The following is a 57,671-nucleotide window of genomic DNA, read 5'->3' as shown; positions in this document are numbered from 1 at the left end:
ACACCGCGCCCCCATCCGCTCCAACGGGCACCGCCCGCCGCAGCCGGGACAGGGGCCGCCCAGGGTCGCGGCGGCCGGGAGTGCGGCGGGCCCGCGGGCGCCCGCGCGGGTGCCGTACGCGCCCGCCGGGCGGGTGTGGCCCGGCAGCCCCCGCCCGCTCGGCAGCAGACCCCGCCTGGGTCCCGGCCGCGTCGCCGGGACCAACTTCGCGCTGTGGGCGGGCGGGGCCGAGGCCGTCGAGGTGTGCCTGTTCGACTACGACGGCGAAGGGCACGAGGAGGTGGAGACCCGCTACCGGCTGGCCGAGCAGACGCACGGGGTCTGGCACGGCTTCCTGCCCGGGATCGCCGCCGGGCAGCGCTACGGATACCGCGTGCACGGGCGATGGGACCCGTGGACGGGCGCCCGCTGGAACCCGGCCAAGCTGCTGCTGGATCCCTACGCCCGCGCGGTGGACGGCGAGTACGCGGGACCCCGCACCGGCCCGGACGGGGCATACGGTCCGCTGCCCGCCGAGGTGTACGGGCATGTACGGGACTGGCCGCAGCAGCACGTCGCCGACACGGTGCGCGACGAGCGGGACTCGGCACCGTACGTCCCCAAGGGCGTGGTGGTGGACGACGGGGATGAGGGGGACGGCCTGGACGACGGGGGCGGCCGGGACGACTGGGCCCGCCGGGAGGGCACCGGGGGTGGCCGCAGACCCGAGACGCCGTGGGCCGACTCCGTCATCTACGAACTGCACGTGCGCGGCTTCACCCTCAAGCACCCCGGCATTCCCGAGGCACTGCGCGGCACTTACGCGGGCCTGGCGCATCCGGCGGCGATCGAGCACCTCACGCGGCTGGGCGTGACCGCCGTCGAGCTGCTGCCCGTCCACCAGTTCGCGCACGAGGACCATCTGCTGCGGCGCGGACTGCGCAACTACTGGGGCTACAACACCATCGGATACTTCGCGCCGCACGCCGCCTACGCGGCATCCGGTACGCGCGGACAGCAGGTGGGCGAGTTCAAACGGATGGTGCGCGCTTTGCACGCGGTGGGCATCGAGGTCCTGCTGGACGTCGTCTACAACCACACCGCCGAGGGCGACGAGCGGGGGCCCACGCTGTCCTTGCGCGGGATCGACAACCGGGGCCACTACCGGCTGCCGCCCCACGACGCGCGCCGGTACACCGACTACACCGGGTGCGGCAACACCCTGCACGTCATGCAGCCCCAGGTGCTGCGGCTGATCACCGACTCGCTGCGCTACTGGGTGCGGGAGATGGGCGTGGACGGCTTCCGCTTCGACCTGGCGGCGGCACTGGCCCGCACGGCGCACGAGGTGGACATGCTCTCGCCGTTCCTGGCCGTCCTCGCGCAGGATCCGGTGCTGAGCCGGGTCAAACTGATCGCCGAGCCCTGGGACGTGGGCGCCGGCGGCTACCAGGTGGGGGCCTTCCCGCCACTGTGGTCCGAGTGGAACGACCGCTACCGCGACACCGTGCGCGACTTCTGGCGCGGGGCGCTGCCGGATGTGCGCGACCTCGGATACCGGCTCTCGGGCTCCAGCGACCTGTACGCCTGGGGCGGGCGCCGGCCCTACGCCTCGGTCAACTTCATCACGGCGCACGACGGGTTCACGCTGCGCGACCTGGTCAGCTACGAGCACAAGCGCAACGAGGCCAACGGCGAGGGCAACCGGGACGGCACCGGGGACAACCGCTCCTGGAACTGCGGCACGGAGGGGGAGAGCGCGGACGCGGACGTGCTGGCCCTGCGCGCGCGGCAGTCGCGCAACCTGCTGACCACGCTGCTGCTGTCCACCGGAGTGCCCATGCTGGTCGCGGGCGACGAGATGGGCCGCACCCAGGGCGGCAACAACAACGCCTACTGCCAGGACTCGCCCGTCAACTGGATCGACTGGTCGCTGCCGGAGGACCCGTACCGGCGCGGGCTGCTGGACCTCACCAGGCGGCTGCTGAGGCTGCGGCGCGAGCATCCGGTGCTGCGGCGCTCGGCGTTCTTCTCCGGCCACGCGCAAGGCGCCGAGGGCCTGCGCGATCTGGCCTGGTTCACCTCGCGTGGGCGGGAGATGACCGAGGCCGACTGGTACGCGCCCGGCGCCACCTTGGCGATGTACCTGTCCGGGCGCGGCATCCCCGAGCGCGGCCCCGCCGGGGAGCCGGTGCGCGACGACAGCTTCCTGTGCATCCTGCACGCGGGCCCCGGGGAGCTGTCCTTCCGGCTGCCCGATGCCGCGTGGGGTGCCGCCTACGAAGTCGTCGTGGACACGGCGGCGGAAGGTGACGCGACAGCCACCGGGGGCCGCGCCTCCGTTCCGGGGAGGCCGCTCCCCGCCACCGGCCTCATCCGGGACCCGGGCCCGGACCCGGCGGAGAACGCCCGGCATCCGGCGGGCGACGACAGCGCGCGGTATCCGGCGGGCCACGACGGCGCGGGGTATCCGGCGGACGGCGAAAGCCCCCACCATCCAGCGGGCAGCGAACTGGCCGTCCAGGGGCGCTCGGTGGTGGTCCTCCGCGTCCGCGAACCCCGCGAAGGGCCGCAGCCCACCGGAGGCTGACCCGAGGGAGCGGGGCGTCTCACATGGCGGAATTCCGGGCCCGGTTCCCGTACCCGGGCCACACTCCCAGGGCGTGACCCCTGCCCCCGCGCCTCCCGCGGCCTCCCTGCGCTCCCGGAACTTCGCCCTCTTCTTCGCCGCGCGGGCCGTCGCCAAGCTCGGCGATGCCATGCTGCCCCTCGCCTTGTCGGCCGGGCTGCTCCAGCGGGGGCACGGTCCCGGCGCGATCGGTGCCGTGCTCGCCTCGCTGACGGTCTGCCTGGCGGGCTTCGTCGTCTTCGGCGGGGTCTTCTGCGACCGGCTCGACACCCGGGCGCTGATGATCGGCGCCGACCTGGTGCGGGTGGTCACCCAGGCAGTGTTGGCCGGGCTGTTCCTCGGCGGGCACGTCGTGCTGTGGCAGGTGTGCGCGATCGGCGCGGTCAACGGCATAGCGGCGGGCCTTTTTCAGCCGGGTGTGGCCGGCACCATCCCCCGGGTGGCGGCCGATGTGCAGGGCGCCAACGGGCTGATCCGTACGGCCGAGTCGCTCGCCCTGCTGCTGGGGCCCGCGTTGGCCGGGCTGCTGGTGGCCGCGTTCTCGCCGGGCGGCGTCTTCGCGGCACACGCCGGGACGTACGCCCTCAGCGCGCTGTGTCTGGCCCTGCTGCGGCTGCCGCCGGACGCGTCCGGCCGGCGCGCGGCGCGCGGCGGCTACCGCGCCGATCTGGCCGAGGGCTGGCGGGAGTTCAGGGCGCGGCAGTGGATGTGGGCCGTCATCCTCGTCTGGATGGTCTACATGATCACCGTGGCGGGTCCGCAAGTGCCGCTGACCGCCGCCGAGATCATCCCCTCCCGGGGCGCGGGCGTGTACGGGCTGGTGAACTCGGCGCTCGGCGCGGGTACGGCGCTCGGGGGGCTGTGCGCGCTGCGCTACCGGCCCGTGCGGCAACTGCGGGCGGGCGCGGTCGCGCTGCTGGGCTGCTGCCTGTTTCCGGCCGCCGTGGGCGCGGGGCTGCCCACCGGGTCGATGATGGCGGGTGCCGCTGTCTCCGGCACCGGCCTCGGCTTCTGGGGCGTCATGTGGGCCACCAGCGTGCAGACCCAGGTGCCAGGGACGGTCCTCAACCGCATCCACGCCTACGAGGTGGCCGGTTCGCTGGCGATGATGCCGGTGGGGCAGGCGCTGGCGGGCCCGGCCGCGCAGCTGCTCGGGGGCCGTACGGTGCTGCTCGCCGGGGGCGCCATGGTGATCGTCGTGAGCTGCGCGCTGCTGGGCGTGCCCGCCATCCGCGACCTGCGCGCCGTATCGGCGCCGCCGCGTGCGGGCGGCGGCACGAAGGCGCGGCACGAACCCGCCCGGAGGGGCACGAGTGGCGGGAAAAGCACATGAGGGTTGTCAGTCCCTGACCGTACTCTCGCGCTGATGACTCCCAACAGCGCCGAGCCGGCGACCCCCGACACCCCCGTGAAGGGCGAATCCTCCGCCGTGCGTTCGCTTCTGCGGCTGTGGCCCTATGTCCGCCCGGTGCGGGCGCGGCTGTCCACGGCCGCCTTCGTCGCGGTGCTCGCTTCCTGCATCGGCCTGGTCATCCCGCTGATCCTCAAGTGGATCGTGGACGGCCCGGTCGCGCACCGGGACACCGGCGGGGTCTGGCTGGGCGGCGCGCTGCTGCTGGGTGTCGGCCTGGCCGAGGCCGCGCTGTTCGGGCTGCGGCGCTGGCTGGTGGCGCGTCCGCTCGCGGGCGTGGAGGCGTCGATGCGCGGCGCGCTCTACGAGCGGCTGCAACGGCTCCCCGTCTCCTTCCACGACCGCTGGGCCAGCGGCCAGTTGCTCTCGCGCGCGACGACCGACCTCCAGCTGCTGCGGCTCTTCCTCGCCTTTCCGCTGACGTTCCTGCTGGTCAACGGGACGACCATACTGGTCGGCTGCGCCATCCTGCTGGCCCAGCAGTGGACGCTGGGGCTGGTGCTGCTGTTGCCGGTGATACCGCTGGTGCTGGTCTGCTCGGTGTTCGAGGCGCGGTACGCGCTGGTGGCCCGCACCGCGCAGGACCAGCTGGGCGACTTGACGACGGTCATCGAGGAGGCCGTCCTGGGCGTGCGCATCATCAAGGGCTTCGGCCGCAACCGCAGCCAGGCCCGCGCCTTCCGCGCCTTGTCGGGCCGGGTGCTGGAGACCGAGCTGCGCAAGGCGCGGCTGCTGGCGGGCATCTGGGCGCTGATCATGACGCTGCCCGAACTGGCCATCGGAGCCGCGCTGGTGCTGGGCACGGTGCAGGTCGCGGACGGCGAGCTGTCGGCGGGCACGCTGGTGGCCTTCCTCTCGACGGCGCTGGCCCTGCGCTGGCCGGTGGAGTCGATCGGCTTCCTGCTCGCCATGAGCAACGAGGCGGCGACGGCGACGGACCGCTTCTTCGACGTCATGGACGAGCCCGTGCCCCCGGACACCCCACGGCCGAAGAGCGTGGCCGAACGGGACAGCGGCGTGGCCGAACCGGTCAGCGGCGTGACCGAGGACGGAGCGCGCGCGGCCGAGGACGGAGCGCGCGCGGCGGACACGGGCGGGCTGCGCTTCGAGGGCGTCGTCTTCCGCTATCCGGACGCGCCCGCTACCGCCCCGCCCACGCTCGACGGCGTTGACCTGCACATACGCCCCGGCGAGACGATGGCGCTGGTCGGTGCGACCGGCAGCGGCAAGACGACACTGACCGCACTGGTCCCCCGCCTCCACGAAGTGACGGCCGGGCGCATCCTGCTGGACGGCGCGGACACGGCGACCCTGCCCCGCGCCGAACTGCGCGCCCGGGTGGCGGTGGCCTTCGAGGAACCGACGCTGTTCTCGGCCTCGGTCCGCGAGAACGTCCTCATGGGACACGCGGGCCTTCACGTAGCGCCCCCGGGGTCTGAGGAGAGCACGGAAGCGGAGGCGCGGGCGGAAGCGGGGGTGGATGACGGCGCGGGCGCGGGTGACGACGGCGAACCGGGGGCGCTGGAGCGGGCGTTGCGGGTCGCGCAGGCGGCCGAGTTCGTCGCCGCGCTGCCCCAGGGTGCCAGGACCCAGGTCGGCGAGCAGGGGCTCAGCCTCTCCGGCGGCCAGCGTCAACGCCTCGCGCTGGCCCGCGCGGTGGTCGGCCGCCCCCGCTTCCTCGTACTGGACGACCCGCTCTCGGCGCTCGACGTCCACACGGAGGCGGCCGTCGAGTCGGCACTGCGCGAGGTGCTGGCCGGCACCACGGCGCTGATCGTCGCGCACCGCCCCTCGACCGTGATGCTCGCCGACCGGGTCGCGCTGCTGTCCGGCGGGCGCGTCACCGCCGTCGGCACCCACCACGAACTGCTCCACACCCACGCCGAGTACGCCGCGCTGATGTCGGGCGAACCGGAGGCGGCCCGGGAGCAGGGAGCGTACGAGACCGAAGGGAGCAGGTCTTGACCTCGACCGTGCCCGGCAGGAGAAACCCGGACGAGCCCGGCGAAGCGGAAGCTCCGCAGTCCGGCCCCACCCCCCGGACGAGCCCCGGGGCGACCCCCCGGACGCCCCCCGGAACGACCCCGGGAACGGAAGATCCGGCGCCCGCCCCGTCCGGTCCGGGCCCCGCCCCCGGGACGGACCCCGGCCCCGGCCCGGGCGACGGCCCGAACGACGGCGCCCCCGCCCAGCCCGCCCACGCCGGCGACCCGTTCGACCGCGACGTCCTGCCCGCGCCCAAGGGCGCCTCCCGCGCGCTGCTCGGCTCGCTCCTGGCGCCGCACCGGCGCCGGGTGGCCGTCGCCGTCGTCCTGCTGCTGCTCCAGCAGGCGGCCGTCCAGGCGGGCCCGCTGCTCGTCGCGTTCGCCCTGGACGCCGCGCTGCCCGCGCTGCGCGAGGAGCACGACTACGGTCCGCTGATCGCCGTGGGCATCGGCTACCTGGTGTGCTCGGTGGCCTCCGGCTGGCTCCAGCACGCGTTCGTCATCGCCGCGGCGCGCATCAACCAGCGGGCTCTCAAGGAGCTGCGCGAGCGCATCTACCGGCAGGCGCAGGCCCTCAGCGTCGATTTCCACGACCGCTACACCTCGGGGCGGCTGATATCCCGGGCCACCACCGACGTCGAAGCCCTGCGCGAACTGCTCGACGAGGGGCTCCAGGAGCTGCTGGCCGTGCTGTTGTCGGTGGTCTACATACTGATCACGCTGCTGTGGCTGGATCCCGGTCTGGGCGCCGCCGCACTGCTGTCGTTCGTGCCGCTGGGGCTGCTCGTGGCCGACTTCCGGCGCCGTTCGCTGCGCGTGTACCGGGGCAGGTCGACCGCGATCGCGCAGGTCATCGTGAAGTTCGCCGAGACCGTGAACGGGATACGGCCGGTGCAGTCCTTCCGCCGCGAGCGTGCCAACGACGCCCGGTTCGCCGAGCTGAACGGCCGCCATCTGAAGGTCAACGGCGACTCGATACTGGAGATGGCCCGCTATGTGGTGCTCTCCCGCGCGGTGGCGAACACGACGCTCGCCGCGCTGGTGCTCTGGGGCGCCTACCGGGTGGCCTCCGGCGGGCTCGCGCTGGGGGTGCTGGCCGCCGCCGCGCTGTATCTGCGCCGGCTCTACGACCCGATCGACCGGCTGGGAATGTTCCTGAACTCCTACCAGTCGGCCGCCGCCTCGCTGGAGAAGATAGCCGGGCTGCTCGCACAGCGCCCGTCCGTGCCCGAGCCGGCACGGCCCAAGGCGCTGCCGCCTCGCCGGGCCGGCCTGCCGGGGCGCGAGGTCGTCTTCGAGGGGGTGAACTTCGCCTACCGGACGGGCGGTGAGGTGCTCCCCCGCTTCGCGCTGACGCTGCCCGCCGGGCAGACCGTCGCGGTCGTCGGTGCCACGGGCGCCGGGAAGTCCACGCTGGCCAAGCTGGTCGCCCGCTTCTACGACCCGACCACGGGGCGGGTGCTGCTGGACGGCACCGATCTGCGCGACCTGGAGACGGCGGAGCTTCGGCGGGGCGTGGTCATGGTCACGCAGGAGGCGTTCCTGTTCTCGGGCACGGTCGCGGAGAACATCGCCATCGGCCGTCCCGAGGCCGGCCGTGAGGAGATCGAGCAGGCCGCGAAGGCCATCGGCGCCCACGAGTTCATCGCGGCGCTGCCGGACGGCTACGACACGGATGTCCGCAAGCGCGGGGGCCGTATCTCCGCAGGGCAGCGGCAGTTGGTGTCCTTCGCGCGCGCCCTGCTGGCGGACCCGTCGGTGCTCATCCTGGACGAGGCGACCTCGTCGCTGGACATACCGGGCGAGCGGGCCGTACAGCACGCGATGGACACGGTGCTGCGGGGCCGCACGGCGGTGGTCGTGGCCCACCGGCTCTCGACGGTGGAGATCGCGGACCGGGTCCTGGTCATGGCCGACGGCCGCATCGTGGAAGACGGCCCGCCGGCCGAACTCATCGCGGGCACCGGCCGCTTCGCCGCCCTGCACAGCGCCTGGCGCGAGAGCCTGGCCTGACCGCGGGCGCGGCGCCGTCCGGGGCGCCGTCGCCGCCCGCCGTCCCTGTCCGGGAGCGGCGGACGGCGTCCGGGAGCAGCGGGCGGCGCGTGCGGCCAACCGCCCCGGGAGCGGCGCGCGCGGCTCAGGAGCGGGTGGCGGTGCCGCAGCCCGCTTCGGCCGCCTCCTGGGTGCCCGCGCGCACGGACGTGCTCCGGTCGTAGGGATCCACCCGGGTGCCGCCCCGCGAGCCCTCGGCCGCGCGTCCGGCGCCGAACTCGGGGACGAAGTACCCGGAGCGGGGGCCGCAGCCCCCGTTGGTGGTGTCCGTCTTGTAGGAGACGAGCGAGAACGTGCCCGGCCCGGTCCGCACCTTCGCCGGGTCGTCCCAGCTCAGCACGATCTCGCGGCGCACGATGGTGCGCACCACCTCGCCGCTGTCCGCGTCGGGCCGGGTGACGGGGTAGACGTAGGTGACGTCGGCGGTCACCTCCAGTGCGCCGCGCTCGCCTTCCCGGTAGGTGATCCGGCCCCGGGTCTTGACCACGTCCCCGACCAGCCGCGCCTTCCCCGGTGCGAAGCGGCTGAACAGCAGCAGCGGGTCGTTCTTCCGGCCGGGGGCGTCGAACGCCTTCTTCACATAGCTCTGGACGTCCCGCTGGTGCGGGTTGATCAGCGCGATCGCCGCGCGCGGGCGTTCTCCGCGCAGCACGCGGGGGTCCAGGCCGGAAGCGGCGAGGAAGTCCCGGGAGCGGTCGAGCGCCTTGGCCGTCTGTGCCTCGCTCATCCAGCCGGTCGCCCGGGGCGCGGGCAGGTGTATCCCCTCCCGCCCGTCGGCCCAGCGTGCCGCGGGCGAGCCCCGGAACGGCTCGTCGAGGGTGGGCCGTTCGGCTGCCGCCTCCGTGGCCGGCGCCCGGTCCGGAGGTCCCGATTCGGCGGAGAGCGGCGCGCTGCCGGCGTCGCCGCCGCCGAACCAGCCGGCGGGCCACGCGCCGGCCAGCGTCACCACCAGCGTGACTCCGGCCGCCACCAGTGCGACCGCGTACCAGCCCCTGATCCCGCGCGGCCGGGGCGGCCGGTGGGCCCGCCATCCCTCGGGCCGGCCGGGCTTCTCGCGCAGTCGCCGGGTCACCATCCTGGCCCGCGCCGACGGTTCCTTGGGGACGTCGTCCCCACCGGCCCCGGCCCCCCGCAGGAATCTCTCCCAGTCCTCGTCCGGTATGGACGACTCGCCCTTGTCCACGACGCGCTCCCGTATATCCGCATCCGGCCCCCAAGACCGGTCGTTATTCGCGCATCATCACACAAGTCCGCCGTATACCCGCTCACGAGCACCCCGGCGCCGCCGACTCCCGTGCCCTCGGGGAGCGTTGCGCCCTCCCGCCGCCCACGCCGGGGCGGCACCCGCGCGGCGACGGGCCGGCCCAGGCGGGGCCGGGGCCCATCACGAACGTGTTGACGTGCCGGGATACCGTCGCCGGGACCCGCGGAGAGGGGATGGAACGCGTGAATCCGGATCGCCGCGACCGCCTGCGGGACTCCTCCCGCCCCTGAGCCCCCTGAGCCCCGCGGCCTCTGGGCCCCGCGGCCCTTCGACCCATGAGCCCCTCGGCCCGCGGGCCCCCGGTCCGGACCTCGGGGCCGACGTGTCCGTAATGCGTGCGTGAACTTCGTACTAACGAACAGAATCTGGCCAACCTGCGGGCGGAGCCCGGCATTCCCGATGACATGTGCACGATGAAAGTGGCAGTCTGCCCAGCGCACGGAGCGGGAGATCCGTAAGGCGGCGCCACGTCTGCCGTACGCCCGCGCGGTGCACCGCACTTCAGTTCTGCCCGGACGGCTGATCGCCCATGCCGCCCGGTCCCCACGGCAGAAGGAGCCACCGAAGTGAGAGCACTCACCACCAAGCAGCGGATATCCGCCCTCGCCGCCACGGCGGCGCTCGTCGCGGCGGGCATCACCGCGGGCACGGCGGGCGCGGCCCCCAGCGGAGAGACCTCCGCCAGCGGCGCGCTGCCCGCGAAGCTGAGCGCCGCCCAGCACATCAAGCTGGTCAAGGCCGCGGACTCGGAGGCGGCCAAGAGCGCCGACGCCCGCGCCCTGGGTCTCGGCTCGAAGGAACAGCTCCACGTCAAAGACGTGATCAAGAACAAGAACGGCGCCACCCACACCCGCTACGAGCGCACCTACGACGGACTGCCCGTCCTCGGCGGCGACCTGGTCGTCCACAAGAACGCCGACGGCAAGCGCACCGGCGCCACCAAGGCCAGCACCGCCAAGCTCGACCTCAGCACGGACGCGCCCGCCGCCCACAAACCCGCCGCCGCCGAGGCGAAGGGCAGCAAGGCGCCCCGCAAGGTCGTCTGGGCCTCCCAGGGCAAGGCCCGCCTGGCCTGGGAGACGGTGATCGGCGGCGTGCAGAAGAGCGGCGCGCCCAACCAGCTGCACGTCATCACCGACGCGAAGAGCGGCAAGAAGCTCTTCGAGTTCCAGGGCATCAAGGAAGGCACCGGCAAGAGCCAGTACAGCGGCGAGGTGGAGATCGGCACCTCGGGCTCGGACGGCAAGTTCTCGATGCTCGACGAGGGCCGCGGCGGCAACAAGACCACGAACCTCAAGAACTCCGAGTCCGGCGACGGCGAGTTGTTCACCGACGGCGACGACAAGTGGGGCGACGGCTCCGTCAACGACCCCGCGACGGCCGGCGTGGACGCGCACTACGGCGCGGGCCAGACCTGGGACTACTACAAGAAGGTCCACGGCCGCGAGGGCATCGCGGGCGACGGCAAGGGCGCGGTCAGCCGGGTCCACTACGGCGACAGCTACGTCAACGCCTTCTGGGACGACTCCTGCTTCTGCATGACCTACGGCGACGGCGAGGGCAACAAGCACCCCCTCACCTCGCTGGACGTCGCCGCGCACGAGATGTCCCACGGCGTCACCTCGACCACCGCGAACCTGGAGTACGCGGGCGAGTCGGGCGGCCTGAACGAGGCGACCTCCGACATCTTCGCCGCCGCCGTCGAGTTCAACGCCGACAGCCCCGAGGACGTGCCCGACTACCTCGTCGGCGAGAAGATCGACATCAACGGGGACGGCACCCCGCTGCGCTACATGGACGAGCCCAGCAAGGACGGCCAGTCGCTGGACTTCTGGGACGCCAACGCCGGGGACGTGGACGTCCACTACTCCTCCGGCATCGCCAACCACTTCTTCTTCCTGCTGTCCGTGGGCAGCGGGGAGCGCGAGGTCAACGGCGTGAAGTACAACTCGCCCACCAAGGACGGCTCGAAGCTGGAGGGCATCGGCATCGAGAAGGCCGAACAGATCTGGTTCAAGGCCCTCACCGAGCAGATGACCTCCACCACCGACTACGCCGACGCGCGGCGCGCCACGCTCGCGGCGGCGGCCGACCTGTACGGCAAGGACAGCGCCGAGGTCAAGGCGGTCGGCGCCGCCTGGACCGGAGTGAACGTCACCGGCAGCTGACGGCCGCCCCGGCCGGACCGCACAACAAACGGTCCCGCCCCCGGAGTTCGCCTCCGGGGGCGGGACCCGTGCCATGCGGGGCCAACCTCGGTTCATGTGCCCCTCACCGCATGAGCACCCCGGCGCCCTCCCCCACAGCGTCCCCGACCCCCTCCGGCGGGACGGCGACCAGGCCCAACTCGGCGCCGGAGGCCAGCAGCCGGTGGGCGGGCAGGACGCGGACGGTGTAGCCGAAGGCCCCCGTCCGCCCCAGCGTCAGCGGGCCCTCGTACAGCCAGGTGCCCTCCAGACCGGGCCCGCCCCGCGGCTTGAGCGGGGTGTGGACGGTGCCCGCGCTCTCGATCCGGTCGGCGCCGTCCACCGGCCCGGCGACGGCCTGGACCTCCACATCGTCGGGGGCCAGACCGCCCAGTGCCACACGTACCCGCAGCGTGAGGCAGGAGCCGACCTCCAGTGCCTCGCCGCCGCCGGAGCCCTCCGCCGTCTCCACGTGATCGACGGTGACCCCGGGCCAGGCCGCGCGCACCCGTGCCTTCCACTCCGCCAGCGAGGCCGCGGCACCGGGATCCAGCGCGCGGTGGGCCCGCGCGGCCGGGGCGTAGAGCGTCTCGACGTAGCCGCGCAGCATCCGCTCGGCCAGCACCTTGGGGCCCAGCCGGGTGAGGGTCTGGCGGACCATCTCCACCCAGCGGAGCGGGACCCCGCCGGGCGCGCGGTCGTAGAAGCGGGGCGCGATGTGGTCCTCGACCAGGCCGTAGAGCGCGGCGGCCTCGATGTCGTCGCGCCGCTCCTCGTCGTCGGCGGCGGCGCCGTCCGCGCTGGGGACGGCCCAGCCGAAGTCGGGCTCGTACCACTCGTCCCACCAGCCGTCCAGCACCGACAGGTTGAGGCACCCGTTGAGCGCGGCCTTCATGCCGCTGGTGCCGCACGCCTCCAGGGGGCGCAGGGGATTGTTGAGCCAGACGTCGCAGCCGGGGTAGAGCTTGCGGGCCATCGTCATCCCGTAGTCGGGCAGGAAGACGATCCGGTGGCGCACCTTCGGGTCGTCGGCGAAGCGCACCAGTTCCTGGATGAGCCGCTTGCCACCGTCGTCGGCGGGGTGTGCCTTGCCGGCGACGACGATCTGGACGGGGCGCCGGGGGTGCAGCAGCAGCGCGCGCAGCCGTTCGGGGTCGCGCAGCATCAGCGTGAGCCGCTTGTAGGAGGGCACGCGCCGGGCGAAGCCGATGGTGAGCACCTCGGGGTCGAGGACGGTGTCGATCCAGCCGAGTTCGGCCCGGGCTGCGCCGCGCTCCCGCCAGGAGCCGCGCAGCCGGGCACGCACCTCGTGGACGAGTTCCTCGCGCAGCGTACGGCGCATCTCCCACAGCTCGGTGTCCTTGGCGGCGCCGGGGTCGGCGGGCACCGCGCGGGCCGTCCAGGTGGGCGCGTGAACGCCGTTGGTCAGTGCGCCGATGGGTACTTCGGCGGCGTCGAAGCCGGGCCACAGCGCGGCGAACATCTCCCGGCTGACCTCGCCGTGCAGGGTGCTGACGCCGTTGGCGCGCTGGGCCAGGCGCAGGCCCATCACCGCCATGTTGAAGTGGCGACCGTCCTCCGACCCGAGACGCAGCACGTCCTCGGCGTCCAGCCCCGGGAGTTCGCCGTCGTCGCCGAAGTGCCGGGCGACCAGTTCGCGCTCGAAGCGGTCGATCCCGGCGGGGACGGGGGTGTGGGTGGTGAAGACAGCGCCTGCCCGGACGGTCTCCAGCGCGGCGTCGAAGCCGAGCCCGGCCGCGCGCAGTTCGCGGAGCCGCTCCAGGCCGAGGAAGCCGGCGTGGCCCTCGTTGGTGTGGAAGACCTCGGGCTCGGGCCGGCCCGTCACCCGGCAGTAGGCGCGGACGGCACGCACCCCGCCGATGCCCAGCAGCATCTCCTGGAGGAGGCGGTGTTCGCTGCCGCCGCCGTAGAGCCGGTCGGTGACCTCGCGTTCGCCGGGCGCGTTGTCCTCGACATCCGAGTCCAGGAGCAGCAGGGGTACGCGGCCGACCTGGACCTGCCAGATGTGGGCGCGCAGCGTGCGTCCGCCGGGCAGCCGCAGCTCGACGTGGACGGGGGTGTGCCCCTCGGGCTCGCGCAGCACGCTCAGGGGCAGCTCGTTGGGGTCGAAGACGGGGTAGTGCTCCTGCTGCCAGCCGTCGGCGGTCAGCGACTGGCGGAAGTAGCCGTGCCGGTAGAGCAGGCCGACGCCGATGAGCGGGACGCCCAGGTCGCTGCCGGCCTTGAGGTGGTCGCCCGCGAGGATGCCGAGTCCGCCCGAGTACTGCGGCAGGGCTCCGGTGATGCCGAACTCGGGGGAGAAGTAGGCCACCCCGGTGGGCAGCGCTTCGCCCGCCCGCTGATACCAGCGCGGCTCCTCCAGATAGTCCTGGAGGTCGCCGGCGGCCACGGCCAGCCGCCGCAGGAACCCCCGGTCACCGGCCAGCCGCTCCAGCCGCTCGGGGGAGGCGGCGCCCAGCAGGGCGACGGGGTTGCCGCCGGCACGCTCCCAGCCTTCGGGATCGACGGAGCGGAACAGGTCTCGGGTCTCGCGGTGCCAGGACCAGCGCAGATTGCGGGCCAGCTCGTGGAGTGGGCGGAGGGGTTCGGGAAGGACGGGGCGCACGGAGAAACGTCGAATGGCCTTCACGGGATGACCGTAGCCGTCCGTGCGGCGGCGGCAACCGCTCGGCGCACGGCAACCTTTCGGCCCGCGGCGGCAACTGGTGCATGGCAGCGCAGGACGGCGCTGTCCCGTTCAGTTTCTTTCAGTCCCGTTCAGTTCTCTTCAGTTCCCATCAATTCCCTTCAGCTCCCGCTCCACCTGTCCATCCCCCACGACAAAGGAATCGAGAAGATGGCCCATCACCACCGCAGGAAGTTCTTCACCACGGCATCCACTGCGAGGGCTCCTGCACCCTGGAGAACGTGTGGTGGGAGGACGTCGGCGAGGACGCCGCCACCTTCCGGGGCGGCGACATCGCCACCTACACCGTCAGGAGCGGCGGCGCCCGGGGCGCGGACGACAAGGTGCTCCAGTTCAACGGCGGCGGCACCCTCAAGGTGAGCGGGTTCGCCGTCGAGGACTTCGGCAAGCTCGTCCGCTCCTGCGGCGACTGCTCGGATCAGACCGACCGCCATGTGGAGCTGTCGGACATCGAGGCCAAGGCGCCGGGCAAGTCGCTGGTCGGCGTCAACGAGAACTACGGCGGCACCGCGAAGCTCAGCCGGATCCGGATCCTCGGCGACAAGAACAAGAAGATCAAGCCCTGTGTCCGCTTCGAGGGCAACAGCTCGGGCGACGAGCCCGAGGAGACGGGCGCGGGCCCGGACGGCAGGACCTGCTGCCTCTACAAGGAGAGCGACATCTCCTACGGGTAAGGAGCACCAGCCCGCCCCGGTCGCCCCCGGTGACCGGGGCGGGCCGGCCGCCGGATGCGCCGGGGCCGGGGAGCGGCCGGGGGCGGGGCCGGGCGCGGGCATATGTTCCCCGCGCGGGACGGGCGCCCGGTGTACCCCGCTCCGGCGCCGCCATGTGTCACAGCCGCTCCCGCCCCCGTGACGGGCCACGCGCGGCCATGCGCGCGCGGCCCGTCGCGGCGTGGCAGAGGGCGGCTGCGGACGGCGTGAACTCCCCTTCCCTTCCGGTGGGGAAGCGGCCGTGCTCTTGCGGGACGGGCTGCTTCCCGTACCGTCGAAAAGGCCGTGCAGCGACAGGCCCTCCACCTGGGTGAACGCGCGCTGGAGGGGGCCTGTCCGCGTCCCGGAAGGCATCCGCTGAGCGGATAGAAAGTACGGACAGTCCGGTATCTCCCGCTATGCCCCCAGGTGAGCCCATGATCGGTCGCATTCCCGTGCTCGATGTCCAGCCCCTCGTCGAGTGCGGAAACCGTCCAGCCAAAGCCGTCGCGGGCGAGACCTTCCAGGTCTCGGCCACCGTCTTCAGGGAAGGACACGGGGAGATCGGCGCCAATGTGGTGCTGCGCGGACCCTCGGGCCGGGCCGGGCCGTGGACGCCCATGCGCGAGCTGGCGCCGGGCACCGACCGCTGGGGCGCCGAGGTCACCCCGGACGCCGAGGGCCGCTGGACGTACGCCGTCGAGGCGTGGAGCGATCCGGTGCGCACCTGGCGCGAACACGCGAAGATCAAGATCCCGGCGGGCATCGACACCGAACTCACCCTGGAGGAAGGGGCCCTGCTGCACGAGCGCGCGGCCGAGCGGGTGCCCAAGCACGAGGGCCGCGCGGTCGTGCTGCAGGCCGTGGACGCGCTGCGCGACGCGGGGCGCGGCGGCGCCGCCCGCCTGGCGGCGGCCCTGACGCCCGAGGTCGGCGCGGTCCTCGACCGTCATCCGCTACGCGAGCTGGTCTCCTCCTCTCGCCCCCTGATGCTCCAAGTCGAGCGCGCTCGCGCGCTGTTCGGGTCCTGGTACGAGCTGTTCCCGCGCTCCGAGGGCGCGGTCGTCAGAGCCGGGAAGCCGCCGGTGAGCGGCACGCTGCGGACGGCCGCCGAGCGGCTGGACGCGGTGGCGGCCATGGGCTTCGACGTGGTGTACCTGCCGCCGGTCCACCCCATCGGGGACGCCTTCCGCAAGGGCCCGGACAACGCGCTGTCCGCCGCCGCGCACGATGTCGGCTCCCCCTGGGCGATCGGCTCGGCCGCCGGCGGCCATGACGCGCTCCACCCCGACCTGGGCACGTTCGCGGACTTCGACCACTTCGTGGCCCGCGCCCGCGACTTGCGGATGGAGGTGGCGCTGGACTTCGCGCTCCAGTGCTCGCCCGACCACCCGTGGGTCAAGGAGCACCCCGAGTGGTTCCGCAAGCGCGCCGACGGCGCGATCGCGTACGCGGAGAACCCGCCGAAGAAGTACCAGGACATCTATCCCCTCGACTTCGACTCCGACCCGGCCGCCTGTCAGGGCATCACGGAGGAGACGCTGCGGGTGCTGCGGCTGTGGATGGACCACGGGGTGCGGATCTTCCGGGTGGACAACCCGCACACCAAGCCGGTGGCGTTCTGGGAGCGGGTCATCTCCGAGATCAACCGCACCGATCCGGACGTCCTCTTCCTCGCGGAAGCGTTCACCCGCCCGGCGATGATGCACACCCTGGCGCGGATCGGCTTCCAGCAGTCGTACACCTATTTCACCTGGCGCAATTCCAAGCGGGAGCTGACGGAGTACCTGGGCGAACTGACGGGCGAGGCCGCCGCGTACATGCGGCCGAACTTCTTCGTGAACACCCCGGACATCCTGCACGCCTACCTCCAGGAGGGCGGGCGCCCGGCCTTCGAGATCCGCGCGGTGCTGGCGGCGACGCTGTCGCCCTCGTGGGGGATGTACGCGGGCTACGAGCTGTGCGAGAGCACCCCGCTGCACCCGGGCAGCGAGGAGTACCTCTCCTCCGAGAAGTACGAACTGCGGCCCAGGGACTGGGCGGCGGCCGACCGCGAGGGCCGCTCCCTCACTCCGCTGATCACCACGCTCAACCGGCTGCGCCGCCGCCATCCCGCGCTCCGGCAGCTTCGCCACCTGCGCTTTCACCCCACCGACAACGACAACGTGCTGGCCTATTCCAAGCACTGCGCGCAGCCGCACGCCGACACTGTCCTCGTCGTGGTCAACCTCGATCCGTACCACACCCACGAGGCGACGGTGTCGTTGGACATGACGCAATTCGAAGCATCCGGACTGAGTGCCGCTCAGATGAGCGGCGCGGAGTCCTTCCCGGTGTGCGATCAGCTCACCGGCGAGACCTACCACTGGGGCAGGGACAACTATGTGCGCCTGGCGCCCGGGGGTGATTCCCCGGCCCCGGCGCACATCTGCACCCTGCGACCGTCCTCACCGACCGGAGGGTCACCCACTCATGATCGTCAATGAGCCCGTCCCCGACACCTTCGAGGACACACCCGCCACGGACCGCGACCCGGAGTGGTTCAAGCGCGCGGTCTTCTACGAAGTCCTCGTCCGCTCCTTCCAGGACAGCGACGGCGACGGCATCGGTGACCTCAGAGGGCTCACCGCGAAGCTCGACTATCTGCAGTGGCTGGGCGTGGACTGCCTGTGGCTCCCGCCGTTCTTCAAGTCACCGCTGAAGGACGGGGGTTACGACGTCTCCGACTACACCGCCGTGCTCCCCGAGTTCGGCGACATCGCGGACTTCGTGGAGTTCGTGGACGCGGCCCACCAGCGGGGCATGCGGGTCATCATCGACTTCGTCATGAACCACACCAGCGACCAGCACCCATGGTTCCAGGAGTCCAGGCGCGACCCGGAGGGACCGTACGGCGACTACTACGTCTGGGCCGACGACGACAAGCAGTACCAGGAAGCGCGCATCATCTTCGTGGACACCGAAGTGTCCAACTGGACGTTCGACCCCGTACGCAAGCAGTACTACTGGCACCGCTTCTTCTCGCACCAGCCCGATCTCAACTACGAGAACCCGGTTGTCCAGGACGAGATGATTTCCGCACTGCGTTTCTGGCTGGACCTGGGAATCGACGGGTTCCGCCTGGACGCCGTGCCCTACCTCTATGCCGAAGAGGGCACGAACTGCGAGAACTTGCCCCGGTCACATGCATTCCTCAAGCGGGTGCGCAGCGAAATCGACGCGAACTACCCGGACACCGTGCTACTGGCCGAGGCGAACCAGTGGCCCGAAGACGTGGTCGACTATTTCGGCGACTACGCCAAGGGCGGGGACGAGTGCCACATGGCGTTCCACTTCCCCGTGATGCCGCGGATCTTCATGGCGGTCCGCCGCGAATCCCGCTACCCGGTCTCCGAAATCCTCGCCAAGACCCCCGCGATCCCCTCCGGCTGCCAGTGGGGCATCTTCCTGCGCAATCACGACGAGCTGACCTTGGAAATGGTCACCGACGACGAGCGCGACTACATGTACGCGGAATACGCCAAGGACCCGCGTATGCGCGCCAACATCGGCATCCGGCGGCGGCTCGCCCCGCTGCTGGACAACGACCGCAAGCAGATCGAGCTGTTCACGGCGCTGCTGCTGTCCCTGCCCGGCTCGCCGATCCTCTACTACGGCGACGAGATCGGTATGGGCGACAACATCTGGCTCGGCGACCGGGACGCGGTGCGCACCCCCATGCAGTGGACGCCCGACCGCAACGCGGGCTTCTCCTCCTGCGACCCGGGCCGGCTGTTCCTGCCGACCATCATGGACCCGGTCCACGGCTATCAGGTGACCAATGTCGAGGCGGCGATGAGTTCGCCCAGCTCGCTGCTGCACTGGACCCGGCGGATGATCGAGATCCGCAAGCAGAATCCCGCCTTCGGCCTCGGCAGCTATGAGGAGCTGTCCTCCTCCAACCCCTCGGTACTGGCATTCCTGCGCGAATCCAGGCTGCCGGACGGCGGCGACGACCTGGTGATGTGCGTGCACAATTTCTCGCGCTTCCCGCAGCCGACCGAACTTGATCTGCGCGCGTGGGAGGGCCGCGTTCCCGTCGAACTGATCGGCGGCGTCCGCTTCCCCGCCATCGGTGAACTCCCCTATCTGCTGACCCTGGCGGGCCATGGTTTCTACTGGTTCCGATTGAGGAAGTCGTAGGGGACCGCTGCCCCCCGGCCGGAGCCGGCGAGGGGCAGGGAAGAGAAAAACGCTCGACACGGCACAGCACACCCGGACAACAGACCTCGCAATCCGGGACACTCTGCGTACCTTTCGTGTGCCCGGGGAAAGGACGCCATGTCGGACAGCTCCTTGCCCCTCGCCGCGACCCCGGCGACCGGCACCCCCAGTGACCCAGGCGGCACCGCGGTGCTGCGCTCCTTGTCGCCGCCCCTGCTGGAGTGGCTGCCGCGGCAGCGCTGGTTCGCGGGGAAGGGACGCCCGCTGACCGGGTTCTCACTGGTGGCGGCGGCCGAAATACTGCCGTGCGGCTCCGGGGGCACCACCCCCGGCCTGCTCCATCTGCTCGTCCGCGCCCAGCAGTCCGTCCAGCCCTTCCACCGCCCCCACGCGCGCGGCGGCGGCGACTGCTACCAGCTGCTGCTCGGCGTGCGGGACGCGCTGCCCCCCGAGCTGGGGCCCGCCCTCATCGGCCGGCCCTCGACCGGGCCCCTGCGCGGGCGCGCCGTCTACGAGGCGCTCCAGGACCCCCGGCTCACCACCTTGCTGCTGGAGCGGCTGCGGGTGCCCGGCAGCCTGGGCCCGCTGCGGTTCTCGCGGGAGCCGGGCGCGGAGATCCCCCCCGGGCTGACGCCGCGTCCGCTGGGCACCGAGCAGTCCAACTCCTCGATCGTCTACGGCGACTCCGCCATCCTCAAGGTCTTCCGCCGCGTCGAGCCCGGCGTCAACCCCGACCTGGAGCTGCCACTCGCGCTGGCCCGGCACGGCTGCCCGCACGTGCCGGCGCCCACCGCGTGGTTCGAGGCGACGGCGGCGGCCCCGATGCCGCGCCCGGCACCGCCCGCTCAGGGAAAGGAGAGCGCGGGTGCGGACACCGGAGCGAGGGGCGCGGGGGGCGCGGAGGGTACCGGGGACACAGCGGAGGCGGCCGGGCCGGGCGCGCGGGGTGACGGCGCCTCCCGTCCGCCGGGTGAGCGCACCCGGTCGCTGACCCTGGGCGTGCTCCAGCCGTATCTGTCCGGCACCTGCGACGGATGGCAGCTCGCGCTGCGCGCCCTGGCCGCGCGCCGGGACTTCACCGGATCCGCGCGCGCACTGGGCCGCACCACGGCCCGGGTGCACGCCATGCTGGCCGAGGCGCTGCCCACCTCGACCCTCCAGGGCGCCCAGTTGGAGTGGCAGGCCGAGCGGATGGCGGCCCGGCTGGAGGCCGCGAGCGCCGCGGTGCCCGCGCTGCGCCCGTACCGCGACGGGCTGCTCAGCGCCTACCGCGACCTGGCCGACCTCGGCACCGCCGGCGGCTCCCGCCCAGCCCAGCGCGTGCACGGTGACCTGCACCTGGGGCAGGTGCTGGGCGCCGACGGCGGCGCGGGCGACGGCCGGGACGGCGGCGATGACCGGGGTGGCGGGAGGGAGGGGACGGGCGGTGAGGGCGGTGACTGCGGCGGCGAGTGGACGCTCATCGACTTCGAGGGCGAGCCCGCCAGGCCGCTGGCCGAGCGTCGCGCCCACCAGCCCGTCGTCCAGGACATTGCCGGAATGCTGCGCTCCTTCGACTACGCGGCCTGCCAGCACGACGCGAACCCGGAGGATGCCTGGTCCAGCGCGTGGGCCCGGACCAACAGGGCGGCCTACTGCGCCGGTTACGCCGAGGGCTGCGGCGTGGACCCGCGCGAGGACGCCGTTCTGCTGCGGGCCTACGAGACGGACAAGGCCGTCTACGAGGTGCTGTACGAGGCCCGCAACAGGCCCGCGTGGCTGGGCATTCCGATGGCGGCGATCCGGCGGCTGACCACGCCCGGCACCTCCTGGAGCGGCTGAACGATTCTCCACCCACCACTTCCCTCTCGCCCCCACCACTCCTCTCTCGCCCCACCTCCCCCACCGCTCCCCCTTTCCCCCACCTCCTCATCCCCCGACGCACCGACCTGGAGGCGCACACCGTGACTCCCGACCAGCCCCCGGCGACGATTCCGGCCACGTTCCTGAGCGGGGCCGGAGCCCGTCCCGTAGACCGGACCGGAGCCCGGGCCAGAAGCAGGACCGGCGACGAGGCCGGAGGGCCACCACCCGGCACCGGCACCGGTCCGTCAGCACCCGAGTCCGCCGAACCCGAGCCCGTCCCGTCCGAGCCCGCCGGGCTCGCGCGCGAGCCCGTCCCCGAGGCGCGCAGACCGATGACCCGGCAGGTCCGGGACGGCGGCAGGGGCGGGGGCGGGCACGGGGTACGCCTCGCGCAGCCGCTGGCGGCGGCGGACCGCGAACGGCTGCTGGCCGGCACCCATCACGACCCGCACGCGCTGCTGGGCGCCCACCCGGTGCGCGGCGGGGTCCGCTTCCGCACGCTGCGCCCCTACGCTCGGGCCGTGACCCTGGTCGCCAAGGGCCTGCGGGCCGAACTGGCCGACGAGGGCGACGGGTTCTTCGGCGGGGTGCTCCCGCTGCCCCCGTCCTCGGTGCCCGAGTACGAGCTGCTGATCCGCTACGGCGCCGAGCCCGGTCTCGACGACGTACGCACCGCCGACCCGTACCGCTTCCTCCCCGCGCTGGGCGAGCTGGATCTGCACCTGATCGCCGAGGGCAGACACGAGGAGCTGTGGCGGGCGCTGGGCGCGCACACGATGACGCACGACGGTGTGGCGGGCACCCGCTTCACCGTATGGGCGCCGAACGCGCGCGGGGTGCGGGTCCCGGGGGACTTCAACTACTGGGACGGCACGGCGGCCCCGATGCGGTCGCTGGGCTCCTCCGGGGTGTGGGAGCTGTTCCTGCCCGGCGTCGGGGAGGGCGCGCTCTACAAGTTCGACATCGCGCGTCCCGACGGCAGCCACACGCTGCGCGCCGACCCGATGGCGCGGCGCACCGAGTGCCCGCCCGCGACCGCCTCCGTGGTGGAGGCCTCCGGCTACGAGTGGGGGGACGCCGACTGGCTGGAGCGCCGCGCCGGGGCCGTCCCGCACCGCGAGCCGCTGTCGGTCTACGAGGTGCATCTGCCCTCCTGGCGCCCCGGGCTGAGCTACCGCGAGCTGGCCGAGCAGCTCCCGGCGTACGTCAAAGAACTGGGCTTCACCCATGTGGAGTTGATGCCGGTCGCCGAGCATCCGTTCGGCGGCTCGTGGGGCTACCAGGTGACCGGCTTCTACGCGCCCACGGCCCGGCTGGGCGGCCCCGACGACTTCAGGTACCTGATCGACGCGCTCCACCGGGCGGGGATCGGGGTGCTGATGGACTGGGTGCCCGCGCACTTCCCCAAGGACGAGTGGGCGCTGGCGGCGTTCGACGGGACACCGCTGTACGAGCACGCGGATCCGCTGCGCGCCGAACACCCGGACTGGGGAACGCTGGAGTTCGACCTCGGGCGGCGCGAGGTGCGCAACTTCCTGGTGGCCAACGCGGTGTACTGGTGCGAGGAGTTCCACATCGACGGCCTGCGGGTCGATGCGGTGGCCTCGATGCTCTACCTCGACTACTCGCGCGGGGAGGGCCGGTGGCGGCCCAACGTCCACGGCGGGCGGGAGGACCTGGAGGCGGTCGCCTTCCTCCAGGAGATGAACGCCACCGTCTACCGCCGCTGTCCCGGCGTGCTCACCGCCGCCGAGGAGTCCACCGCCTGGCCGGGGGTCACCCGGGCCACCCACCACGTGGGCGAGGGCGGCTTCGGCGGGCTCGGCTTCGGGTTCAAGTGGAACATGGGCTGGATGCACGACTCGCTGACCTACGTGGGCAAGGACCCGGTGCACCGCAAATACCACCACGGCGACATGACCTTCTCCATGGTCTACGCCTACTCCGAGAACTACATCCTGCCGATCTCGCACGACGAGGTCGTGCACGGCAAGCGCTCCCTGGTCTCCAAGATGCCCGGCGACTGGTGGCAGCAGCGGGCCACCCACCGCGCCTACCTGGGCTTCATGTGGGCGCACCCGGGCAAGCAACTGCTGTTCATGGGGCAGGAGTTCGCCCAGGGTGCCGAGTGGTCCGAGGGACACGGCCCGGACTGGTGGCTGCTGGACCCCTCCTACACCGCCGAGCCCGATCACCGGGGCGTGCGCGACCTGGTGCGGGACCTGAACGCCGGATACCGGGCTGCGGCGGCCCTGTGGGAGCTGGATACGGAGCCCGCTGGATTCTCCTGGATCGTGGGGGAATCCAGCCAGGCCGCGGAGGGCGCCGACGACAACGTGTTCGCCTTCCTCCGGTTCGCGGCCGACGGGAGTCCCCTGCTGTCCGTCAGCAATTTCTCGCCGGTCGTCCGCGACGCCTACCGGCTCGGCGTACCCGGGGAGTGGTCCGCCTGGCGCGAGACGCTGAACACCGACGCGGCCCGCTACGGCGGCAGCGGCGTCGGCAACCCCGGACCCCTCACCGCCGGCCACTTCGCCGCGCACGGCCGCCCGCGCTCGATCGTGCCGACCCTGCCGCCCCTGGGCACGGTGTGGCTGCGGCCCTGCTGAGTGCGCCCCTGACCGACGGAGCCGCTGGCTGAGGGAGCTGTCGGCCGGTTCGCCGCCGCGTCCGCCCGGCGGGGCTACGCGGCGGCGAGCCGGGCGGCGGCCTCCCGCAGCAGCCGCGTCATCACGGGTGCGGTCGGGGTGGCGGCGCGGGTCCTGGAGCGGGCCAGCAGGATGCGGCGTACGGGGGCCGGGGTGTCCGTGCCGAAGCGCACCAGGCGTACGTCGTCCCGGTGGCTGGTGAGGGCCAGCCGGGGCGCGATGGCGATGCCCAGGCCCGCGGCGACCATGGCCTGGGCCTCCTGGTAGTCGTGGGACTCGTAGGCGATGCGCGGGGTGAATCCGGCGCGGTGGCAGCTGCGGCGCAGGACGTCGGCGACGGGGTGGTTGTCGGCGCGGATGATCCACTCGTGTCCGGCCAGTTCGCCGAGCTGGATGTCCTCCTGGCCGTCCTTGTCCGCCAGTTCGGAGTCGGCGGGGACGACGAGGACGGTCGGGTCGTCGAGCAGGTGCGTCACCTCGAAGGCGTCCTGCTCGACCCGGTTCCACTGGTAGTCCCACAGGAGGGCCAGCTCGACCTCGCCGGAGTGCAGCATCTCGCACAGCTGCGTCAGCACGCCCGCGCGCACGACGGTCTGCACCTGGGGATGGCGCTGCCGGAAGCGGGTGAGGGCCAGCGGCAGCAGCGAGGCGCTGGCGGTGGGGAACGAGCCGAGCCGCAAGGTGCCCCGGTCCAGATTCGCGAACGCGTCCAAGTCGCCCTGTACAGCGCGTAGTTCGCGGCGGATCGCCTGGCCCCGGGCGACCAGCGCGGCGCCCGCCGGGGTCGTGCGCACGCCGCGCGGCAGCCGCTCCAGCAGCGGCTGCCCGGCCTCGCGCTCCAGGAGGGACATCTGCTGGGAGGCGGCCGAGGTGGTCATGTCCATCGCCCGTGCGGCGGCGGTGAGGGAGCCGCGCTCGGCGGCCTCGGCGAGCAGCAGCAGTCGGCGCACATTCATCACGCCGCCGACTGTACCGCCTGACTTTAGCTGAGCTGAAGTGAGGTGAAGGAAGTTGGCATTGTGCTCAAGTCGCGGGTTTGCGAAGGTCTTCGCACCAACCGGAACGCAAACTTCGTGAACCACGGGAAGATCTCGGCTGACATGCACATTCCTGCAACTCTCCTGCGCGGCGGCACCAGCAAGTGCTGGCTGTTCGGCCAGGTGCACGTGCCCTCCGACCGGGAAGCGCTGGAGCGACTGCTGGTCGATGCCTACGGAGCGGCGGACCCCGTGCAGCTCGACGGGGTGGGCGGGGCGACCCCGACCACGTCCAAGGCCGCCGTGGTCAGCGCCTCGGCCCGGCGTGACGCGCACATCGACTATCTCTTCGCCCAGGTCGGTATCGGTACCGGCACGGTCGAGTGGGGCAGCAACTGCGGCAACTGCGCCACGGCGGTCGCGCTGTACGCGGTGGCGAAGGGCCTGGTCCCGATCACCGGCGACCGGACGCGCGTGGTGATGCGCAACACCAACACCGGCGCGGTCCTGGAGGCCGAGGTGGACACGGCCGGCGGCGTGGTGCACGAGTTCGGCACCCAGACGGTGCCCGGCACCCGCTCGGGCGGCGTCGCCGTCGGACTGACGTTCCGCGACCCGGCCGGCCGCTCCACGGGCGCGCTGCTGCCCACCGGAGCGGCGGCCGAGGACCTGGCACTCGGCCCGGCGTCCGGCGCGGCGGGCTCCGTACCCGACGTGCCCGGCGCACCCGCCGCGCCCGCCGCGCCCGCCGCGCCCGCCGCGCCCGCCGCGCCCGCCCGTACGCCGCGTGTCAGCCTGCTCGACGCGGGGGCCCCGGTCGCGCTGGTGGACGCCGCGACGGTGGGCCGCACGGGCGCCGAGACCCCGGCCCAGGTCCGCGCCGACGTGCCCTGGCTGCGGGCGGTGCGCCAGGCCGCCGCCCGGCGCATGGGCCTGGTGCGGCCCGGCGCCGAGCCCGGTGACGCGGTGCCGAAGGTGGGGCTGGTCGGCCCGCCGGTCCCCTACACCAGCACTCTGGGCGAGCCGATCGCCGCCGAGGACTACGACGTCTCGGTGCGCATGCTCACGATGAACGCCCCGCACCCGGCGATCGGTCTCACCTCGGCGGTGGCGGTGGCCGTGGCGGGCCTCGTCGAGGGCTCCGTCATCGCCACAGCCCTCTCGTCCGCCGCGGACGGTTCCGCTTCCGCCGCCGCGGACGGCTCGGGGCGGCATGACAGTCTGCGGATCGGCACCCCCGCCGGTGTGGTCCGGGTCGATCACCCGGACCTGACGCCGGACGGGCTCGGCCGCGTCACCGTCCAGCGGGCCGCACGCATCCTGTGCGACGCCGCGATCTCCGTGCCGGGCCCCTACCGGACCGCTGCCTGAGCGCCGCCCCCTCACCGCCCCACCCCCCTCGGCTCCCGCCCTCCGGCCCACCAAGTGCCCCTCCCGGCACCAGCTCCCGCCCTCTCCCCGTCGCACTCCCCCTCTCCCTCAGTCCCCCTCCCCCCCGCTCGCAAGGACAATGATGTCTGCTGAAGTGATCTCCATAGGAGCGCTGCTCGTCATGTTCGTGATCGGCACGGTGTTGCCGATCAACCTGGGAATCCTGGCCTTCGTCGCCACGTTCCTCGTCGGCACGGCCTCGCTCGGCCTGACCGAGGACGAGATCTTCGAGGGCTTCCCGGCGGATCTGTTCGTGACCATCGTCGGGGTCACCTATCTGTTCGCCATCGCGCGCCGGAACGGCACGATCGATCTGCTCGTCTCGGCGGCCGTACGCATGGTGCGCGGCAAGGTCGCGCTGATCCCGTGGGTGCTGTTCCTGGTCGCCGCGCTGCTGACCGCGTTCGGCACCTTCACTCCGGCCGCGGTCGCCATCCTCGCGCCGATCGCCATGAACTTCGCCTTCCGGTACGGGCTGAACCCGCTGATGTGCGGCATGCTCGTGATCAGCGGTGCGCACGCCGGAGCGTTCTCGCCCATCGCCGTGTCCGGGGCGCTCGTCCTCGGTCTCACGGACGACACCAAGCTGTCGGTGGCCCCGGCGACGCTGTTCTTCGCCAGCTTCGCCGTCAATCTGGTCCTGTCCGGGATCACCTACGCCCTGCTGCGCAAGCGCGGTGGTACCGCCGGCGCGGGCGAGCAGCACGAGCAGGCGGAGCAGCACGAGCATGCCGAGGGGCACGGGCAGGGCGGGCAGGAGACGGCCGTCGGGGCGGGTCCGGTCGCCCTCACCTGGCGCCAGGGGCTGACCCTCGCCGCGCTGCTCGCGCTGGTGGTCGGCGCCCTCGGCTTCCACCTGGAGATCGGCTTCCTCGCCCTCGCGGCCGGTGCGCTGCTGGCGCTGCTCGACATGAAGCAGCAGGAGAAGGCCGTGGACGGCATCAGCTGGCACACGCTCTTGCTGGTCGGCGGGATGATGACCTACGTGGCGATGCTGGAGAAGGCCGGCATCATCGAGAACATCTCCGAGCACGCGGCCTCGATCGGCGCCCCGCTTCTGGTGGCCTTGCTGCTGTGCTTCACCGTCGCGATCACGTCGGCCTTCGCCTCCTCGACGGCCATCTTGACCGCGATCATCCCGATCGCCGTCCCGCTGCTGTTCTCCAGCCACCTCAGTCCCGCGGGGCTGATCGCGGCGCTGGCGGTCTCGACCACGATCGTGGACGTCTCCCCCTTCTCCACCAACGGCGCCCTCGTCCTCAGCAACGCCCGCGGCGTGGACCGCCGGGGCTTCTACCGTCAGGTCCTCGGCTACACCTGCGCCATCGTCGGGTTCGGCCCCGTGGTGGCCTGGGGCGCGCTGGTCCTGCCCTGGTCGTAGGGGTCCGGACAGCCGACCGCCCCGCCGCGCCTACCGGGGGAGGTGGCGTGCGACGGGGCGGCCGGTTGTCGGGCGCCGGTCCTGCGGGGGGTCAGGCACCGGCGCCGTGGTCAGGGGACAGATACAGCGGCATGCATCAGGCAGTGCCAGGCATCAGGCGTCAGGCGTTGACGCCCTCGGACTTGACGGTGCTGACCGGCCGGGCGGCGTCCGGGGAGGGGACGGTGCCGCCCGCCGGGGCTTCGGCCGTGTCTGATCCATCTGATCCGTCCGCACCGTCCGGTCCGCCGTGGCCGTCCTCGGTGGCCAGGGTGCGCTCGTCGAAGGGGATGCGGCCGGCCAGCACCTCATCGACGCGGGCCCGGTCGATCTCCTTGGTCCAGGTGCCGATGAGCACGGTGGCCACCGCGTTCCCGGCGAAGTTGGTCAGCGCGCGGGCCTCGCTCATGAAGCGGTCGATGCCGACGATCAGGCCGACGCCGTCCACCAGTTCGGGCCGGTGGGACTGGAGGCCGCCGGCGAGGGTGGCCAGGCCCGCTCCGGTGACGCCCGCGGCGCCCTTGGAGGCGATGAACATGAAGATGAGCAGCGAGATCTGCTGGCCGAGGGAGAGCGGGTCGCCCATTGCCTCGGCCACGAAGATCGAGGCCATCGTCAGGTAGATCATCGTGCCGTCGAGGTTGAAGGAGTAACCGGTGGGGACGGTGATGCCGACGACGGGCTTGCTGACGCCCAGGTGCTCCATCTTCGCGATCAGGCGGGGCAGCGCCGACTCGGAGGAGGAGGTGGACAAGATCAGCAGGAACTCGCGGCCGAGGTACTTCAGCAGCGAGAAGATGTTGACGCCGGTGAACACCCGCAGGATCAGCCCGAGGACGATGAAGACGAACAGGAAACAGGTGGTGTAGAAGCCGATCATGATGACCGCGAGGGACTTCAGCGCGTCCACGCCGGTCTCCCCGACCACCGCCGCCATCGCGCCGAAGGCACCGACCGGCGCGGCCCACATCACCATCGCGAGCACCCGGAAGACGAGCTTCTGGATGTGGCCGATGCCGCGCAGCACCGGCTCGCCCGCCTTGCCCATGCCCTGGAGGGCGAAGCCGACCAGGAGCGCGATCAGCAGCGTCTGGAGTACCTCACCGCCGGTGAAGGCGGAGACCATGGTGGTGGGGATCATGCCGAGCAGGAAGTCGGTCAGGCCCTCGCCGCCCTTGGCCTGCGAGGCGCCCGCGTCCCGCGCCGCCTCGGTCAGGTGCAGCCCGTGCCCGGGGTCCAGGATGTTGCCGACGACCAGGCCGATGGCCAGCGCGACCAGGGACATCATCAGGAAGTAGCCGAGCGCGAGTCCGCCGACGGCGCCGACCTTGGCGGCCTTGCGGACCGAGCCGATGCCCAGCACGATCGTGCAGAAGATGATCGGCGAGATCATCATCTTGATGAGGTTGACGAACCCCTCGCCCAGCGGCTTGAGCTCCGTGGCCACGCCCGGTGCCGTGAGTCCGAGCGTCACGCCCAGCACCACGGCGGCGATCACCGCGATGTAGAGGTAGTGGGTGCGATCCCTTCGCGCCTTCGGTGCGGCGACCGGCGCCGTGTCGGCTGCGGCCTGCTGCGGTGTCTTCTTCGACACGTCGGCGGCTCCCTGTCAATGGGTCGGTTCCGTCCGGTCGCCCCCTGTCCGTGGCGGCATCGCGGATTCGGATCGTGTTGATTCCCGGTGACTATGCAGCAAGGTGCGACGGGCGTCACCCTTACGTGCATTACGTGCACGTAAACCGGAGCGGCACACTGAAACCATGCGTGTCCCCCGCCCGCGCGCCCCCGCGCGCTCCCGTCCCCGCAGCCTGGCGGGGCAGCTGTTCGCCATGCAGGTGGTGCTGGTGGCCGCCGTGGTGGCGGGGTGCGCGGTCTTCACGTATCTCTCCGCCCGCTCGCAGGCCCGGGACGCGGCCACCCACCAGGCGCGGGCGACCACCCAGGCCGTGGCCGACTCACCGTCCGTGCACGAGGCGATCCGCTCCGCGCACCCCAGCGCGCTGCTCCAGCCGTACGCGGAGCGGGTACGGCGGGACACCGGGGTCACCTTCGTGACGATCATGGACACCGACCGCACGCGCTGGACCCACCCCGACAAGCGGCGCATCGGCGAGCGCTTCGTCGGCCACATCGGGCCCGCGCTCAAGGGCCGCACCTTCGACGAGACCTACACCGGCACCCTCGGCCCCTCCGTACGGGTCGTCACCCCCATCCGGGAGGACGGGCCGGGCGGCCGGATCGTCGGACTGGTCAGCGCCGGGATCGCGGTGGACACCATCGGCAAGCGGGTCAGTGACCAGCTCACCGCGCTGCTGGCGGTGGCGGGCGGCGCCCTCGTACTGGGCGGCGCGGGCACGTATGTCATCAACGCACGGCTGCGGCGCCACACCCACGGCATGAACGTGGCGGAGCTGAGCCGGATGCACGACTACCACCACGCGACGCTGCACGCGGTGCGCGAGGGGCTGCTGATGCTGGACGGGCAGCGCCGGGTCGCCCTCGTCAACGACGGCGCACGCGAACTGCTCGGCCTCACCGGCCAGGGCGACCTGGTGGGCCGCGAGGTGGCGGGGCTCGGCCTGCCCAGGGAGCTGACGGGCGCGCTGCTGGCCTCCGAGCCGCGGGTGGACGAGGTCCATCTGACCGGACAGCGCGTGGTCGTCGTCAACACCTCGCCGGTGGACGGCGGCGAGCACCGGGGCACGGTCGTCACCCTGCGCGACCACACCGAACTCCAGGCGCTCACCGGCGAGCTGGACTCGGTACGCGGCTTCGCCGAAGCGCTCCGCTCCCAGGCCCACGAGGCCGCCAACCGGCTGCACACCGTCGTCTCCCTGATCGAGCTGGGCCGCGTCGGGGAAGCGGTGCGCTTCGCCACGGAGGAACTGGAGCTGGCGCAGGCGCTGACGGACCAGGTGGTCACGGCCGTCGGGGAACCCGTGCTGGCCGCGCTGCTGCTGGGGAAGGCCGCGCAGGCCAACGAGCGGGGAGTCGAGTTGGCGCTCACCCCCGACTCGCACGTGGACGATGTGGCCGGGCTGCCCGCCCGGGATCTGGTGACGGTGCTGGGCAACCTCATCGACAACGCGGTCGAGGCGGCGGGCCCGCAGGCGGTGGACGGGCTGTACCCCGCCCGCTCCGGCGCGGCGCCCGGCCGCGGGCCCCGCGTCACCGTGACGGTCGCCGTCCGGCGCACCCCGGCCCGGGAGCTGCTGCTCCGGGTCGCCGACAATGGGCCTGGCCTCCCCCCGGACGCGGGCGACACCCTCTTCGAACGCGGCTGGTCCACCAAGCCCGGCGGCGGCATCGGCCTGGCGCTCGTGCGGCAGACGGCGCGGCGGCACGGCGGGGAGGCCACCGCGAGCCAACGAGCCGGTGGCGGCGCGGAGTTCAGCGTCCGCCTGCCGCTCCCCGGGGAGGGAACATGACCCTGCGCGTCCTCGTCGTCGAAGACGATCCCGTCGCGGCGGACGCCCACGCCCTGTACGTCACGCGCGTCCCCGGCTTCGACGTCGCGGCGGTGGCGCACACGCGCGCGCAGGCCGTCCGGGCGCTGGAGGAGCACGCGCCGGTGGATCTGATCCTGCTGGACCTGTACTTGCCCGACGGCAGCGGCCTGGACCTGCTGCGCTCGCTGCGCGCGGCCGGGCACGGGGCCGATGTGTTCGCGGTGACCTCGGCGCGGGATCTGACGGTGATCCGCGAGGGCGTCTCCCTCGGCGTGGTGCAGCACGTGCTCAAGCCCTTCACCTTCCGGTCCCTGAGCGACCGCCTGCTGCGGTACGCGGACTTCCGCACGACCGCCGAGGCGCGCGGCGAGGCGTCCAGCCAGGACGAGGTGGACCGGGCGCTGTCGGTGCTGCGCGCGGCGCCCGCCTCCTCGGCGCTGCCCAAGGGGCTGAGCGCCGGAACGCTGGGCACGGTGACGGCGCAGCTGCGCGACTCGGCGGACGCGGGGCTGACGGCCAGCGAGGCGGCCGTACGGATCGGCATGAACCGGATCACCGCGCGCCGCTACCTCGAACACCTCGTCACCACGGGGCACGCGGACCGCCGGCAGCGGTACGGGCTGGTGGGACGGCCCGAGCACCACTATGTGTGGCGCCCCGGCACGGCAGGCGGACGGCGCGCACCCGGCGGACACGGCGGGCCGGGCGGACCAAGTGGCCACGGCGGACCGGACGGACACGGCGGACCGGACGAATAAGGCGGTCCTGGCACCCCCGGCGGACAAGACGGTCCCGGCGAACGGTAAAGCTCTCCGCCGTTTCCGCCCGCACCTATTGTCTATACCAATGCTTTCTCGCTAGCGTGCGGCGGCACCACCAACCGGTCATCCGGAAGGGAGAGTTACGTGTCCCCCCACACCACCCCCCACCGCCGCAGCAGGGCACGCCGCAGACTCACCATGGGCCTCGGAGCGGCGGCAGCAGCCGCCCTCACCGCCTCCGCACTCGCCGTCTCCGCGCAGGCCACGCCCCCCACACCACCGGCCGCCGACGCCAAAGCGGCAGCACCCAGCGGCATGAACGGCCCCTACCTGTACCTGGGTTGGGGCAACCCGCCCGACCCGGCCTCCTTCATGCAGGAGACCGGCACCAAGCAGCTGACCATGGCCTTCATCCTCTCCGGCGGCGGCTGCTCCCCCGCCTGGGACGGCCAGCGCCCGCTGGCCGGCGGCCAGGACGAGCAGGCCATCAAGGCGATCCAGCAGGCGGGCGGCGATGTGACCCCGTCCATCGGCGGCTGGAGCGGCAACAAGCTGGGCGAGGCGTGCGCGAACGCGCAGGACCTGGCGGGCGCCTACCAGAAGGTCATCGACGCCTACGGGCTCAAGTCGATCGACATCGACATCGAGTCCACCGAGGTCGAGAACGCCGAGGTACGGCAGCGGGTCATCGACGCGCTGAAGATCGTCAAGGAGAAGAACGCGGGCATCAAGGTCTACGTGACCTTCGGAACCACCACCCAGGGCCCGAACGAGAACGGCAAGGACCTGATCAACAAGGGTGCGGCGGCCGGTCTGGACGTCGATGCCTGGACGGTCATGCCCTTCGACTTCGGCGACGGCACCACCGATATGGCCGGCGCCACCAAGTCGGCCGTGGACGGCCTCAAGAACCAGGTCAAGGCGGCCTACGGGCTCTCGGACGCCGACGCCTACAAGAAGTCCGGCCTCTCCTCGATGAACGGCAAGACCGACCAGCAGGGCGAGTCGGTCTCCCCCGGCGACTTCCAGCAGATCGTGGACTACGCCAAGTCCAAGGGCCTGTCCCGGGTCAGCTTCTGGGCCGTCAACCGCGACCGCCCCTGCGCGGGCGGCGGCGCGGGCGACTCGTGCAGCGGGATCGACCAGCAGCAGTGGGAGTTCTCCAAGATCCTGGCCGGCTACGGCAGTTAGCCCGCGGGACGCTCTGGAACACAGCCGGGGCCGGGTGCGGCGGATTCCCCTCCGCTGCGCCCGGCCCCGGCTTCCCCGTGTTCCCCTGTTTCCCCGTTGCTCTGTCCCCCTCTGCCGCGGCTGCCCCCGTGACACCGCGAAACCCCGCACCCCCGAACGGGAACTCGCTGCCCCCGGTCCTCAGTTGGTGGCGAGGCCGACCGGGTGGACCTCGACGCTGTCGTCCGCGTACGGGGTGGCCATCTCGCCGGAGGGCCACTTGATCTTCACGGAGTGGGTCTCGTTCGGAGGCGTCACCACGAGTTCGGTGGGCTTCGAGGCGCCCTCGCCGTTGGCGGCGAGCTTGAACGAGACGTTGAAGCTGGCGGCGTCGCCGGGCTTCAGGTTGGTGATACGCGGCTGGTTCTTCGCGCGCTCGATGGGGCTGGTGGTGTGGTCGGCGTCGGTGATGTCGAGGCCCGCGAAGCCCGTCGCCGAGCAGGTCGTCGAGCCCCGGTTGATCATCGTGACGGTGACATCACCCGTCTCCGCGTCCGGCGAGGTGTCCTGGGCGTCCATGGCCAGGTCCGCCGTGCGGCAGAACTTGCCCTTCTTCGCGTGCGACGCCGAGCCGGTCCCCGAACCGGTGCGGGTCGAAGTGTCCTTGCCGGAGTCCGACTTCACGTCGCCCGTCTTCGCGTCGCCGGACGAGGACGAGCCCTTGTCCGAGGACGAGGCCGACTTGGCGGACGAGTCCTTCTTGCCGTCGTCGTTGCCACAGGCGGTCAGGGACAGAACAGCGACGAGTCCCACGGCCGCGAAGGCCGTGGTGCGCGTGTGCTTCATGGTGTTCCCCCGGGGGGTTGTACAGGTGTTTCGGTCAAGAACATTTGTACCGCGCACCGAGTTACGAGCCCTCGGTTGACGTGTCCCCGTTCTGTCACGGCGTTCGACGCCTGCGACTGACGCGCGGGGAGGTGCCGGGAGGTGCCGGGAGGTGCGAGGAAGTGCGAGGAAGTGCGGGGGTGCCCTTGAACGCACTGCGCCCGGCGGCCGGGTGAGGCGGGCCGCCGGGCGGTGATGCGCTTGCTGCTTTTACTACGCTTGCTGCTTTTACTGCTTTTTATGCTCTTCGTGCTCTTGGTGCGGGTCGTGCCTGGCGGGGCTGAACGGGGGGTCAGCCCCGCATCAGCTCTCCGTCGAGCGGCGCTTGCGCGCGAAGAACACGAGACCGCCACCGGCGACGACCACGGCGGCAGCGATGCCGGCGATCATCGGGGTGTTGCTGGAGGAACCGGTCTCAGCCAGGTTGTCGTCCCCGCCCTGCGGCTTGGACGCGGGAGCGCTGGAGCTGGACTGCGGCGCGCTCGGCGTCGGCTTCTCGGTCTTCGGGGGCTTGGTCGGCTCCGGAGTGCCGGGCTTCGACGGGGTGGGCGTCGGCTTCGGCGTCTCGGACTCGCACACCGGGGAGGTCTTGGTCTCCGGACCCCACGAGTACTTGTCGTCGTCCCCGGCCTTGACCTGGGCCGTCACATTCAGCGGCTTGGTGTGCTTGGGGAGATCGACCTTCTTGTGGAACTGGCCCTTGAAGGTCTCCGTCAGCAGCGTCTTGTCGCCGGCCTTCAGCGTGACGGTGTTGTCCTTGTCCGAGGCGTAGCTCGTCAAGTCGATCTGGACCGAGTAGCAGTCCACTGACCACTTGGGAGTGTGTGCCTGGGCCGGCGCCGCGGCTATCGCGGTGCCGAGGAACGCCGCGGCACCCGTCGCCGCGATGGCGACCGACCGCTGCCATCTGAGGCGCAGTGCTGTCATGTTTGTCCTTCCGGTAGAACCACGCCGCGCGATGAGCAGACGGCGGGTGACAGCACGGTACTCCCGTCGGCCACGCGGGACACAACGACCCCCTTATTTCCAACTCTTCCACCCGAAGGGACAGTTCGTGACCAGGGCGTGTGCGGAATGGGGAGACCCGGACCGTGACGAGCCCCACACCCGCGCCCCCGGGGGGCCGGGCAAGGCGGGGCGTGACGCGGTGCCCGGTGCCGTGCGCTACCGGGGCGGATCCGGGCAGCGTTCACCGGTCCGCGGGCACACGAGCGCGCAACGCACGACGACTTGACCGCGCGAGTAGTACCCCGCGTAGGCATCCGCGCGGCGCTCCACGCAGTCCCGGAGATAGGCGAGCTTGCCGTCCGGGTCTCGCGGCGGATTCGCGTGGACCTCTTTCTTCAGCCACGCGAACACCTGCTCCGGATCGGTGAACGTGCCCACGCGCATCGACTGCGGCTTGCGGAACCACTGACCGATCGTGTTCGGCGGTACCGGCGACTGAAGGTTGCGCGCCTCCCGGTCCAGCGGCCACTGCCCTCCGGTGTACGCATACGCGTGCCAGTGCATTCCCGCGTCCCTCCGAATAGGGCCCGGCCCCCGGTGGCGGTGGGCGCCGGCTGTTGGCTGCGTGACTGTCGGCCACCGACTGACCGGTGGGTGCTGCTAGCGGTCGCCGCCGCAGCCGGTGCCGTCGCCGCAGTCGGGGTCGTCGGCGGGTTGAGGAGGCTCGTCGTCCTCGGGATCGACGTGGAGAACCAGTGCGTGCATCGTGCTCCTCTCCTGGTCGGATTTCTCGGGGACCCGCCTCGGGTCCGCGACCGTCACGCGATGGAGTGGAAGCCGGTGCGTGCGGTCCGCCCGGGGCGGCGGTACACAGGTGCGCGGTCGTATCGACCGACCGGCACCGATTCACCTCGCGGCGATGCCGCAGGTGAGCGTCAGCACCAAGACGGTGAGGGCGAGGAGATGGAGCGCTTCGCGTAGCCAGGGGTTCACTCGGCGATCCGCAACTCCGTGCCCCGGCCGGTGTTCTCGCGCATAGCACGGTCGAGTTCGGCCAGGTCGTCGCGGAGCCACTGCGGGGCGAGGACGCGGGCCGCGAGCGCACGGGCGTGCGGGACGCACGCTTCGACCAGGTAGCCGGGGCCGGAGTTGCCGCCTTCGATCGCCACGGCCATGACCGCGTCGCGGTACCGGTCGCAGTGGCAGCAGTGCCCCGGACGCAGGAGGCCCTTCGGGCCGAACTCGGACTCGGGCACGGGTTCACGTTCGGTCATGGCCGCCCCCTCTTCGGTGGCGGACATGCGCACCTGCCGGTGAGGACGACCCACGGCGTTCCCTTCGCCTGCGGCTCCTCCCGCCCGGAGACGCGGGGAACCTGGCCACACCGGTGACAGCGGTCCGCCGCCGCACGGGCGGCCCGCACGAACAGGCCGAGATCACGTGGCATCGCGGTCGCCCCCCTGCGTGCAACGGGGGCACGCACACGGCGGGTACTCCAGCGGCCGGCTGACCGGCCGCGGCGGCTTGTCCGCATCCTCCCGGACGACGAGCCTCCGGCTCCAGGTGCGGCCCGAGTCGCGGGAGACCCGCAGGGTCATGGTCGTCACGGCCGCGCCTCCGTCCCTGGGCGGCTGTGCGTGGCGGCCCGGCCGGCGGAGCCGATCGTCAGTGTCTGCATGGAGCTGTCCTCACTGGAATGAGCGGCACCGGATCCTGAGGGGATGCCCGAAGCCGCCGGTCGGTGAGGACAGTAGAAGCGCGGAACCTTCCACCCCAGGGACGGCCCGCCCTATTCCGCAGACTCGCTGGGACACCCTGTCCCAGCCGTCAGCCGTCCAGGTGAAGCCTGTCGGCCAACTCCGTGACGAGGCTGCGCCGATGACGCTCCCTGGACCGAAGCTCCGCGACCAGGCGCCGGGCGGTGCCGTGGTAGCGCATCCATTCCGGAGCATCGTGCTCGGCCTGCAACAGGGCACCCGCCGCCCGGCCGCCCTGGTCGATGTCCGCGTGGGCCTGCGCGCGGTCCACGTGGAAGCGCGCCCGCCAGGTCGGCGGCAGGGTCTCCAGACGCGGAACCGCACGGGCTGCCTCGATCGCCTCCGCGCTCTTGCCCATCTCCACCAGGAAGTTCACGCGCGCCACGCCCGCGTTGGCCGGGCCGAAGGGAGTCGCGTAATCGAGACGGTCCGTGCCGAGACCGGCCGCCGCCGCGGAGGCCATCCGCAACAGCTCCTCCACGCGGTCGTACTGGGCCTCGCCCTGGCGTACGGTCGCCGTCGCCGCACGGAGCATGAGGATCCCCCAGAGGGAGAGAGCCAACGGCGGGGAGCGGAAGCCGGGTTCGGCGGAATCGGCCGTGGCGAGTGCCACGCGTGCCGCATCCTGCAACCGCCCCTGCTTGGTGAGGATCCAGGAGAGGGTGGACGCGCCGACGGTTTCCAGATGAGGGTCGTCCGAGGATCGGGCCGCCACCGTCGCGCGCTCTATCGCCGTGAACGCGGCGTCTTCCTTGCCCAGCGCCGTCAAAGTGGTCGCGGCGATCTGATACGCCTCCGCGAGCACCGCGTTGGCCGCTGCCCGGTCCGCCCCGGTGTGCTGGCGTACGGCGGCACGGGCATCGCGGATGAGTTGCGGCAGGACGGCGCCGACCTGCCCGACACGGCCCTCCCGCCGGATGTGTTCCGTCGAACGCAGCGCGGCCCGCAGCGCGCCAATGGTGGGCGGATCCTCCGGGTCGTCGTCCTCCCCCAGCAGATCGGAGACGGGCGAGACCGCCTGCCGCAGGAGCAGGAGACTGGGCTCTTCCCGCCCTTCCGGAGACGGTTCGAAGACAGCAGGTGCTCCGACGAGTACGGAGACCTCGACGTCGAGGGCCTGCGCGAGGGCGTTCAGCGTGGCCATCCGCGCGGTGAGCCGCCGGTTCTGCTCCAGCTTCCTGACCACATCGACCGATACACCAGCCCGAGCGGCAAGCTGCTCCTGCGTCAGCCCGCGTCGCTCTCGGAGCCGCCCGAGCCGGTCGCCGATCGTGGTCCCGAACGTGTGCGTCATGACTACCCCCGCCAGGTGGATACCCGCCGACCACGTTACGCCCGACCACCGAAGCCTGCCGGACACGGACTGACGCGACCCGGCCGCCTGCCGCCACAATGCTCCGCATGGAGATCGCACCCGAGGTCATGGCCTTCTACTCCGCCACCATCGACGAGTCCCAGCGCCTGACGATGTCCGCCGACGGCGCCCTTGAACTGCTCCGCACCCAAGAGCTGCTGCGCCGCCTCCTCCCGGCCGCGCCCGCCCGCGTCCTCGATGTCGGTGGCGGGCCGGGGGCGCATGCCCGGTGGCTCGTTGCGGACGGGTACGCCGTGCATGTCGTGGATCCGGTGCCCCGGCATGTCGAGGCCGCGCGGCGCGTGGCGACCTCGGCCGAGGTGGGCGATGCCCGCGAGCTGGATCTCGGGGACGACGGCTTCGACGTGGTGCTGGTGCTCGGCCCGCTCTACCACCTCCTGGAGCGGGCCGACCGGGACCGGGCGCTCGCCGAGGCGTACCGGGTGGTGCGGCCGGGCGGTCTGGTGGCTGCGGCGGGGATCAACCGGTACGCGTCGCTGTTCGAGCACACGGCGTTCGCGCACCTGGGCAAGGACAGCGTCCGGGAGAGCATCGAGGGCATCTTGCGCACGCAGATCCACGACGGGAAGAAGTCGTTCACCGCCGCGTACTTCCACAGCGGCGCCGAGCTGCGCGACGAGGTGGCGGAGGCCGGGTTCGAGGACGCGGAGGTCTTCGGGATCGAGGGGCCGACGTGGGGGATGCTCAAAGCGACCGAGCAGTACACGAAAGAGTCCGTCACGGGATCCGCGCTGTTCGAGTCCGCGCTGACGGCCGCCCGCCTCGCGGAGCCGTATCCCGAACTGCTCGCCGCCAGCTCGCACATGCTGGCTGTCGGCCGACGCCCCGCAGCGTGACGCACCGGCCCTCGCCGATCAGACTGCGGGGTCAAGTTGCCCTGCCGCAAGGGGAGTCAGGGGTGCTCACGTCGGCCGCGTACCCGGGCCGAGCCAGAGCACGGGCCCCGGCTTGGGGCGGGCGGGCCGCGGCGAAGGCGGCGGCGAGTTGATCGAGGAGCGGGGCCGCGCAAGGGTGGGGGTCGCGAAGTGGTGTGATGGTGTAGAGGCCGCGGGTCGGGGGATCGACGAGTCCCACTGTGGTGACATCGGTCCGCAGCGCGGACGCCAGCGCCCCGGGTATCAGCGCGATGGCGTGACCCGTTGCGACCAGGGCCAGCTTGCCGTGCAGGTCGGCCGCGGTGAGGTCGATGCGGGCGCTGACTCCGGCACGGGCGGCGTGCTGGCGCAGGAGCGCCGCCGAGCCGTCATTGTCCTCGACCCAGGTCTGCCCGGCCAGTGTCCGAATGTGCACCGGGCCGCCCCCGGCCTGGGGATGACCGGCGGGCAGGACGACGACCATCTCGTCCAGGCCGAGGAACCGCCGTTCGAGCCGCGGGTCGTGGGGCAGGCCCGGTGGTGCGTCGGTGACGACAGCGATGTCGAGGTCTCCGGCGAGCACGCGCTGGTGCAGCTGCCCGCTCAGTCCGGGGACCAGGCTCCAGCGGAGGGGTCCCGCCTGCTTCAGCAGGCCCCGGATGGCTTCGGGGACGATCCCGGAGGCCAGGGAGGGCGCGGCGCCGACGGCCAGCGGCAGGCGGAACTCCCCGCTGTGGACGTCCCGTACGGCGCGTACGGCGCGGTCGGCCTCGTTGAGTGTGGCCAGGGCGTGGCGCCGGAACACCTCGCCGGCCGGTGTCGGACGCACGCCGCGCGCGTGGCGCTTCACCAGCGGCACGCCGAGCTGCCGCTCCAGCCCGGCGATCTGCCGGGAGACGGCCGATTGTGTGTGGTTCAGCTCGACGGCCGCCGCCGCCAGCGAACCGAGGCGGCACACGGTCACGAAGGTCCGCCACACAGTCAGGTCCATGGCGCCAGTATGCCCGGCCGGTATGCGCATCGCGCAGGGCTGACCTGCGAAATCTGCGCTTGTCGCAACTGTCGCGGTGCACCACTCTGGCGCGCATGACCGCACCGCACACGTCAGCACGACGCACGTCAGCACCACGCACGCCGACACAACGCACGCCAACACCGCGCACTGTCGCCGTCCTCGGCCTGGGGCGCATGGGAGAGGCGATCGCGACACGACTGGCTGCCCAGGGCTGGGAGGTCGTCGGCTGGACCCGCTCCGGGCGCGCCTCGGCAACCGTCGAGGTGACCGGCGATCCGGACGACGCGGTGGCGAGAGCCGACGTCGTCCTCCTGTCGCTGTTCGACGGGCCTGCCTGCCGGCAGGTCCTCGATGACGTCCGCGACTCGCTGCGCGCCGGCACGATCGTGGTGAACACCAGCACCATCGCCCCGGCCGAGGCGGCCGAACTGGCCGGGCGGCTCGGCGCGTCCTACGTCCACGCGCCCGTGCTCGGGTCCGTACCGGCTGCCGCCGACGGCGCCCTGCGGGTTCTCGCCGCCGCCGGTCAGGACACGCTGGACCGGGTCCGGCCGGTGCTGGAAACTCTGGGCACCGTTGGGGGAGTCGAGGACGCCTCCACCGCCGCCGCGCTCAAGCTGATCGCCAACAACAGTCTGGCCGGGGCCGTCCTCGCGCTGCGCGACGCGCTGCGGCAGGCCGACGCCCTCGGCCTGCCGCGTGAGCAGGTGCTGGACGTTCTCGAACTCGGCCAGCTCGGCAGGCTCGTGGCCCGCAAACGGGCCTTCCTCACCCACCCGTCGGCCGCCGTCACCGGAACCGCCACCGGAATCGGAACCAAAACCGGCACCGGAACCGGAACCGCCGAATTCACCCTCGGTGCGCTGGCCAAGGACATGGCCCTGCTGGCCGCCGCGTCGGACATCCCCTTGCGCGGCGCGGCCCACCTGGCCGACACCGCTGCCGGCCCGGACGCCGACATCGCCGTCGCCGCCACGGTCCCCGCCGCGACGGACGCCGTGGCGGGCGAGGCCGTACTCGAACCGCTCCGCGCCTACATCCGGGGCCACGCCACCGGCGACCCCGCCCACTTCCGCGACGCGTTCTTGCCCACCGCCCACATCGAGGGGATCCGGGACGGCGCGTTCGTCTCCTGGCCCCTGGAGGAATACTGCGCCCTCTTCCAGGGGCGGCCGGCCCCGGACGAACCGGCCCGCTCCCGCCGCATCGACGCGGTGGACGTCCACGGCACCGTCGCCACCGCGACCATGACGCTCCGGCACGGCCCGGATACGTTCACCGACATCTTCTTGCTGACCCACGTCCATGACAGCTGGCGCATCGCCAACAAGGCGTATCACCGGCACTCGTGAGCACCCCGGACGGCGGGCGGCACCCCGCGATGACGGTGCGTACCGCGAGACGGCGGGCGGCACCCCGGGACGCGTGCGGCGCCCCGGCCCCCGGCATCCCGAAAGGCCCCTTCGGCCCTAGAAGACCGCCCTAGAAGACCGCCTCGGTCTCGTCCATGCGGTCCTGCGGGACGTGCTTGAGTTCGGTGACGGCGTCGGCCAGCGGGGCCATGACGATCTGCGTGCCGCGCAGGGCCGTCATCTGGCCGAAGTCGCCCCGGTGGGCGGCTTCGACCGCGTGCCAGCCGAAGCGGGTGGCGAGTACGCGGTCGTAGGCGGTGGGGGTGCCGCCGCGCTGGATGTGGCCGAGGATGACCGGCTTGGCCTCCTTGCCGAGGCGGTGCTCCAGTTCGATGGCGAGGCGGTTGCCGATACCGGCGAAGCGCTCGTGGCCGTACTGGTCGATCATGCCCTTCTCGTAGGGCATGGAGCCCTCGGCGGGGTGCGCGCCCTCGGCGACGCAGATGATCGCGAACTTCTTGTCGCGCGCGAACCGTTCCTCGACCATCTTGGCGAGGTCGTCCACCTCGAAGTTCCGCTCGGGGATGCAGATCGCGTGCGCGCCGCCTGCCATGCCGGCCTCCAGTGCGATCCAGCCCGCGTGCCGTCCCATCACCTCCACGACCATGACGCGCTGGTGGGACTCGGCCGTGGTCTTGAGGCGGTCCATGGCCTCGGTGGCCACGCCGACGGCGGTGTCGAAGCCGAAGGTGCGGTCGGTGGCGGAGATGTCGTTGTCGATGGTCTTGGGGACGCCGACGACCGGCAGTCCCGTCTCGGCGAGCATGCGTGCCGCGGTGAGGGTGCCCTCGCCGCCGATGGGGATGAGCGCGTCCAGGCCGAGGCGGTCGATCAGTTCCTCGGAGTTGTTGCACGCCTCGCGCAGCCGGTCGCGCTCCAGGCGGGCCGAGCCGAGGATGGTGCCGCCCCGGGCGAGGATGCCGCTGACGGAGTTTATGTCCAGCGGGCGGTAGCGGCCGTCGAGCAGGCCCTTGAATCCGTCTTCGAAGCCGATGACCTCGTCGCCCCGGTCGGCCACGGCACGGTGGACGACGGACCGGATCACGGCGTTGAGGCCGGGGCAGTCTCCGCCGGCGGTGAGGACTCCGATGCGCATGGGATTCGCTTCTCCTGCTCGGTGAGTGCCCGCGTGGGGACGGGCCGCTTGGGGCGCTGCTGGACCTCACTGTCCGCAGTGCCGCTGCCATGTGTGAGCCGGTGCGATTGTTTCACGACTTGAATACAGGGGCATGGGTGCTGTTCGCCATGCGGACTCTCCCTCGTCGCGTCCGCCGCACCCTCCTCGAGTCCGCCGAGCGCACCGGTTGTTGCGGGTACCTCCCTCGAGCCTGTCCATTCGGCTCCGTCTGCCCCGCCGTCCGGCCGCTGCGTCGGCCGCCGCGTCCGGTTGGCCCGGTCTCCCGGGACTGTTCACCCAGCCGTCATCCGCCGATTCCGACCTGGCGAGCCACCTAGCCAGAAGCGCAGGTATTGTCAAGGGTATAGCCAGATCTTTATAGGCGCTTTCCCGGTGAAAGACCTCAAGAAGGACCTCAAGGCGGTCTCGACACGCGTGCCGTCGCCGCCGGAACCGAGCTACCCGACCGGCGCCCGACCGGCGCCTTGACCCGGAGGAGACAGCGCGTGACGCGCAGCGTGTACGTGACCGGAATCGGACGCGGCGACGGCCGGCAGGTGGTCGAGCTGGGGGTCATGGAGCTGCTGACCCGCCAGGTGGACCGCGTGGGGGTCTTCCGTCCGCTGGTGCACGACGGCCCCGACCGGCTCTACGACCTGCTGCGCAGCCGCTACCGCCTCACCCAGCCCGCCGCCTCCGTGTTCGGGATGCGCTACGAGGAGGCCGCAGCCCTCCAGGCCGAGCGGGGTACCGATGAGCTGATATCCCGGCTGGTGGACCGCTTCCACGAGGTGGCCAGGGATTACGAGGCCGTTCTGGTGCTGGGCACCGACTTCGCGGAGACCGGACTGCCCGCCGAACTGGCGCTCAACGCCCGCCTCGCCAACGAGTTCGGGGCCGCCGTGCTCCCCGTCGTCGCCGCCCGGGAGCAGAGCCCCGAGGCCGTGGTGGCCGAGGTGCGCAACGCGCACCACGCCTACGCCTCGCTGGGCGCCGACCTGCTCGCGATGGTCGCGAACCGGGTGAGCGACCCCGAGGCGGCGCAGGCCGTGCTGGGCCTGGGCGAACGGCTGCCCGAGCCGGTGTTCGTCCTGCCGGAGGAGCCCGCGCTGGCGGCGCCCACCATCGCGCAGGTCAAGGAGACCACCGGGGCCCAGGTGCTGCTGGGCGACCACGCGGGGCTCAGCCGGGACGTACGGCACCTCGTCTTCGGCGGCGCGCATCTGCCCGCCTTCTTGCCCGCGCTGACCGAGGGCTGCCTCGTGATCACCTCGGGTGACCGCTCGGATCTGATCGTCGGCGCCCTGGCCGCGCACTCCTCCGGCTCCCCCGCCATCGCCGGGCTGCTGCTCACCCTCGGTGAGCATCCGGGCGAGCAGACTCTCGCGCTGGCCTCCCGGCTCGCGCCGGGCACACCGGTGCTGTCCGTGTCGGAGGGCTCCATCCAGGCCGCCGACGCGCTGCTCTCGCTGGAGGGCAAGCTGACGGCCGCGACCCCGCGCAAGGCGGAGATCGCGCTCGGCCTGTTCGAAACCCACGTGGACACCGCGCAGTTGACCGCGCGGCTGTCCGTGGAGCGCAGCGAGCGGGTCACCCCGATGATGTTCGAGCACGAGCTGGTGGAGCGCTCGCGCGCCGCCCGGCGGCACATCGTGCTGCCCGAGGGCACCGAGGAGCGGGTGCTGCGCGCGGCCGAGGTGCTGCTGCGCCGCAACATCTGCGATCTGACGCTGCTGGGCGAGCCCACGCTGGTGCGCAAGCGCGCCGCCGAGCTGAGCATCGGCCTGGAGCTGCTGGGCGACGACGAGCCGCCGCAGGCCACCGGCAGGGCCACCGCCCGCATCGTGGATCCGCAGCGCTCGCCGCTGCGGGAACGTTTCGCCGAGCGTTACGCCAAGCTGCGCGCCCACAAGGGCGTCAGCTACGAACTGGCCCACGACGTGGTCGCGGAGGTGTCGTACTTCGGGACGCTGATGGTCGGCGAGGGCCTGGCCGACGGCATGGTCTCGGGCGCCGTGCACTCCACGGCGGCCACGGTGCGGCCCGCCTTCGAGATCATCAGGACCAAGCCGGACGCCGACATCGTCTCCTCGGTCTTCTTCATGTGCCTGGCCGACCGCGTGCTGGTCTACGGGGACTGCGCCGTGGTACCCGACCCGGATGCCGAGCAGCTCGCGGACATCGCGATCCAGTCGGCCACCACCGCCGCGCGGTTCGGGGTCGAGCCGCGAATCGCCATGCTGTCGTACTCGACGGGCACCTCCGGCTCGGGCGCCGAGGTGGACAAGGTGCGGCGGGCCACCGAGCTGGTGCGCTCGCGCCGCCCCGACCTGCTGGTGGAGGGCCCCATACAGTACGACGCGGCCGTGGAACCCTCGGTGGCCGCGACCAAGCTCCCCGGCTCGCAGGTCGCCGGGCAGGCCACCGTGCTGATCTTCCCCGACCTGAACACCGGCAACAACACCTACAAGGCCGTGCAGCGCTCGGCCGGTGCCGTGGCCGTGGGGCCCGTGCTCCAGGGCCTGCGCAAGCCCGTGAACGACCTGTCCAGGGGCGCCCTGGTGCAGGACATCGTCAACACCGTCGCCATCACCGCCGTACAGGCGCAGGACGAGCCGGCCACCGGCAGCTCCGGCGCCTGACCCCGGGCCCGCCGGCCCACGCCGGCGGGCCGGACGCCCGCCCGCCCCCTCGCAGAAAGCACCGCACGCCGTGACAGCCACCCGGATACTCGTCCTCAACTCCGGCTCCTCGTCGGTGAAGTACCAGCTCATCGACATGGCCGACCATTCACGGCTGGCCACCGGGCTGGCCGAGCGGATCGGCGAGGACACCTCCACGCTCACCCACCGCCCCCCGGCCGGCGGGGAGCCGCGTGAGCGCCGGGGACGCCTGGCCGATCACGACGCGGCGCTGAAGGCCGTCGCGGAGGAGCTGGCGGCGGACGGCCTGGGCCTGGACTCCCCCGAGCTGGCCGCCATCGGCCACCGGGTGGTGCACGGCGGGCTGAAGTTCACCGAGCCCACGCTGATCGACGAGGTGGTGCTCAAGGAGGTCGAGCGCCTGGTGCCCGTCGCGCCGCTGCACAACCCCGCCAATATCACCGGCATCCGCACCGCCCAGCGGCTGCGCCCGGACCTGCCGCAGATCGCGGTCTTCGACACGGCCTTCCACTCCACCATGCCGGAGCACGCGGCGCGCTACGCCATCGATGTGAAGACCGCCGACGAGCACCGGGTGCGGCGCTACGGCTTCCACGGCACCTCGCACGCCTACGTCTCCCGCAAGACGGCCGAACTGCTGGGCAAGGACCCGGCCGAGACCAATGTGATCGTGCTGCACCTGGGCAACGGCGCCTCGGCCTCGGCGGTGCGCGGCGGGCGCTGCGTGGACACCTCCATGGGGCTGACCCCCTTGGAGGGCCTGGTGATGGGCACCCGCTCCGGTGACATCGACCCGGCCGTGGTCTTCCACCTCGGCAGGGTGGCGGGGATGAGCATGGACGAGGTGGACGAGCTGCTCAACAAGCGCAGCGGCATGGCGGGCCTGTGCGGCGAGAACGACATGCGCGAGATCCGCCGCCGGGTCGAGGAAGGGGACGCGGCGGCCACCTTGGCCTTCGAGATCTACATCCACCGCCTGAAGAAGTACATCGGCGCCTACTACGCGGTGCTCGGCACCGTGGACGCCGTGGTCTTCACCGCGGGCGTCGGCGAGAATGCCGCGCCCGTGCGGGAGGCCGCCGTCGAGGGTCTGGCGGAACTGGGCCTGGCCGTGGACGGGGAGCTGAACGCGGCGGGCGGGCGCGAGCCGAGGCTGATCTCGCCCCGGGACGCGCGGGTCAAGGTCGCCGTCGTACCGACCGACGAGGAGCTGGAGATCGCAGAGCAGACCTACGCGCTGGTCACAGGCGGCTGAGCGGGCCCCGGCCCGGCCGGCCGCCGCAGCGCCGCCACCCACATCGTTCAGTACCTAAACAAAACGATAGGATCGCCCCCATGCGCCGTTCCAAAATCGTCTGCACCCTGGGCCCCGCCGTCGACTCCTACGAACAGCTCAAGACGCTGATCGAAGCGGGTATGAACGTGGCCAGGTTCAACATGAGCCACGGGTCCCACCCCGAGCACGAGGAGCGGTACCACCGCGTCCGCAAGGCCGCGGAGGAGACCGGCCGCGCCGTGGGCGTGCTCGCCGACCTCCAGGGCCCCAAGATCCGGCTGGAGACCTTCGCCGAGGGGCCCGTCGAGCTGGTCCGCGGTGAGGAGTTCACGATCACCACCGAGGACGTCGCCGGCGACAAGACCATCTGCGGCACCACCTACAAGGGCCTGCCCGCCGATGTGTCCAAGGGCGACCCGGTGCTGATCAACGACGGCAATGTCGCCCTCCAGGTCACCGAGGTGGCCGGCCCCCGGGTGCGCACCATCGTGATCGAGGGCGGGGTCATCTCCGACCACAAGGGCATCAACCTGCCCGGCGCCGCGGTGAACGTGCCCGCGCTGTCCGAGAAGGACATCGAGGACCTGAAGTTCGCGCTGCGCATGGGCTGCGACATGGTGGCGCTCTCCTTCGTGCGGGACGCCTCGGACGTGCGCGACGTGCACCGGGTCATGGACGAGGTCGGGCGCCGGGTGCCGGTGATCGCCAAGGTGGAGAAGCCGCAGGCGGTCGCCAACATGGAGGACGTCGTCATGGCCTTCGACGGGGTCATGGTGGCGCGCGGCGACCTGGCGGTGGAATACCCGCTGGAGAAGGTCCCGATGGTGCAGAAGCGGCTGGTCGAGATGTGCCGCCGCAACGCCAAGCCGGTGATCGTGGCGACCCAGATGATGGAGTCGATGATCACCAACTCCCGGCCCACCCGCGCCGAGGCCAGCGACGTGGCCAACGCGGTGCTGGACGGGGCCGACGCGGTGATGCTCTCCGCCGAGTCCTCGGTCGGGCAGTACCCGATCGAGACCGTCAAGACGATGTCGAAGATCGTGCAGGCCGCCGAGGTCGAGCTGCTCAGCCGGGGCCTCCAGCCGCTGGTGCCCGGCAAGAAGCCGCGCACCCAGGGCGGTGCGGTGGCGCGCGCGGCGTGCGAGATGGCCGACTTCCTCGACGGCAAGGCGCTGGTGGCCTTCACCAAGTCCGGCGACACGGCCCGCAGGCTCTCCCGCTACCGCGTGGCCCAGCCGATCCTGGCCTTCACCACGGACGCCGCCACCCGCAACCAGCTCACGCTGAGCTGGGGCGTGGAGACGTATGTGGTCAAGCACGTCGATCACACGGACGAGATGGTCGAGTTGGTCGATGCCGAGCTGCTGAAGCTCCAGCGCTACGAGACGGGCGACACCATGCTCATCACCGCCGGCTCGCCCCCCGGCGTGCCGGGGACGACGAACATGGTCCGCGTCCACCACCTGGGCAGCGCCCAGAACTGACCCGGCCGACCGGCCGGAGACCGTTCCGGACGCCGCAACGGCGCCGCCCCCGGGCGGCGCCGTTTCTGTTCGGGGCCAGATTCGGGGCCGGACAGGTCAGAGACTCAACGCCGTCCGCAGCGCCGCCAGCCGCTCCTGGTCCTTGCGGATCCACTGGAGGTCGTAGGGGTGGCGGGGCGGGCGGCGCGGGGATCCGGCCAGCTCCCGCAGGCGCTCGCGGACCTGCGGGGCGAGGCTGCCGCCGCCCAGCTCGCGCAGCAGTCCGAGGGCCTCTTCGACGGGGCCGCTCTGCTCGACGGCGAGCAGCAGCGCGTCGGTCACCGTCTCCTCGTCCACCCCGTCCACCCCGTCCGCCGCGTCCGCCCCGTCCACGTCGTTCGCTTCGTCGGCCCCGACCGCACTGTCGTGGCCGACGACGGCTCCGGGGAAGGCCAGCAGCGCACCGCACGCGGAGACCAGCGTGGTCATCGAGCCGAACAGCGGCGGGATGTCGGAGGCGAGAGCGGCGGCGGGCGCGCCGATCCGGCGGGCGAGCCGGGCGGCGGCGTCCCGCACGCGGTCGTCCCTGCCGTTCAGCGCCGCCGACAGCGTCGGGAGCAGTTCCCCGGCCGCTTCCCGCCCGTGGATCGCGTGGGTCGCGGACGCGGCGCCCAGACAGTCGCCCCAGTCCCAGCCGGCATCGCCGCTCGTCTCGGGGGTCAGCAGCTCGCGCAGCCTCGGGAGCAGCGGCGCACCGTCCGGGCCGAGGTCGCGTGCGCGGGTGACGGCGGCACGCTTGCTGTAGAGGACCTCGTCGAGCCCGGCGCGCACGGCGGCCACCAACAGCCCGCTCTCGTCCGTGAGTTCGCGCAGCGCGACAGCCGCGGGCATCCTCTCGTAGGCCGATGTGGCACGGTCGGCGGCGGCCCGCAGCCGGTCCGCGGCCACCTCGGCGTCCGGCGTTCCGGCCGCGACGGCGGCCACCGCACCCGGCGCGTGCTGGGGCTCCTTGGACAGCAGTTCGTACAGCTCCGGGAGGGCCGGAGCGGCCCGCGGGCCCCATGCGGCGAGCAGCGCGCACAGGTGCCGGGGCGCCCCGTAGTTGCGGCGGTCGGGTGTGCGCAGCAGGCTCCGCGCCGCCGCCAGGAGTGCCGCGTCGAAGGGGACGACGACCCCGCGCCGGGCGCTCCAGGGCGACGTGCCGACGGCCGTCTCCAACGCCCCCCTGCTGTGCGGCAGATGGCGGGCCAGCAGCGGCACGGCGCGTGGGTCACGGAGGGCGACGAGCAGCGCGAGGGCGTCGTCAGCGGCCTCCTTGTCGTCGCCCTCGCCCCCGCTCCCAGGAGTCTCACCGGCCGCGACGGCCAGCACCGCGTCGGCGGCGGGGCGGCCTTCCTCGCCGAGGCGCCGCACCATCGCCACGGCGCGTCCCCTCACCACGGGGTCCGCGTGGGCGACCAGTTCGGCGAGCGGCCCGGTCAGGGCGGCGGGGGCCGGGCGGAACTCGCCGCACAGCGCCTCGATGCCGCTGAGCATCCGGCGCGCGCGGAACCCGGCGCCGTCTCCCGGGTCCCCGACCGTGTCTGCCGCCGCTCCCCCGGCGGTGCGAGCGGTCTCCAGCAGACTCAGGGACAGCGGGAGTCCGTCCCGGTCGGCGAGCAGGAGCAGCAGGTCCTGAAAGGCGGTGTCCTCCCGGTCGGTGTCCTTCCACTCCCCGGTGCTCGTGTCGAACCAGCGCTCGCCGGGCTCGGATCCCGCGCCCGCGCCCGCCGTTGCCCACGCGGTGGCGGCTGCGGCCAGTTCGTCCGTCCAGGGGGCGTCGTCGCGGACTAGGCTGAGCGCTGCCGCGAGCCGGACCTCGGGGTCGTTTTCCGCTCCCAGTTCGCCCGCCGCGATATCTGCCGCGATCCCGGGGTCGGCGGCCCGGCAGGCGGACAGCAGCTCGGAGCGCAGGTCCTCGTCGCTCTCCTGGGGCCAGCGCTCGCGTATCGCCTCGGCGGCGGCGCGCGCGGGGCCGGACAGGCCGATGATCCGGAGGAGCAGGCGCCGGATGTCGGGGTCGTCGTGCGCGAGCAGTGGCAGCAGCGCCGGAACCTGGGTGGCGACGGCGGCCGTCAGTTCGTCCTGGTCCCCGCGCGGCTGGTCCTCACCGTCGGCGACGCTGTGCAGCAGCTCCAGCAGCGTCTCGGTGTACACCCCGGCCGCGCACAACCGGGCCAGGTAGGGCACACATTGGCGGGTTGCGGAGTACGCGGGGGTGCGGGCGCGCATGCTGTGCCAGAAGGAGCTGAGCGCTTCGCGGACGGCCTCGTCGTCATCGGAGGCCAGGGCCCGGAGGGTGCCCGCGGGGTCTTCCGCCGTGCCGTGGACGAAGCCGGTGGGCGCCCATATTTCCTCCTCCAGGCCCGCGAGGATTTGATCGGTGGAGTGCTGTGCCGTCATGCGGCCGATCATCGCAGGGGCCGCGTATCCGGACACTCGCCAGTACGTCCCGGAGACGTAACACGCGGACGCGGCCCACGAGTTGCCCGTGGACCGGCCGGGTCCGGGGGCCGGGGTGGTGGTGCGAGTGCGTCACCCCCCAAGGGGGTGACGCAACGGCGGACACCCCCGGCGCGGTGTCCGCGCGGGGGTGGGCCGGTTCACTTCTCGACGAACTGGTGCAGGCCGGGGATGGTGAGGTTGCCGCCGAACTGGCCCGCCTGCTTGACGGTCACCTTCGTGAAGTACGCGAACGGCACGTTGATCGGCGGCGGCGAACCGGGGCTGAAGGTGATCGGGATCAGCCCGAAGAGATTGCCCTTCAGTTCCTCGGTGTACATCGTGACCTTGCCGCCACGGATGGTCGAGGTCGAGCCCTCGGCCGCCTGTACGTGGTAGGTCGTGCCGCCGGGGCCCTTCACCGTCTGGTGCAGGTCGCCGATGTCCAGGGCGTCGGAGGTGAACTTGAGGGCCTGCTTCGTCCTGCCGTTCGGCATGGTGATGTTGACGACGCCCTTGTAGTCGAGGCCCTTGAGCGTGAGGGAGGAAGCCTCCAGGTTCCAGGGCTGGTTGGGCACCTGGGCAGGCGTCTGCTCGTCCGTGCCCTGGACATCCATCTTCTCCGGACAGGGGAACGGCTTGCCCGCGTCCTTGGCCGGGTCGTAGTCGCGGGCGGTGCCGTCCTTCTCGGAGACGCCGCTGTCGCCGCTGTCCTTGGAATCCTTGCCCTTGGCGCCTTTGGCGTCTTTGCTCTTCTTGTCCTGGGCCTTTTTGTCCTGGGACTTCTCATCCTCGGCCCCGGTCCCGCTCTTGTTCTCGCCGCGCTTCACCGCCCCGGACGCACCCGGCGTCTCGTCCTTCTCGGGCGTCTTGGGCACGGACGTCGTGGGATCGGGGTCGGGCTTGGGGGAGGACTTCCCGCCGTCCGAGGGCTCGTCCGGCTTCTCGTCCGCGGGCGCCTCGGGAGGTTCGGACTCCTTCGGCTTCAGGACGTCATCGAGCGTCTTGCCGACACCCAGCGGGTCGTACCAGGGGTTCTCCTCGTCCTCGGAGGACGAGGAATCACCCGAGTCCGAACCGGAGCCGGAGCCCGAACCGGAGCCCGAACCGGAACCAGAGCCCGGGGACGGAGCCTTGGACGACGGCTTGCCCGCACTCCCGTCGTCAGCGGAACCGCCCGAAGGCGTGGGCGACGCGGGGGATTTGGTCCCGGACCCCTTCTCGTCGCCGCCCTGGGCAGGCTTGTCCTGCTCCCGCTGCTCCCGTTTCGCCGCGTCCGCCTTGTCCTGTGCGGCCTTCTCCCGCTTGGCCTGCTCGCGGGCCAGATCACGCTTGAGCTTTTCCGCCCGCTCCTTGCGCTCTTCCTTCTCGGCCTCGGTCTCCTTCTGATCGGCCACCGAGACGCAGGAGTCGCCCTTGAAGGGGTTCTTGGGCTGCGGTTTGGCGTTGGCCAGCTGCGGGGTGAGCCCCATGCCCATCAGGACGGCCGAGGGCATCGCCGCGATGGCGATCGCCTTGCCGGCGGGCACATGGAGACGGGTCAGCAGTGGCTTCTTCGGGACCGCGTGCCGGGGCCCGGTTCTCACCCGGATACTCGGCGCCGCGTCCGCTGACGCACCCTCCCCCGCGTTCACCTCGTCACCCGGCACGGTGCCTCCCGTTCCCGTCATTCGTCTCGGCCCCGTTTCCAGGGGCCGCTCCTGAGACTGCTGTGTTGTCCCGGGGGCCCTCGCCCCCGTCCCGCGCCGGGACGTCCAGGGTGCGTCCGGTCTGCGCCGGAACCTGCGCTCCCGGGTCGCCGGAAGCGGTCGGGCCCTCCGCAGGCCCGGAATCCGCCGAATTCACCGACTCCGGCCGGGACTTGACGACCTTGCCCGGGGCCCAGGAGACGCCGAGCGCGCCACCGATCAGTCCGAGGAGGAAACCGATCAGGAAGGCGCCGAAGTTGGACACCACGAGGGAGACCAGCGACAGCAAAATCGCCGCGATGCCCGCGAACACCCGCGAGTGGGGCTGGAACCACATGGTCAGCCCGAGAACGACCAGCAGCACGCCGATGATCAGCGAGCCGGCACCCGCCGTCGTGGACATCCGGATGGTCAGCGAACCGAGCGTGAGGTTCTGGTAAGGGACGTACATGATCGGGATACCGGCCAGCAGCGTCAGTATTCCGCCCCAGAACGGGCGCTGGCCGCGCCAGGTCCGGAAGGAACTGCGCTTCCGGCCGAATCCGGTCGTCAGCCTCTGTCGCGTATCGACGCTCATGGGTACGGGGCTCCTCGGAACTGGCGCAGAACTTGCTGGGTGGAGCGGACCCTACGGGCGCGGCGCGCGGGGTCGAGCGGTGGCCCCGGACCCCGCACCCGTGGGGTCGTCAGTACGTCAAGTGCGTCAGTAGCACTCGCTCTTGCCCTTCTTCACGGCCATGTGCAGGCCGCTGAGTTTGAACGTGCCGGCCGTCGTGGCCCACGCTCGCTGCTTGACGTCGGTGAACACGACACTGTCCGCCTGCTGGGAGAACGAGTCCTTCAGGTACTTGTCGCCGTTGTGCGGACCGGGCCCCTTCGTGGTCTTGTCCACCGAGACGCCGATGTCGATGTTGTTGAACGTCGCGTCCGTGCGCAGGTCGTCGGCGTCGATGTAGAGCTTCTTCGCCTCGACGCGCGGGCCGCCGTTGCCGCCCGCCGTGAGCTTCATCGACACATCGCCGAAGACCGGCACCGGCACGACGACGGACTGGCAGAGGTTCTTGATCTTCGCCGAGTTCATGCCGACGACCGCGACGGGCTTCTGGCCCGACTTGTTCGTGTCGATCGCGCCGTACTGAACGAACCCCTGCCCGTCCAACTTGTCGGCGGTCACCTTGAACTGCTGGCCGGAGACGCTGAACGACGCCGCCAGCGCGCCCTGCGAGAGAGCTACGCCGATCGCGGCCGTTGCGGCCACGCTCGGCACCATGACGACGGCGAACCGCTTCCATCTGGTCCCGCCACGAGCCAGGGACTCCATGACTTTCCTCCTTCTCGGACGTACATCTCCGGCTCGAAGAGCCGTCCACTTGCCAGCGGGCCGCTCCCTGCCTTGGGGCACCTCCCGGCCGCGCGAGGCTGGGGAGGGAGAAGTGCTACGTCCTCGGAAAGAGAGCGCCAACGCCTCTGTACGTGCCGTCCTTCCACACGTCACGTCCGAGGTGCCGGCGATCACCCCCGAGCGACAACCACGGGCCACGCTCTCGCGCAACCTTGCTTTGTGCGGACAGGCTCCGCCGTGCGGCGGAGACCCCCCTGTCCTCAAGGCCGGCGGTAGAGCTGAGTGTTGCGGTGATGCTGGGGTGTGCGATGCCGGCCTGCCCGGTGGGGACCCATGCCGCGGGGCGCCGAATGGTTGCCGGGCTGCTGGCGAGGGACCGAGCTTGGCCGATCGTGGTCCATCTGCGGCCGGTGCACAAGGGGGTTCGTTACTTACGAGTAACGGTGGGATAACCGGCGGGCCGCCAAACGGCCTCGCCCGGCGACGCAGGGTCGCCGGGCGAGGCGGGGGCGAGAGCGGAGCACCCGGACAAGGCGGGAGATTTCCGCGAGATTTCCTTACTGCGAGTAATAGCGATCACGATTGCCAAGTTTTGGCAAAGCGCGCTCGCCGGTGTCGCTAAATCAATGAGTCGCAGGCGCGTGTGACCGCCGGTACGGGCAGGTCAGAACAGGGCGCGCGCAAGGGCTCCACGCGCCGCGACCACACGGGCATCCTCAGCACCGATCACCTCGAACAGCTCCAGCAGCCGCAGCCGCGCCGCCTCCCTGTCCTCACCGGAGGAGCGCTGCACCGTCTCGACCAGGCGGCCGAAGGCGTCCTCGACATGACCGCCCGCCATGTCCAGGTCCGCGACCTTCAGCTGGGCCGCCACATCGGTGGGCGCGTCGGCGGCGTCCTTGCGGACCTGGCGCGCGTCCATCCCCTGCACCCGCTGGAGCAGTTCGGCCATCGCCAGTCCGACCTTGGCCTCGACGTTCGCCGGCTCGTCCGACAGCTTGTTGCGGTACGCCTGGATCGCGCCGGGCAAGTCGTTGGAGTCCAGGGCCTGCTGGGCGGCGGCCAGCACCGGGTCCTCCGGCACCTCCGGCTCGGGAGCCGCCTCCTCGGCCGCTTCCTCGCCCACACCCTGGAGGCCCGTGATGCCGAAGCGCTGCTCGGCGACCTGCACGAGCTGGTCGAAGGTGCCCCGGATCTGCTCCTCGGGGGCAGCACCCTGGAACAGCGGCAGGGCCTGCCCGGCGACCACGGCGAAGACCGCCGGAATGCCCTGGACGCCGAACTGCTGCATCAGCATCTGGTTCTGATCGACATCGATCTTCGCGAGCATCACCCGGCCCGCGTACTGCTTGGTGACGCGCTCCAGAACCGGTGAGAGCTGCTTGCACGGCTCGCACCACTCCGCCCAGAAGTCGATGACGACCGGCACCTCGGCGGAGCGCTGAAGGACGTCCGCCTCGAAGCTCGCCTCATCGACATCGATCACCAGGCTCGACGGCGCCGGCGCGCCGCCTCCCTCGGCGGACTGGGCTCTCGCCTGCTCCGCCTTCTGCTTGGCCTCTCCGGCCGCCTTCACCGCGGCGAGGTCGACCACTCCGCTCATGGACATATTGCGTGGCTGCATGAGACCAGTCTCCCCCTTCCGCGCGCCTGTGTGTGCAGTGGCCGCCGGGTCCCCACCCGGCGCGTGGTCGTCGCAACGGGCATTCCGCTACGGCTCGTAGCGTAACTCGAAGAGGGGACACGACCGCAAGACCGTCCGGCGGCCCCGGCGCGGTGATCCGCCTCACTGTGCTTCGCGTACTCATCGGTATGGTCGGCACATGGCCGCTCCCTCCCCGCAACGGCGCGGGCGCCCCCGAAGTGCCGCGGCGGACCGCGCGATTCTCCACGCGACCCGCGCCGCGCTGGTCGAAGTGGGCTGGAGCAGGCTGACGATGGCGGAGGTCGCCCACCGCGCGGGGGTCGCCAAGACCACCCTCTACCGGCGGTGGGCCGCCAAGAGCGAGCTGGTCGTGGACGCGGTCGCCGCCTTGTTCGACGAGCTGGAACTGCCCGACTGCGGCAGTCTGCGAGCCGACGTCGAGGGCGTCGTCCTCTCCTTCGCCGCGCTGCTCGGGCGCCCCGAGACCAAGACGGCGCTGATGGCCGTCATCGCGGAGTCCACCTCGGACAAGGCGCTGCGCGGGCGCATCCGCGAGGCGATCGTGAACCGCCAGAAACGGCTGGTCCTCGACGGCCGCGCGCGGGCCCAGGCGCGCGGCGAGCTCCCGCCGGACGGCCCCGACCCGGACGAGACCCGGCGCGTCGTGGACCTCATCTTCGATGTGATCGCGGGCGCGGTGGTGCACAGGTCGCTGGTGAGCGACCGCACCGTGGACGCGGAGTGGGCCGCGTCCTTCACCACCCTTCTGCTGGAGGGACTGGGGGCCGTCACCCCTCCCCTCTCCCCCGCCGATCCCGCCCTGGGCGCGGACTCACGGCGGGCCCCGGCCTCGGGCCCGGCCTCGGGCCCGGCCTCGGGCCCGGCCCCGGCCTCGGCGGCGGGGCAGGACGCGGGGCCGAGCCCGAAGCAGGACCTGGGGCGGGGCGAGCGGTCGGGGATTCAGAAGACCGGCGGCTCCGTGTAGTCCCCCCACTCCTCGCGCAGGACCCCGCAGATCTCGCCGAGGGTCGCCTCGGCACGCACGGCCGCCAGCATCGGCTCGATCATGTTGGCCTCGCTCCTGGCGGCCTCGACCATCGCGGCCAGCGTGTCCCGCACGGCCGCCTCGTCCCGTCCGGCCTTGCGCCCGGCCAGCGCCCGCACCTGCTCGCGCTCGACCTCGTGGCTGACCCGCAGGATCTCCAGGTCTCCGGTGACCGAGCCGGTGTGGCAGTTGACGCCGACGACCTTTTTCTCGTTCTTCTCCAGCGCCCGCTGGTAGGTGAAGGCCGATTCGGCGATCTCGCTGGTGAACCAGCCGTCCTCGATCCCGCGCAGCAGGCCGGAGGTGATGGGCCCGACCGGGTACTGCCCGTCGGGTACGGCGCGGCGGCCCCGTTCCTTTATCTGGTCGAAGATCTTCTCGGCGTCGGCCTCGATACGGTCGGTCAGCGCCTCGACATACCACGAACCGCCCAGCGGGTCGGCGACGTTGGTGACGCCGCTCTCCTCCATGAGCACCTGCTGGGTGCGCAGCGCGATCTCGGCGGCCTGTTCGCTGGGCAGGGCGAGGGTCTCGTCCAGCGCGTTGGTGTGCAGCGAGTTGGTGCCGCCCAGGACCGCGGACAGGGCCTCGATGGCGGTGCGCACCACGTTGTTGTACGGCTGCTGCGCGGTCAGCGAGACCCCGGCCGTCTGGGTGTGGAAGCGCAGCCACTGCGCCTTCTCGCTCGTCGCGCCGTACACGTCGCGCATCCAGCGGGCCCAGATGCGGCGCGCGGCGCGGAACTTGGCGATCTCCTCGAAGAAGTCCAGGTGCGCGTCGAAGAAGAAGGACAGCCCCGGCGCGAAGGTGTTCACATCCAGCCCGCGCGAGAGGCCCAGCTCCACATAGCCGAACCCGTCCGCCAGCGTGTACGCCAGCTCCTGAGCGGCCGTCGCACCGGCCTCCCGGATGTGGTAGCCGGACACCGACAGCGGCTTGTAGGCGGGGATGCCCTGCGCGCAGTGCTCCATCAGGTCGCCGATCAGCCGCAGATGGGGCTCGGGCGGGAAGAGCCATTCCTTCTGCGCGATGTACTCCTTGAAGATGTCCGTCTGGAGCGTGCCGTTGAGCACGGCCGGATCGACACCCTGCCGCTCGGCGGCGACCAGGTACATGCAGAAGACGGGCACGGCGGGGCCGGAGATCGTCATCGAGGTGGTGACCTCGCCGAGCGGGATGCCGGAGAAGAGGACCTCCATGTCGGCGGCGGAGTCGATGGCCACGCCGCAGTGGCCGACCTCGCCGAGCGAGCGGGGGTCGTCCGAGTCCCGCCCCATCAGCGTCGGCATGTCGAAGGCGACGGACAGCCCGCCGCCGCCCGCCTTGAGGATCATCTTGTACCGCTCGTTCGTCTGCTCGGCGTTGCCGAACCCGGCGAACTGGCGGATGGTCCAGGTCCTGCCCCGGTAGCCGGTGGGGTAGAGCCCTCGGGTGTACGGGAACTCACCGGGCCAGCCGATGCGCTCGAACCCCTCCACGGTGTCTCCGTCCCGGGGCCCGTAGACCGGCTCGACGGGGTCGCCGCTGAGGGTGGTGAAATCCGCGTCCCGCTTGCGGGCCGCGTCGTAGCGCTCCTGCCAGCGGAGGCGCCCTTGAGCAATGGCGTCAGCATCCATACCACCGAATTTACTTGGACGTCCAAGTAAATGTCGATGACCACAGCCCCGCGCCCTCCCGGAAACGGGGATTCCGGGAGTTGGGAGGCAGTGGACGGCGGAGGCAGCCGGGGCCCCGGGGGCGGCTGCCGGTCCGACGGCCGCAACACGGCAGCGTCCGGACCCTCTGCCCCTCCGCCCCGCACGCGAGGTTCCGGCGGACGGACCTTGAGGGCCGGGCAGGGACCCGTGGGCTCCGGAGGCCGGGGCGCGGGCCGGGGCACCGCACGCGGAGCCC

The 57,671-nt window shown here is 72.0% G+C and carries 36 protein-coding genes and 2 pseudogenes (1 of these 38 only partly in view); 21 read left to right on the top strand and 17 right to left on the bottom strand.

The genetic code is table 11. The features are described from left to right. From glgX to ABD339_RS08195, 4 genes are all read left to right on the top strand, one after another. Nucleotides 1-2,569 carry the 3' portion of a glycogen debranching protein GlgX gene (gene glgX, locus ABD339_RS08210; protein ID WP_425575924.1) on the top strand. It extends 47 nt beyond the left edge of the window, so the window shows 2,569 of its 2,616 coding nt (coding positions 48-2,616); the start codon falls outside the window, past its left edge; it ends in the stop codon at nt 2,567-2,569. A gap of 73 nt (nt 2,570-2,642) precedes the next feature. Further along, nucleotides 2,643-3,941 carry an MFS transporter gene (locus tag ABD339_RS08205; protein WP_344563708.1) on the top strand — a complete coding sequence of 433 codons (1,299 nt, stop codon included), beginning with the start codon at nt 2,643-2,645 and terminating at the stop codon, nt 3,939-3,941. A gap of 33 nt (nt 3,942-3,974) precedes the next feature. Beyond that, nucleotides 3,975-5,984 carry an ABC transporter ATP-binding protein gene (locus tag ABD339_RS08200; protein WP_344563706.1) on the top strand — a complete coding sequence of 670 codons (2,010 nt, stop codon included), beginning with the start codon at nt 3,975-3,977 and terminating at the stop codon, nt 5,982-5,984. Further along, nucleotides 5,981-8,017 carry an ABC transporter ATP-binding protein gene (locus ABD339_RS08195; protein WP_344563704.1) on the top strand — a complete coding sequence of 679 codons (2,037 nt, stop codon included), beginning with the start codon at nt 5,981-5,983 and terminating at the stop codon, nt 8,015-8,017. Before ABD339_RS08200 ends, ABD339_RS08195 begins: the two co-directional genes overlap by 4 nt. A 124-nt stretch (nt 8,018-8,141) precedes the next feature. Here the strand turns inward: ABD339_RS08195 and ABD339_RS08190 are convergent, their stop codons facing one another. After that, nucleotides 8,142-9,239 (bottom strand): hypothetical protein, encoded by a 1,098-nt coding sequence (locus ABD339_RS08190; protein ID WP_344563700.1) that lies wholly within the window; start codon nt 9,237-9,239, stop codon nt 8,142-8,144. A 647-nt stretch (nt 9,240-9,886) separates the two neighbouring features. Between ABD339_RS08190 and ABD339_RS08185 the strand changes: the two genes are divergently transcribed. Next, nucleotides 9,887-11,488: a M4 family metallopeptidase gene (locus tag ABD339_RS08185; protein WP_344563699.1), complete on the top strand. Its 1,602-nt coding sequence runs from the start codon at nt 9,887-9,889 to the stop codon at nt 11,486-11,488. A gap of 103 nt (nt 11,489-11,591) precedes the next feature. Here ABD339_RS08185 and glgP read toward each other — a convergent pair whose 3' ends face one another. Next, nucleotides 11,592-14,156 carry an alpha-glucan family phosphorylase gene (gene glgP, locus ABD339_RS08180; protein ID WP_344563698.1) on the bottom strand — a complete coding sequence of 855 codons (2,565 nt, stop codon included), beginning with the start codon at nt 14,154-14,156 and terminating at the stop codon, nt 11,592-11,594. A 242-nt stretch (nt 14,157-14,398) separates the two neighbouring features. Between glgP and ABD339_RS08175 the strand changes: the two are divergent. From ABD339_RS08175 to glgB, 5 genes and pseudogenes are all read left to right on the top strand, one after another. Continuing rightward, nucleotides 14,399-14,887 (top strand): annotated as a pseudogene (locus ABD339_RS08175) (pectate lyase); the annotation flags it as partial. Nucleotides 14,888-15,342: 455 nt separating this feature from the next. Then, nucleotides 15,343-17,391: an alpha-1,4-glucan--maltose-1-phosphate maltosyltransferase gene (locus ABD339_RS08170; protein ID WP_344563696.1), complete on the top strand. Its 2,049-nt coding sequence runs from the start codon at nt 15,343-15,345 to the stop codon at nt 17,389-17,391. Beyond that, nucleotides 17,378-19,087 (top strand): maltose alpha-D-glucosyltransferase, encoded by a 1,710-nt coding sequence (gene treS / locus ABD339_RS08165; protein WP_344563694.1) that lies wholly within the window; start codon nt 17,378-17,380, stop codon nt 19,085-19,087. The genes ABD339_RS08170 and treS overlap by 14 nt, the downstream gene beginning before the upstream one ends. A 138-nt stretch (nt 19,088-19,225) precedes the next feature. Continuing rightward, nucleotides 19,226-20,929 (top strand): maltokinase N-terminal cap-like domain-containing protein, encoded by a 1,704-nt coding sequence (locus tag ABD339_RS08160; protein WP_344563692.1) that lies wholly within the window; start codon nt 19,226-19,228, stop codon nt 20,927-20,929. Nucleotides 20,930-21,285: 356 nt separating this feature from the next. After that, on the top strand, nt 21,286-23,562 hold the full coding sequence (gene glgB, locus ABD339_RS08155) for a 1,4-alpha-glucan branching enzyme (protein WP_344563806.1): 2,277 nt from the start codon (nt 21,286-21,288) through the stop codon (nt 23,560-23,562). Between the two features lie 74 nt (nt 23,563-23,636). Here glgB and ABD339_RS08150 read toward each other — a convergent pair whose 3' ends face one another. After that, nucleotides 23,637-24,560 carry a LysR family transcriptional regulator gene (locus tag ABD339_RS08150; RefSeq protein ID WP_425575923.1) on the bottom strand — a complete coding sequence of 308 codons (924 nt, stop codon included), beginning with the start codon at nt 24,558-24,560 and terminating at the stop codon, nt 23,637-23,639. 141 nt (nt 24,561-24,701) lie between these two features. Between ABD339_RS08150 and ABD339_RS08145 the strand changes: the two genes are divergently transcribed. Beyond that, on the top strand, nt 24,702-25,949 hold the full coding sequence (locus tag ABD339_RS08145) for a PrpF domain-containing protein (protein ID WP_344563690.1): 1,248 nt from the start codon (nt 24,702-24,704) through the stop codon (nt 25,947-25,949). Nucleotides 25,950-26,091: 142 nt separating this feature from the next. After that, nucleotides 26,092-27,390, top strand: a complete 1,299-nt coding sequence (locus tag ABD339_RS08140; protein WP_344563688.1) for an SLC13 family permease — start codon at nt 26,092-26,094, stop codon at nt 27,388-27,390. 160 nt (nt 27,391-27,550) lie between these two features. On the opposite strand, the gene ABD339_RS08135 is transcribed toward ABD339_RS08140, so the two are convergent. After that, the gene (locus ABD339_RS08135) at nt 27,551-29,023 is read right to left on the bottom strand and encodes a cation:dicarboxylate symporter family transporter (protein WP_344563686.1); all 1,473 of its coding nucleotides are present in this window, start codon (nt 29,021-29,023) and stop codon (nt 27,551-27,553) included. A gap of 166 nt (nt 29,024-29,189) precedes the next feature. On the opposite strand from ABD339_RS08135, the gene ABD339_RS08130 reads away from it, so the two are divergent. The 3 genes from ABD339_RS08130 (at nt 29,190) to ABD339_RS08120 (ending at nt 32,830) form a co-directional block, all read left to right on the top strand. After that, complete coding sequence (locus ABD339_RS08130; protein ID WP_344563684.1) at nt 29,190-30,857, top strand: sensor histidine kinase; 1,668 nt, start codon at nt 29,190-29,192, stop codon at nt 30,855-30,857. Further along, the gene (locus ABD339_RS08125) at nt 30,854-31,636 is read left to right on the top strand and encodes a response regulator (RefSeq protein ID WP_344563679.1); all 783 of its coding nucleotides are present in this window, start codon (nt 30,854-30,856) and stop codon (nt 31,634-31,636) included. Before ABD339_RS08130 ends, ABD339_RS08125 begins: the two co-directional genes overlap by 4 nt. 147 nt (nt 31,637-31,783) lie before the next feature. After that, the gene (locus ABD339_RS08120) at nt 31,784-32,830 is read left to right on the top strand and encodes a chitinase (RefSeq protein ID WP_344563677.1); all 1,047 of its coding nucleotides are present in this window, start codon (nt 31,784-31,786) and stop codon (nt 32,828-32,830) included. A 180-nt stretch (nt 32,831-33,010) separates the two neighbouring features. On the opposite strand, the gene ABD339_RS08115 is transcribed toward ABD339_RS08120, so the two are convergent. The 5 genes from ABD339_RS08115 to ABD339_RS08095 all read right to left on the bottom strand — a co-directional run bounded on the left by ABD339_RS08115 (nt 33,011) and on the right by ABD339_RS08095 (nt 37,693). After that, on the bottom strand, nt 33,011-33,655 hold the full coding sequence (locus ABD339_RS08115; RefSeq protein ID WP_344563675.1) for a DUF4232 domain-containing protein: 645 nt from the start codon (nt 33,653-33,655) through the stop codon (nt 33,011-33,013). A gap of 342 nt (nt 33,656-33,997) precedes the next feature. Next, nucleotides 33,998-34,621 carry an Hsp20/alpha crystallin family protein gene (locus ABD339_RS08110; RefSeq protein WP_344563673.1) on the bottom strand — a complete coding sequence of 208 codons (624 nt, stop codon included), beginning with the start codon at nt 34,619-34,621 and terminating at the stop codon, nt 33,998-34,000. A gap of 237 nt (nt 34,622-34,858) precedes the next feature. Then, entirely contained in the window at nt 34,859-35,206 is a 348-nt protein-coding gene (locus tag ABD339_RS08105; RefSeq protein ID WP_344563671.1) for a hypothetical protein, read from the bottom strand. A 425-nt stretch (nt 35,207-35,631) separates the two neighbouring features. After that, nucleotides 35,632-35,943 carry a hypothetical protein gene (locus ABD339_RS08100; RefSeq protein ID WP_344563669.1) on the bottom strand — a complete coding sequence of 104 codons (312 nt, stop codon included), beginning with the start codon at nt 35,941-35,943 and terminating at the stop codon, nt 35,632-35,634. A 526-nt stretch (nt 35,944-36,469) separates the two neighbouring features. Further along, nucleotides 36,470-37,693 carry a helix-turn-helix domain-containing protein gene (locus tag ABD339_RS08095; protein WP_344563667.1) on the bottom strand — a complete coding sequence of 408 codons (1,224 nt, stop codon included), beginning with the start codon at nt 37,691-37,693 and terminating at the stop codon, nt 36,470-36,472. Nucleotides 37,694-37,791: 98 nt separating this feature from the next. On the opposite strand from ABD339_RS08095, the gene ABD339_RS08090 reads away from it, so the two are divergent. Further along, nucleotides 37,792-38,610: a class I SAM-dependent methyltransferase gene (locus ABD339_RS08090; protein ID WP_344563666.1), complete on the top strand. Its 819-nt coding sequence runs from the start codon at nt 37,792-37,794 to the stop codon at nt 38,608-38,610. Nucleotides 38,611-38,641: 31 nt separating this feature from the next. Here ABD339_RS08090 and ABD339_RS08085 read toward each other — a convergent pair whose 3' ends face one another. Beyond that, the gene (locus tag ABD339_RS08085; RefSeq protein ID WP_344563665.1) at nt 38,642-39,619 is read right to left on the bottom strand and encodes a LysR family transcriptional regulator; all 978 of its coding nucleotides are present in this window, start codon (nt 39,617-39,619) and stop codon (nt 38,642-38,644) included. 95 nt (nt 39,620-39,714) lie between these two features. Between ABD339_RS08085 and ABD339_RS08080 the strand changes: the two genes are divergently transcribed. Then, the gene (locus ABD339_RS08080) at nt 39,715-40,995 is read left to right on the top strand and encodes a nuclear transport factor 2 family protein (protein WP_344563663.1); all 1,281 of its coding nucleotides are present in this window, start codon (nt 39,715-39,717) and stop codon (nt 40,993-40,995) included. A 130-nt stretch (nt 40,996-41,125) separates the two neighbouring features. Here ABD339_RS08080 and ABD339_RS08075 read toward each other — a convergent pair whose 3' ends face one another. Next, nucleotides 41,126-42,151: an ATP-dependent 6-phosphofructokinase gene (locus ABD339_RS08075; protein ID WP_344563661.1), complete on the bottom strand. Its 1,026-nt coding sequence runs from the start codon at nt 42,149-42,151 to the stop codon at nt 41,126-41,128. A 527-nt stretch (nt 42,152-42,678) separates the two neighbouring features. On the opposite strand from ABD339_RS08075, the gene pta reads away from it, so the two are divergent. From pta to pyk, 3 genes are all read left to right on the top strand, one after another. Continuing rightward, on the top strand, nt 42,679-44,814 hold the full coding sequence (pta, locus tag ABD339_RS08070; RefSeq protein ID WP_344563659.1) for a phosphate acetyltransferase: 2,136 nt from the start codon (nt 42,679-42,681) through the stop codon (nt 44,812-44,814). A gap of 70 nt (nt 44,815-44,884) precedes the next feature. After that, nucleotides 44,885-46,090 carry an acetate kinase gene (locus ABD339_RS08065; protein ID WP_344563657.1) on the top strand — a complete coding sequence of 402 codons (1,206 nt, stop codon included), beginning with the start codon at nt 44,885-44,887 and terminating at the stop codon, nt 46,088-46,090. Nucleotides 46,091-46,170: 80 nt separating this feature from the next. Continuing rightward, nucleotides 46,171-47,598 (top strand): pyruvate kinase, encoded by a 1,428-nt coding sequence (gene pyk / locus ABD339_RS08060; RefSeq protein WP_344563655.1) that lies wholly within the window; start codon nt 46,171-46,173, stop codon nt 47,596-47,598. Between the two features lie 96 nt (nt 47,599-47,694). Here the strand turns inward: pyk and ABD339_RS08055 are convergent, their stop codons facing one another. From ABD339_RS08055 to ABD339_RS08035, 5 genes are all read right to left on the bottom strand, one after another. Then, complete coding sequence (locus tag ABD339_RS08055; RefSeq protein ID WP_344563653.1) at nt 47,695-50,019, bottom strand: hypothetical protein; 2,325 nt, start codon at nt 50,017-50,019, stop codon at nt 47,695-47,697. 200 nt (nt 50,020-50,219) lie between these two features. Continuing rightward, nucleotides 50,220-51,728, bottom strand: coding sequence for a hypothetical protein (locus ABD339_RS08050; protein WP_344563651.1), 1,509 nt, complete (start codon nt 51,726-51,728; stop codon nt 50,220-50,222). Then, nucleotides 51,697-52,323, bottom strand: a complete 627-nt coding sequence (locus ABD339_RS08045; RefSeq protein ID WP_344563649.1) for a DUF6114 domain-containing protein — start codon at nt 52,321-52,323, stop codon at nt 51,697-51,699. Before ABD339_RS08045 ends, ABD339_RS08050 begins: the two co-directional genes overlap by 32 nt. A gap of 126 nt (nt 52,324-52,449) precedes the next feature. Next, complete coding sequence (locus tag ABD339_RS08040; RefSeq protein ID WP_344563647.1) at nt 52,450-53,067, bottom strand: DUF6230 family protein; 618 nt, start codon at nt 53,065-53,067, stop codon at nt 52,450-52,452. Nucleotides 53,068-53,752: 685 nt separating this feature from the next. Next, nucleotides 53,753-54,712: a tetratricopeptide repeat protein gene (locus ABD339_RS08035; protein ID WP_344563645.1), complete on the bottom strand. Its 960-nt coding sequence runs from the start codon at nt 54,710-54,712 to the stop codon at nt 53,753-53,755. 199 nt (nt 54,713-54,911) lie between these two features. Between ABD339_RS08035 and ABD339_RS08030 the strand changes: the two are divergent. After that, nucleotides 54,912-55,541 (top strand): annotated as a pseudogene (locus tag ABD339_RS08030) (TetR/AcrR family transcriptional regulator); the annotation flags it as partial. A 152-nt stretch (nt 55,542-55,693) separates the two neighbouring features. Here the strand turns inward: ABD339_RS08030 and icmA are convergent. Continuing rightward, nucleotides 55,694-57,394, bottom strand: a complete 1,701-nt coding sequence (gene icmA / locus ABD339_RS08025; protein WP_344563643.1) for a coenzyme B12-dependent isobutyryl-CoA mutase large subunit — start codon at nt 57,392-57,394, stop codon at nt 55,694-55,696. Nucleotides 57,395-57,671 lie beyond the last annotated feature (277 nt).

This window comes from Streptomyces axinellae, from assembly GCF_039532135.1.
Classification (GTDB): Bacteria; Actinomycetota; Actinomycetes; order Streptomycetales; family Streptomycetaceae; genus Streptomyces; species Streptomyces axinellae.
Note: the sequence above shows the minus strand (reverse complement) of the source record. Positions and strands in the feature narration are given on the sequence as shown.

What these genes read in the sequence shown, in the direction of transcription:
- ABD339_RS08200 (WP_344563706.1), top strand. Translation starts at nt 3,975, where the DNA reads ATGACTCCCAACAGCGCCGAGCCGGCGACCCCCGACACCCCCGTGAAG.
- ABD339_RS08170 (WP_344563696.1), top strand. Translation starts at nt 15,343, where the DNA reads ATGATCGGTCGCATTCCCGTGCTCGATGTCCAGCCCCTCGTCGAGTGC.
- treS (WP_344563694.1), top strand. Translation starts at nt 17,378, where the DNA reads ATGATCGTCAATGAGCCCGTCCCCGACACCTTCGAGGACACACCCGCC.
- ABD339_RS08160 (WP_344563692.1), top strand. Translation starts at nt 19,226, where the DNA reads ATGTCGGACAGCTCCTTGCCCCTCGCCGCGACCCCGGCGACCGGCACC.
- glgB (WP_344563806.1), top strand. Translation starts at nt 21,286, where the DNA reads ATGACCCGGCAGGTCCGGGACGGCGGCAGGGGCGGGGGCGGGCACGGG.
- ABD339_RS08145 (WP_344563690.1), top strand. Translation starts at nt 24,702, where the DNA reads ATGCACATTCCTGCAACTCTCCTGCGCGGCGGCACCAGCAAGTGCTGG.
- ABD339_RS08140 (WP_344563688.1), top strand. Translation starts at nt 26,092, where the DNA reads ATGTCTGCTGAAGTGATCTCCATAGGAGCGCTGCTCGTCATGTTCGTG.
- ABD339_RS08130 (WP_344563684.1), top strand. Translation starts at nt 29,190, where the DNA reads ATGCGTGTCCCCCGCCCGCGCGCCCCCGCGCGCTCCCGTCCCCGCAGC.
- ABD339_RS08125 (WP_344563679.1), top strand. Translation starts at nt 30,854, where the DNA reads ATGACCCTGCGCGTCCTCGTCGTCGAAGACGATCCCGTCGCGGCGGAC.
- ABD339_RS08115 (WP_344563675.1), bottom strand. Translation starts at nt 33,655, where the DNA reads ATGAAGCACACGCGCACCACGGCCTTCGCGGCCGTGGGACTCGTCGCT.
- ABD339_RS08110 (WP_344563673.1), bottom strand. Translation starts at nt 34,621, where the DNA reads ATGACAGCACTGCGCCTCAGATGGCAGCGGTCGGTCGCCATCGCGGCG.
- ABD339_RS08105 (WP_344563671.1), bottom strand. Translation starts at nt 35,206, where the DNA reads ATGCACTGGCACGCGTATGCGTACACCGGAGGGCAGTGGCCGCTGGAC.
- ABD339_RS08100 (WP_344563669.1), bottom strand. Translation starts at nt 35,943, where the DNA reads ATGTCCGCCACCGAAGAGGGGGCGGCCATGACCGAACGTGAACCCGTG.
- ABD339_RS08095 (WP_344563667.1), bottom strand. Translation starts at nt 37,693, where the DNA reads ATGACGCACACGTTCGGGACCACGATCGGCGACCGGCTCGGGCGGCTC.
- ABD339_RS08090 (WP_344563666.1), top strand. Translation starts at nt 37,792, where the DNA reads ATGCTCCGCATGGAGATCGCACCCGAGGTCATGGCCTTCTACTCCGCC.
- ABD339_RS08085 (WP_344563665.1), bottom strand. Translation starts at nt 39,619, where the DNA reads ATGGACCTGACTGTGTGGCGGACCTTCGTGACCGTGTGCCGCCTCGGT.
- ABD339_RS08080 (WP_344563663.1), top strand. Translation starts at nt 39,715, where the DNA reads ATGACCGCACCGCACACGTCAGCACGACGCACGTCAGCACCACGCACG.
- ABD339_RS08075 (WP_344563661.1), bottom strand. Translation starts at nt 42,151, where the DNA reads ATGCGCATCGGAGTCCTCACCGCCGGCGGAGACTGCCCCGGCCTCAAC.
- pyk (WP_344563655.1), top strand. Translation starts at nt 46,171, where the DNA reads ATGCGCCGTTCCAAAATCGTCTGCACCCTGGGCCCCGCCGTCGACTCC.
- ABD339_RS08055 (WP_344563653.1), bottom strand. Translation starts at nt 50,019, where the DNA reads ATGACGGCACAGCACTCCACCGATCAAATCCTCGCGGGCCTGGAGGAG.
- ABD339_RS08050 (WP_344563651.1), bottom strand. Translation starts at nt 51,728, where the DNA reads ATGACGGGAACGGGAGGCACCGTGCCGGGTGACGAGGTGAACGCGGGG.
- ABD339_RS08045 (WP_344563649.1), bottom strand. Translation starts at nt 52,323, where the DNA reads ATGAGCGTCGATACGCGACAGAGGCTGACGACCGGATTCGGCCGGAAG.
- ABD339_RS08040 (WP_344563647.1), bottom strand. Translation starts at nt 53,067, where the DNA reads ATGGAGTCCCTGGCTCGTGGCGGGACCAGATGGAAGCGGTTCGCCGTC.
- ABD339_RS08035 (WP_344563645.1), bottom strand. Translation starts at nt 54,712, where the DNA reads ATGCAGCCACGCAATATGTCCATGAGCGGAGTGGTCGACCTCGCCGCG.
- icmA (WP_344563643.1), bottom strand. Translation starts at nt 57,394, where the DNA reads ATGGATGCTGACGCCATTGCTCAAGGGCGCCTCCGCTGGCAGGAGCGC.